This window comes from Mesorhizobium sp. 1B3 (assembly GCF_050958605.1).
GTDB lineage: Bacteria > Pseudomonadota > Alphaproteobacteria > Rhizobiales > Rhizobiaceae.
This window is the reverse complement of sequence record NZ_JBJHDO010000002.1, coordinates 626,763-683,372: the sequence shown is the minus strand read 5'-3', so window position 1 is coordinate 683,372 and position 56,610 is coordinate 626,763. Positions and strand designations below refer to the sequence as shown.

At 61.8% G+C, this 56,610-nt stretch carries 52 protein-coding genes and 1 pseudogene (1 of these 53 cut by a window edge); 26 read left to right on the top strand and 27 right to left on the bottom strand.

Annotated features, from left to right (window positions below; genetic code table 11):
* Positions 1 to 1,615, top strand: partial view of an ABC transporter ATP-binding protein gene (locus tag ACCO56_RS08290; protein WP_433639466.1) — the 3' portion only. Its footprint begins 251 nt before the window's first position; the window shows 1,615 of its 1,866 coding nt (coding positions 252-1,866); its start codon lies off the left edge, out of view; the stop codon is at positions 1,613 to 1,615.
* Between the two features lie 13 nt (positions 1,616 to 1,628).
* Here ACCO56_RS08290 and ACCO56_RS08285 read toward each other — a convergent pair whose 3' ends face one another.
* Positions 1,629 to 2,378, bottom strand: coding sequence for a class I SAM-dependent methyltransferase (locus ACCO56_RS08285; protein WP_433639464.1), 750 nt, complete (start codon positions 2,376 to 2,378; stop codon positions 1,629 to 1,631).
* A 303-nt stretch (positions 2,379 to 2,681) separates the two neighbouring features.
* Here ACCO56_RS08285 and ACCO56_RS08280 point away from each other — a divergent pair, with 303 nt between their 5' ends.
* The 5 genes from ACCO56_RS08280 (at position 2,682) to ACCO56_RS08260 (ending at position 8,866) form a co-directional block, all read left to right on the top strand.
* Positions 2,682 to 4,052 carry a UDP-glucose dehydrogenase family protein gene (locus tag ACCO56_RS08280; RefSeq protein WP_433639461.1) on the top strand — a complete coding sequence of 457 codons (1,371 nt, stop codon included), beginning with the start codon at positions 2,682 to 2,684 and terminating at the stop codon, positions 4,050 to 4,052.
* Between the two features lie 115 nt (positions 4,053 to 4,167).
* A complete protein-coding gene (locus ACCO56_RS08275; RefSeq protein ID WP_433639459.1) occupies positions 4,168 to 5,250 on the top strand; it encodes a glycosyltransferase in 1,083 nt (360 codons plus the stop codon).
* A gap of 392 nt (positions 5,251 to 5,642) precedes the next feature.
* Positions 5,643 to 6,131, top strand: a complete 489-nt coding sequence (locus ACCO56_RS08270; protein WP_433639457.1) for a methyltransferase domain-containing protein — start codon at positions 5,643 to 5,645, stop codon at positions 6,129 to 6,131.
* Positions 6,132 to 6,230: 99 nt separating this feature from the next.
* On the top strand, positions 6,231 to 7,412 hold the full coding sequence (locus ACCO56_RS08265) for a glycosyltransferase (RefSeq protein WP_433639455.1): 1,182 nt from the start codon (positions 6,231 to 6,233) through the stop codon (positions 7,410 to 7,412).
* A complete protein-coding gene (locus ACCO56_RS08260; protein WP_433639453.1) occupies positions 7,409 to 8,866 on the top strand; it encodes a lipopolysaccharide biosynthesis protein in 1,458 nt (485 codons plus the stop codon). Before ACCO56_RS08265 ends, ACCO56_RS08260 begins: the two co-directional genes overlap by 4 nt.
* Before the next feature lie 139 nt (positions 8,867 to 9,005).
* Here the strand turns inward: ACCO56_RS08260 and ACCO56_RS08255 are convergent, their stop codons facing one another.
* The gene (locus tag ACCO56_RS08255; RefSeq protein WP_433639840.1) at positions 9,006 to 9,266 is read right to left on the bottom strand and encodes an exopolysaccharide production repressor protein; all 261 of its coding nucleotides are present in this window, start codon (positions 9,264 to 9,266) and stop codon (positions 9,006 to 9,008) included.
* A 619-nt stretch (positions 9,267 to 9,885) separates the two neighbouring features.
* Between ACCO56_RS08255 and ACCO56_RS08250 the strand changes: the two genes are divergently transcribed.
* From ACCO56_RS08250 to ACCO56_RS08230, 5 genes are all read left to right on the top strand, one after another.
* On the top strand, positions 9,886 to 10,560 hold the full coding sequence (locus ACCO56_RS08250; protein WP_433639451.1) for a sugar transferase: 675 nt from the start codon (positions 9,886 to 9,888) through the stop codon (positions 10,558 to 10,560).
* Positions 10,561 to 10,642: 82 nt separating this feature from the next.
* Positions 10,643 to 11,899 carry a polysaccharide biosynthesis/export family protein gene (locus tag ACCO56_RS08245; protein WP_433639448.1) on the top strand — a complete coding sequence of 419 codons (1,257 nt, stop codon included), beginning with the start codon at positions 10,643 to 10,645 and terminating at the stop codon, positions 11,897 to 11,899.
* Positions 11,900 to 12,074: 175 nt separating this feature from the next.
* Entirely contained in the window at positions 12,075 to 13,355 is a 1,281-nt protein-coding gene (locus ACCO56_RS08240) for an O-antigen ligase family protein (RefSeq protein ID WP_433639446.1), read from the top strand.
* A gap of 100 nt (positions 13,356 to 13,455) precedes the next feature.
* Positions 13,456 to 15,345, top strand: a complete 1,890-nt coding sequence (locus ACCO56_RS08235) for an acyltransferase family protein (protein ID WP_433639444.1) — start codon at positions 13,456 to 13,458, stop codon at positions 15,343 to 15,345.
* 21 nt (positions 15,346 to 15,366) lie between these two features.
* On the top strand, positions 15,367 to 16,389 hold the full coding sequence (locus tag ACCO56_RS08230) for an acyltransferase family protein (protein ID WP_433639442.1): 1,023 nt from the start codon (positions 15,367 to 15,369) through the stop codon (positions 16,387 to 16,389).
* Positions 16,390 to 16,401: 12 nt separating this feature from the next.
* Here the strand turns inward: ACCO56_RS08230 and ACCO56_RS08225 are convergent, their stop codons facing one another.
* Positions 16,402 to 17,166 (bottom strand): metallophosphoesterase family protein, encoded by a 765-nt coding sequence (locus ACCO56_RS08225; protein ID WP_433639440.1) that lies wholly within the window; start codon positions 17,164 to 17,166, stop codon positions 16,402 to 16,404.
* A gap of 151 nt (positions 17,167 to 17,317) precedes the next feature.
* Here ACCO56_RS08225 and ACCO56_RS08220 point away from each other — a divergent pair, with 151 nt between their 5' ends.
* Complete coding sequence (locus ACCO56_RS08220; RefSeq protein WP_433639439.1) at positions 17,318 to 17,602, top strand: DUF3175 domain-containing protein; 285 nt, start codon at positions 17,318 to 17,320, stop codon at positions 17,600 to 17,602.
* A 7-nt stretch (positions 17,603 to 17,609) separates the two neighbouring features.
* On the opposite strand, the gene ACCO56_RS08215 is transcribed toward ACCO56_RS08220, so the two are convergent.
* From ACCO56_RS08215 to ACCO56_RS08205, 3 genes are all read right to left on the bottom strand, one after another.
* Positions 17,610 to 18,719 carry a serine hydrolase domain-containing protein gene (locus ACCO56_RS08215; protein WP_433639436.1) on the bottom strand — a complete coding sequence of 370 codons (1,110 nt, stop codon included), beginning with the start codon at positions 18,717 to 18,719 and terminating at the stop codon, positions 17,610 to 17,612.
* Between the two features lie 14 nt (positions 18,720 to 18,733).
* Complete coding sequence (locus ACCO56_RS08210; protein ID WP_433639433.1) at positions 18,734 to 20,329, bottom strand: ABC transporter substrate-binding protein; 1,596 nt, start codon at positions 20,327 to 20,329, stop codon at positions 18,734 to 18,736.
* A 96-nt stretch (positions 20,330 to 20,425) separates the two neighbouring features.
* Positions 20,426 to 21,589, bottom strand: a complete 1,164-nt coding sequence (locus ACCO56_RS08205; protein ID WP_433639431.1) for an NAD(P)/FAD-dependent oxidoreductase — start codon at positions 21,587 to 21,589, stop codon at positions 20,426 to 20,428.
* A 112-nt stretch (positions 21,590 to 21,701) separates the two neighbouring features.
* Here ACCO56_RS08205 and ACCO56_RS08200 point away from each other — a divergent pair, with 112 nt between their 5' ends.
* On the top strand, positions 21,702 to 22,331 hold the full coding sequence (locus ACCO56_RS08200; RefSeq protein WP_433639428.1) for a helix-turn-helix domain-containing protein: 630 nt from the start codon (positions 21,702 to 21,704) through the stop codon (positions 22,329 to 22,331).
* Between the two features lie 11 nt (positions 22,332 to 22,342).
* Here the strand turns inward: ACCO56_RS08200 and ACCO56_RS08195 are convergent, their stop codons facing one another.
* The 7 genes from ACCO56_RS08195 to ACCO56_RS08165 all read right to left on the bottom strand — a co-directional run bounded on the left by ACCO56_RS08195 (position 22,343) and on the right by ACCO56_RS08165 (position 29,156).
* Positions 22,343 to 23,422: a c-type cytochrome gene (locus ACCO56_RS08195; protein WP_433639425.1), complete on the bottom strand. Its 1,080-nt coding sequence runs from the start codon at positions 23,420 to 23,422 to the stop codon at positions 22,343 to 22,345.
* Between the two features lie 5 nt (positions 23,423 to 23,427).
* Positions 23,428 to 24,066 carry a cytochrome c oxidase assembly protein gene (locus ACCO56_RS08190; protein WP_433639422.1) on the bottom strand — a complete coding sequence of 213 codons (639 nt, stop codon included), beginning with the start codon at positions 24,064 to 24,066 and terminating at the stop codon, positions 23,428 to 23,430.
* A complete protein-coding gene (locus ACCO56_RS08185; protein WP_433639420.1) occupies positions 24,063 to 24,443 on the bottom strand; it encodes a hypothetical protein in 381 nt (126 codons plus the stop codon). Before ACCO56_RS08185 ends, ACCO56_RS08190 begins: the two co-directional genes overlap by 4 nt.
* A gap of 7 nt (positions 24,444 to 24,450) precedes the next feature.
* The gene (gene ctaD / locus ACCO56_RS08180; protein WP_433639418.1) at positions 24,451 to 26,961 is read right to left on the bottom strand and encodes a cytochrome c oxidase subunit I; all 2,511 of its coding nucleotides are present in this window, start codon (positions 26,959 to 26,961) and stop codon (positions 24,451 to 24,453) included.
* Positions 26,958 to 27,914, bottom strand: a complete 957-nt coding sequence (locus tag ACCO56_RS08175) for a cytochrome c oxidase subunit II (protein ID WP_433639416.1) — start codon at positions 27,912 to 27,914, stop codon at positions 26,958 to 26,960. Before ACCO56_RS08175 ends, ctaD begins: the two co-directional genes overlap by 4 nt.
* A gap of 163 nt (positions 27,915 to 28,077) precedes the next feature.
* Positions 28,078 to 28,713, bottom strand: a complete 636-nt coding sequence (locus ACCO56_RS08170) for a DUF6766 family protein (protein WP_433639838.1) — start codon at positions 28,711 to 28,713, stop codon at positions 28,078 to 28,080.
* A 53-nt stretch (positions 28,714 to 28,766) separates the two neighbouring features.
* Positions 28,767 to 29,156, bottom strand: coding sequence for a DUF427 domain-containing protein (locus ACCO56_RS08165; protein ID WP_433639413.1), 390 nt, complete (start codon positions 29,154 to 29,156; stop codon positions 28,767 to 28,769).
* Positions 29,157 to 29,400: 244 nt separating this feature from the next.
* Between ACCO56_RS08165 and ACCO56_RS08160 the strand changes: the two genes are divergently transcribed.
* From ACCO56_RS08160 to ACCO56_RS08150, 3 genes and pseudogenes are all read left to right on the top strand, one after another.
* The gene (locus ACCO56_RS08160; protein WP_433639410.1) at positions 29,401 to 34,827 is read left to right on the top strand and encodes a HAMP domain-containing protein; all 5,427 of its coding nucleotides are present in this window, start codon (positions 29,401 to 29,403) and stop codon (positions 34,825 to 34,827) included.
* 9 nt (positions 34,828 to 34,836) lie between these two features.
* Positions 34,837 to 35,616 (top strand): annotated as a pseudogene (locus ACCO56_RS08155) (response regulator); the annotation flags it as partial.
* Between the two features lie 126 nt (positions 35,617 to 35,742).
* Complete coding sequence (locus ACCO56_RS08150) at positions 35,743 to 36,873, top strand: ATP-binding protein (RefSeq protein WP_433639835.1); 1,131 nt, start codon at positions 35,743 to 35,745, stop codon at positions 36,871 to 36,873.
* Between the two features lie 239 nt (positions 36,874 to 37,112).
* Here ACCO56_RS08150 and ACCO56_RS08145 read toward each other — a convergent pair whose 3' ends face one another.
* Entirely contained in the window at positions 37,113 to 37,628 is a 516-nt protein-coding gene (locus ACCO56_RS08145; RefSeq protein ID WP_433639833.1) for a superoxide dismutase family protein, read from the bottom strand.
* A 149-nt stretch (positions 37,629 to 37,777) separates the two neighbouring features.
* Between ACCO56_RS08145 and ACCO56_RS08140 the strand changes: the two genes are divergently transcribed.
* Positions 37,778 to 38,530 (top strand): MBL fold metallo-hydrolase, encoded by a 753-nt coding sequence (locus ACCO56_RS08140; protein WP_433639408.1) that lies wholly within the window; start codon positions 37,778 to 37,780, stop codon positions 38,528 to 38,530.
* A gap of 107 nt (positions 38,531 to 38,637) precedes the next feature.
* On the top strand, positions 38,638 to 39,591 hold the full coding sequence (locus ACCO56_RS08135) for a ring-cleaving dioxygenase (protein WP_433639405.1): 954 nt from the start codon (positions 38,638 to 38,640) through the stop codon (positions 39,589 to 39,591).
* Positions 39,592 to 39,612: 21 nt separating this feature from the next.
* On the opposite strand, the gene ACCO56_RS08130 is transcribed toward ACCO56_RS08135, so the two are convergent.
* From ACCO56_RS08130 to napE, 6 genes are all read right to left on the bottom strand, one after another.
* Positions 39,613 to 40,341, bottom strand: coding sequence for a cytochrome c3 family protein (locus ACCO56_RS08130; RefSeq protein ID WP_433639403.1), 729 nt, complete (start codon positions 40,339 to 40,341; stop codon positions 39,613 to 39,615).
* A 2-nt stretch (positions 40,342 to 40,343) separates the two neighbouring features.
* The gene (locus ACCO56_RS08125; RefSeq protein ID WP_433639831.1) at positions 40,344 to 40,733 is read right to left on the bottom strand and encodes a nitrate reductase cytochrome c-type subunit; all 390 of its coding nucleotides are present in this window, start codon (positions 40,731 to 40,733) and stop codon (positions 40,344 to 40,346) included.
* 71 nt (positions 40,734 to 40,804) lie between these two features.
* On the bottom strand, positions 40,805 to 43,309 hold the full coding sequence (napA, locus tag ACCO56_RS08120; protein ID WP_433639400.1) for a periplasmic nitrate reductase subunit alpha: 2,505 nt from the start codon (positions 43,307 to 43,309) through the stop codon (positions 40,805 to 40,807).
* Positions 43,306 to 43,566 (bottom strand): chaperone NapD, encoded by a 261-nt coding sequence (locus ACCO56_RS08115; RefSeq protein ID WP_433639397.1) that lies wholly within the window; start codon positions 43,564 to 43,566, stop codon positions 43,306 to 43,308. The genes napA and ACCO56_RS08115 overlap by 4 nt, the downstream gene beginning before the upstream one ends.
* On the bottom strand, positions 43,559 to 44,059 hold the full coding sequence (locus ACCO56_RS08110) for a ferredoxin-type protein NapF (RefSeq protein WP_433639394.1): 501 nt from the start codon (positions 44,057 to 44,059) through the stop codon (positions 43,559 to 43,561). The genes ACCO56_RS08115 and ACCO56_RS08110 overlap by 8 nt, the downstream gene beginning before the upstream one ends.
* 10 nt (positions 44,060 to 44,069) lie before the next feature.
* Entirely contained in the window at positions 44,070 to 44,261 is a 192-nt protein-coding gene (gene napE / locus ACCO56_RS08105) for a periplasmic nitrate reductase, NapE protein (RefSeq protein WP_433639392.1), read from the bottom strand.
* Positions 44,262 to 44,740: 479 nt separating this feature from the next.
* Between napE and ACCO56_RS08100 the strand changes: the two genes are divergently transcribed.
* Entirely contained in the window at positions 44,741 to 45,136 is a 396-nt protein-coding gene (locus ACCO56_RS08100; protein WP_433639391.1) for a VOC family protein, read from the top strand.
* Here the strand turns inward: ACCO56_RS08100 and ACCO56_RS08095 are convergent.
* The 4 genes from ACCO56_RS08095 to ACCO56_RS08080 form a co-directional block, all read right to left on the bottom strand.
* A complete protein-coding gene (locus ACCO56_RS08095) occupies positions 45,123 to 45,605 on the bottom strand; it encodes a group III truncated hemoglobin (RefSeq protein WP_433639389.1) in 483 nt (160 codons plus the stop codon). The two genes, ACCO56_RS08100 and ACCO56_RS08095, sit on opposite strands and share 14 nt — an antisense overlap.
* 98 nt (positions 45,606 to 45,703) lie before the next feature.
* Positions 45,704 to 46,195: a GNAT family N-acetyltransferase gene (locus tag ACCO56_RS08090; protein WP_433639388.1), complete on the bottom strand. Its 492-nt coding sequence runs from the start codon at positions 46,193 to 46,195 to the stop codon at positions 45,704 to 45,706.
* 137 nt (positions 46,196 to 46,332) lie between these two features.
* Positions 46,333 to 47,064 carry a TylF/MycF/NovP-related O-methyltransferase gene (locus tag ACCO56_RS08085; RefSeq protein ID WP_433639387.1) on the bottom strand — a complete coding sequence of 244 codons (732 nt, stop codon included), beginning with the start codon at positions 47,062 to 47,064 and terminating at the stop codon, positions 46,333 to 46,335.
* Between the two features lie 99 nt (positions 47,065 to 47,163).
* Positions 47,164 to 48,066 carry a LysR family transcriptional regulator gene (locus ACCO56_RS08080; protein ID WP_433639385.1) on the bottom strand — a complete coding sequence of 301 codons (903 nt, stop codon included), beginning with the start codon at positions 48,064 to 48,066 and terminating at the stop codon, positions 47,164 to 47,166.
* Positions 48,067 to 48,153: 87 nt separating this feature from the next.
* Between ACCO56_RS08080 and ACCO56_RS08075 the strand changes: the two genes are divergently transcribed.
* The 7 genes from ACCO56_RS08075 to ACCO56_RS08045 all read left to right on the top strand — a co-directional run bounded on the left by ACCO56_RS08075 (position 48,154) and on the right by ACCO56_RS08045 (position 53,804).
* Positions 48,154 to 48,720 carry an NAD(P)H-dependent oxidoreductase gene (locus ACCO56_RS08075; protein ID WP_433639383.1) on the top strand — a complete coding sequence of 189 codons (567 nt, stop codon included), beginning with the start codon at positions 48,154 to 48,156 and terminating at the stop codon, positions 48,718 to 48,720.
* 20 nt (positions 48,721 to 48,740) lie between these two features.
* Positions 48,741 to 49,145: a DUF6220 domain-containing protein gene (locus tag ACCO56_RS08070; protein ID WP_433639382.1), complete on the top strand. Its 405-nt coding sequence runs from the start codon at positions 48,741 to 48,743 to the stop codon at positions 49,143 to 49,145.
* A 78-nt stretch (positions 49,146 to 49,223) separates the two neighbouring features.
* A complete protein-coding gene (locus tag ACCO56_RS08065; protein WP_433639830.1) occupies positions 49,224 to 49,358 on the top strand; it encodes a cupin domain-containing protein in 135 nt (44 codons plus the stop codon).
* A gap of 174 nt (positions 49,359 to 49,532) precedes the next feature.
* Complete coding sequence (locus ACCO56_RS08060) at positions 49,533 to 50,528, top strand: ABC transporter substrate-binding protein (protein ID WP_433639828.1); 996 nt, start codon at positions 49,533 to 49,535, stop codon at positions 50,526 to 50,528.
* 216 nt (positions 50,529 to 50,744) lie between these two features.
* Positions 50,745 to 51,809, top strand: a complete 1,065-nt coding sequence (locus ACCO56_RS08055; protein WP_433639379.1) for an ABC transporter ATP-binding protein — start codon at positions 50,745 to 50,747, stop codon at positions 51,807 to 51,809.
* Positions 51,806 to 52,993, top strand: a complete 1,188-nt coding sequence (locus ACCO56_RS08050; RefSeq protein WP_433639826.1) for an ABC transporter permease — start codon at positions 51,806 to 51,808, stop codon at positions 52,991 to 52,993. The genes ACCO56_RS08055 and ACCO56_RS08050 overlap by 4 nt, the downstream gene beginning before the upstream one ends.
* A 1-nt stretch (position 52,994) precedes the next feature.
* Positions 52,995 to 53,804: an ABC transporter permease gene (locus ACCO56_RS08045; RefSeq protein ID WP_433639377.1), complete on the top strand. Its 810-nt coding sequence runs from the start codon at positions 52,995 to 52,997 to the stop codon at positions 53,802 to 53,804.
* Between the two features lie 129 nt (positions 53,805 to 53,933).
* Here ACCO56_RS08045 and ACCO56_RS08040 read toward each other — a convergent pair whose 3' ends face one another.
* The 3 genes from ACCO56_RS08040 to ACCO56_RS08030 form a co-directional block, all read right to left on the bottom strand.
* A complete protein-coding gene (locus ACCO56_RS08040; RefSeq protein ID WP_433639375.1) occupies positions 53,934 to 55,229 on the bottom strand; it encodes a CynX/NimT family MFS transporter in 1,296 nt (431 codons plus the stop codon).
* Between the two features lie 11 nt (positions 55,230 to 55,240).
* Positions 55,241 to 55,939, bottom strand: a complete 699-nt coding sequence (locus ACCO56_RS08035; protein ID WP_433639373.1) for a FadR/GntR family transcriptional regulator — start codon at positions 55,937 to 55,939, stop codon at positions 55,241 to 55,243.
* A 322-nt stretch (positions 55,940 to 56,261) separates the two neighbouring features.
* The gene (locus ACCO56_RS08030; RefSeq protein WP_433639372.1) at positions 56,262 to 56,603 is read right to left on the bottom strand and encodes a RidA family protein; all 342 of its coding nucleotides are present in this window, start codon (positions 56,601 to 56,603) and stop codon (positions 56,262 to 56,264) included.
* Positions 56,604 to 56,610: the final 7 nt, after the last annotated feature.

The following is a 56,610-nucleotide window of genomic DNA, read 5'->3' as shown; positions in this document are numbered from 1 at the left end:
TCTTCTGCCGGTACTCGGCATGCTCGTGCTTCTCGTCACCGCCCAGGCGCTGTTCGTGCGCTTCAAGTCCATCTTTATGGCGGAGATGCAATACGACTTCATCAACCGGCTGCGGGTCGATCTCTTCGAGAGCATTGGCAAGGCGAGATGGCGAGTGTTCGGCCGCTTCCGCGGCTCCGATCTCAACCACGCCATGACCGGCGACATCGACCGGGTCCAGGGCGCCGCCTTGCACATGCTGATGCTGGTGCAGTGCTGTGTCATCCTGCTCGTCTATCTCGTGGTGTCATTGCTCATATCCCCGGCAATGACGGCTTTTGCGGGCCTTATCGGCGGCATTACCCTCGCGGTGCTGCAGCCGATCCGCTTGAAGGCCGCGAGTTACGGCGGAGCGATCACGGCAAACCGGCGGGAGCAGTATCGGACAGTTTCCGAATTCCTGACCGGCATCAAGGTCGCAAAGAGCCTCAATGTCGAACAGCAATATTTCAGCCAGTTGCGCTCGACACTCGAACGGATGAAGCATGACTACACGCGCTTCGTCCGCGTCAGCACGGTCGGGACGGCCCTGTTCCAGATCGCCAGTGCCGTCGGACTCGCGGCCTTCGTCTACGTCGCGCTGGCCCGGTTCGATCTCTCCCTGCCCCAGATCGTGGTGCTCATCCTGGTCTTTATGCGTGTGGCCCCCCGCTTCATGGAGCTGCAGACGCATCTCCAGGACATTCTCGTCAATCTTCCAGCCTTTGGCGCGATGCGCCGCATCCAGATGAGTTTCGACGAGGAACGGGAGGACGCCGGAGATCCAAGCTTGGCCGCGCCGCTCCTCACATCGGAGCTGCGGGCCGAGGGGCTCTCCTTCTCCTACCCCGGCCAGGACTGCAAAGGCGCCGTGAGAAACGTTTCCTTCAGTGTCCCCGCAGGTGAGATCACCGCCCTCATCGGCCCCTCCGGCGCTGGAAAGAGCACCATTGCCGACATGCTGCTCGGCCTGCTCGAACCGGAGACGGGATCGCTATGCGTCGATGGCGTCGCCGTCGATGGGAGCAACCGCCGGCACTGGCGCGACTGCGTCGCCTATGTGCCGCAGGAAGTGTTTCTGCTGCACGACACTATTGCCGCCAATCTCCGCCTCGCGGCGCCTAATGCGGGAGACGACCAGCTGTGGGCTGCGTTGGGCGCCGCCCGTGCCGACACCTTCGTGAGGAGCCTGCCAGAGGGCTTGCAGACGATCGTCGGCGATCGCGGAAGCCGGCTTTCGGGCGGAGAGCGCCAGCGCATAGCTTTGGCGCGAGCGCTGCTGCGCAAGCCGCAACTGCTGATCTTGGACGAAGCCACAAGCGCGCTCGATTGGGAGAACCAGTCTCTGATCGCCGAATCGATCGGCGCGCTGCGGGGAGAGACGACAGTCCTGACCATTGCGCACCGCCCTTCCATGATCGCCTTCGCCGACTGGATCGTGGCTGTCGAGGACGGCCGGATCGTGGAGACCGGCAGCTTCGCCCAGCTCACGCAGCGCGCAGACAGCCGGCTGGCCCAGATGCTTGCGGGCGAGCAGCCTTCGGCACCGGCGGGTCCGCTCTCATTTCCCGATCGTCGAAGCGGCACTGATGGCTGAGCCGCTCAGTGCGTCATGCCTCGAGTTCCATGACGGTGATCCAGGCTTGCCACTTCAGACCGGGAAGACCCAGCAACACATTGTCGACCTTCTCTCCGACGGTCCTGATGACGCGGCCCGCCGCCTTGCGGCGAAACGGTATCGAGGCAAGTGTGGAAAGCCCGAAGAAGCGGGGCTCGCATTTCGAAAAATGCCGTGCGATAAGATCGAAGTCGGACTTCACAAGGGGATGCTCATCGACCGTTCGCGACTGCGGTGTCCGATTTCGGTAGAGATTGATTGCCGGATTGTGGCCAAGAGGCTCGAAGAAGATCGCCTTGCCTCCGCCGCGGAGGACTCGCCTCACCTCCTTGAGGGCGACATCGAGGATCAAATGGTGCAGGATCCCGCTGCCGAAGACGAGGTCGAAGGAAGCGTCGGCAAGCTCCATCTTCTCGGCATTGTCGACCTTGAAGCTGACGTTCCGGATGGATCGGCGCTCGGCCTCGCTTTTGGCCTGGGCGATCGCGACATCGGATATATCGATGCCTGTGACGTGCTTCGCCGAGTGAGCCAGATCGATGCTTCGACCGCCGTTCGAGCAGCCATACTCCAGAACATCCCTGCCGACAGCCGCCTGCCGGACGAGCCTCCAATAGGCCGCCGCTGCCGCCTCCACGGCGAAATAGTAGGAATCTTCCGGGCGCTCTTCCGTCGCTCCGAACCGTTCGTTGTGAAAGTCGCGCTCACGCCCAATGCGGTCTTCGAATCGCTCCTGCGTCATGCGTTCCTCCTCCCTGGAACCTTTGCCCCTCCCCTTGACGTACGCTCATCATATCCGAACTGCGCATGGCGGTTGATCTTGCGCCGCAGCATGTCGCGCGCTAGGATTCTGCTGCAATGCAGCAATGGACACCGGAAAAATGCCCCGTGCAGCAAAGCAGAACCGACCCGTTCTTGTCATGGCGTTTCAATACGTGACTCCACCGGGTCATCTTTCCCGTATAGTGACGTCGCGTGGAAATTAAGGCCGTAGGCTTGGTGCATCGCGCCACGACGTCGACCAACTGAAGGGATTCCCTCGCCAATGAACATCACGATCTTCGGCATCGGTTATGTCGGTCTCGTCCAGGCGGCGGCGCTGGCGGATGTGGGACACGACGTCGTCTGCGTGGATGTCGATGCCGAGAAGGTGGAACGCCTGAAGCAAGGGATCATCCCGATCTACGAGCCGGGGCTGGAAGATCTCGTCAGCCAGAACTATGCCGCCGGGCGGCTGACCTTCACCAACGATCCCGCGCAAGCCGTGGCTCATGGCGACATCCAGATGATCGCGGTCGGCACGCCCCCGAACGAAGACGGATCGGCCGACCTCAAATACGTGCTGGCCGTGGCCGAGACTATCGCCGGCCACATGGACAAGCCCCTGGTGGTGGTCAGCAAGTCGACCGTGCCGGTCGGCACCTGCGACAAGATCAAAGCCCGGATCGGCAAGGTTCTCGCCGAACGCGGCCGCAAGGAACTGCAGTTCCACGTCGTCTCCAACCCCGAGTTCCTGAAGGAAGGCTCGGCGGTCGCCGACTGCATGAGGCCGGACCGCATCATCATCGGCACCGAAAGTGAACACGCCGAACAGGTCATGCGGGAGCTCTATGCGCCATTCAATCGCAACCATGAGAAGATCATCGTCATGGATGTGCGCAGCGCCGAACTCACCAAATACGCGGCCAACTGCATCCTCGCCACCAAGATCAGTTTCATGAACGAGATGGCGAACCTTGCCGAGCAGCTCGGCGCCGACATCGAGGAGGTTCGCCGGGGCATCGGCAGCGATCCGCGCATCGGCTATCATTTCATCTATCCCGGCCTGGGATATGGCGGCTCCTGCTTTCCCAAGGATGTCCGTGCCCTGATCCGGACGGCCGAGGAGATCGGCTTCGACCCGAAGGTGCTGAAGGCCGTCGAGCATCGCAACGAGGAGCAGAAGTCGGCGCTGTTCGAGAAGGTGACGAAGTTCTTCGGCCCCGATCTCACCGGCAAGACCTTCGCTCTTTGGGGCCTGGCCTTCAAGCCCAACACCGACGACATGCGCGAGGCCCCGTCGCGGACGCTCATGGAGGCCCTGTGGAAGGCAGGGGCCAGGATCCAGGCCTACGACCCGGAAGCGATGCAGGAATGCCAGCGCATCTATGGCCAGCGCGACGACCTGATGCTGTGCGGCACCAAGGAAAGTGCGCTCAGGGGCGCCGACGCGCTTCTGATCGCCACCGAATGGAAGAGCTTCCGGGCACCTCCCTTCGACTTGCTGAGAAGTTCCCTGGCCTCGGCCGTAATCTTCGACGGCCGAAACCTGTACGATCCCGCTGTCGTGACGCGTCATGGACTTCGTTACGAGAGCATCGGGCGCTCGATCGCCGAACCGGCCAAGGCAGCGCCCCGTCTGAAGAGCGTTGGCTAAGCGGGTTTGCGTGGCTTCGCCCACGCCTTCATCTGCTTGGCTTCCTCTTTTGCCGCAGGTTATGTCGGAAAACCGCTGGGCGCTTTTCCGAAACCTGCTTAGTTAGGAGATCTGCGTGAAGGTACTGTTCGCAGGCGGAAACGGCTATTATCCCGAATTCCATGGCGGCGTGCAGTCGAGCACGCACCACTTGGTGACTCAGCTACGCAACGATGGCCATGAGGCGACGGTGCTGGCGGCCCTCTTCGGCGACGGCGTCTTCGGAATGAAGGCACGCGTCAAGATGAAGCTCCTGGGCGACCCCGCAGTGATCGACACTTTTCCCGGCTATCCGGTCGTTCGCGCCTGGTTTCCCTGGGAGGCCGTACCGTTCGCCGTTTCCAAGCTTAGGCCCGACGTTGCGGTCGTGCAGTGCCACAAGTCCGTTCCGCTCGGCAAGGCACTGCAGAAGGCCGGTGTCCCGATCGTCATCTATCTCAGAAACGTCGAGTTCCACGAACTGGGCGGCGATCTCGGCGAATTGGGGCCGGCGCACTACATCGCCAATTCCGAATTCACTGCCAGGACCTACAAGAACCGCTTCGGCATCGACTCCACCATCATCCCCCCGACCATCGATCCCGCGCTCTACACGACGTCGAGCAGCCGCGAATGCGTCACCTTCATCAATCCCTACGAGGAAAAAGGATTCGAACTGGCACTCCAGATCGCGCAGCGCTGCCCCGAGATCCCCTTCCTCTTCCAGGAAAGCTGGAAGTTGTCGAAGGAGCATCGCGCCGAGATCGAAGCGGAGATAGCTGCATTCGGCAACATCACGCTCGAGAGCCGGACAACCGACATGAAGACGGTTTACGGCCGCACGCGGATCCTGCTTGCGCCCAGCAAATGGGAGGAAGCATGGGGACGGGTCGCATCGGAGGCCCATTGCAGCGGCATTCCCGTCCTGGGCTCGACGCGCGGCGGCCTGCCCGAGGCGATCGGCAAGGGAGGACTGACGCTCGACTACGATGCGCCGGCGGACGACTGGGCGCGCGAGTTGAAACGGATGTGGAGTGACGAGCCCTACTATGCGCGCCTCTCCGCCGACGCGCTACGCTTTTCGCAGCGGCCAGAAATGCTACCCGAAGGGCAGTTCTCGACTTTTCTCAAAGTGCTGAACAAGGCGTCCGAGCGCCCTCGGGCGCTGTTGGCCTCCTAGAGACCGTCTCGTCCAGGCACTAGAAACCCCAACGTCTTTGAGCAATGATGCGCATGTCAGCCTTTCCATTGGAAACTGACCGGCCCGGCACGTGCCGGCGACAGCAGCAACAGTTCGGCCCTCTGGATGCAATCGAGATGGACGTTAGACTGCTTCTTGCCAAAGCTCTTCGTAAAGCGGCGCAAAGACTGGACCCTCGGGACTTGCCGCCGCCGCGGGCCGCCAGCCTCAAGTCGAGGCATTGTCCGATCTGCGGGTATCAGGGTCCCTTCGCGCCGTGGGGAAAGCTCCCTCGACCGGACGCCATGTGCCCCGGTTGCTCCTCGCTGGAGCGGCACAGGCTGTTCAAGCTGGCCTTCGACCAGACCAGGCCGTTTTCGCCTGGAGGCTCGTTGCTGCATTTTGCACCGGAGACGGCGGTGGCCCGGTTCGTGCGGCCGCTCTGCTCCAACTATGTCACCACCGATTTCCTGCGCGACGATGTCGATCTCAAGCTGAACATCGAGGCTCTTGAACTACCTGATGGCAGCTTCGATGCGCTGATTTGCTCCCATGTCCTCGAGCATGTAGACGACAGGGCCGCTCTGGCGGAACTGTTCCGTATCCTCAAGCCCGGGGGCGTCGCGCTCCTCGCCGTGCCCATGGTCGAGGGATGGGATACCAGCTACGAGGATCCCCGCATAACAGATCAAGGCGACCGGCTCGTGCATTTCGGGCAGGAAGACCACGTCCGCCGCTACGGGCGGGACTTCCGGGACCGGGTCAGGCAGGCAGGCTTCCTGCTTACTGAATTCGTGCGCGATGGCGCCGATTCCGTCAGATATTCCATCATCCCCGGCGAGCGCGTCTTCATCGCCGCCAAGCCGCCGCAAGTCCACTGACCGGCGCGTGACATACACTCGAGTTCGAAAGGTTCCCGTTTTGGAAAGCAGGCGGCCACCCAAGACGTTTTGCCCGATCCATCGCCCGGTGCGATCGTCGTGAGGGTAGGCTTTGTCGTAGGCCGGTTTCCATCGCTTTCGGAAACCTTCATCATCAGCCAGATGTCCAGCCTGTTGAAACGCGGCTTCCAGGTCGATGTCGTCTGCAACGGCATAGCCGACGACGAGCATCTCGACCGGCAGCGCGAGCCGCTTGCGACGCTTCTGGCCAAGACGCGGGACTGGTGGGGACCGGCGGCCCGCCTGCGTCCCGTCATGTCGCATGTGCCAGCACCCTTCCGAGACAAGATATCGACCGCCTTCGATGCAGCCTTCGCTCGTCACCTCAACAACTGCGACGTGGTGGTCGCTCATTTCGGGCACAACGGTGCGCGCGCGGCCCGGTTGAAGAAGTGGAACGTGCTCAAGCCGCCCCTGGTCGCGATATTCCATGGCTACGACGTCGGCGTTCCCGCCCGCGAAGCCGATCTCTCACGTTACAAGGATCTCTTTGGTCGCGGCACCCTCTGCCTCACGGTCAACGACGTCTTCCGCCGCATGCTCATCGAAGCCGGCGCGCCGGAGGAAAATGTCGCCGTGCATCATATGGGCATCGATCCGGAGGCCATTCCCTATGGCTGGCGTTCTTGGCGCGACGGCCCGCTGGAACTGATCTCGGTCTGCCGTCTCACCGAGAAGAAGGGCGTCGAGTTCGCCTTGCGGGCGCTTGCCATCGTGGCGGCGTCCGACCCGCTTCTCGACTGGCGTTACACGGTCGTCGGGGATGGCCCGCTTAGGGCAAGCCTGGAGGCTCTTGCTAACAGCCTCGGCATCCAGGGACGGGTCGCGTTCCTCGGAGGCCGGCCACATGCCGAGGTCAAGGAGCGCTTGCGCCAGGCACATGCCTTCGTCCTCCCCAGCGTGTCCGCCGGCAATGGCGATGTCGAGGGAATTCCGGTGGCGCTGATGGAGGCCATGGCCGCGGGCCTGACGGTGGTCAGCACCTATCATTCCGGCATTCCGGAACTTATCCAGGACGGCAAGACCGGGTTCCTCGCACCCGAGCGGGATGCCCCGACCCTCGCGTCGAAACTGGGCTGGATCGCGCGCAATCCGGAAGGCTGCGAGCCTGTCGCACGAGCGGCGAGACGCAAGGTCGAAGCCGATTTCAACAACCACCGGCTGGACGAGGATTTCGCTGACGTCTTGGCGCGATTGGCCGACACAAGAGCCGCCGCATGAATGCCGCTCCTGGACAATTCGGACGCATCGCGCTCCGCGGCGGGCTTCTGACGGGCTTCTCCCAAGGCATCAAGATCGCGATCCAATTCCTGTCGGTCGTGATCCTGGCCCGGCTTTTGATGCCCGAGGATTTCGGTCTCGTCGCCTCGGTCGCACCTATTGTGGCCTTTGTCGGCCTCTTCCAGAATCTCGGCCTCCAACAGGCCGTCATCCAGCGCCGCGAGATCAGCCAGAGGCAGCTTAACCAGGTCTTCTGGGTCAGCGGGGCGGTGGGGCTCTGCTGCACGGCCATCGTTTCGGCCCTGGCTCCGGCTATCGCCCTCTTCTATGACGACGCGCGCATGACCGGCATCACGCTGGCCAGCGGCGCGCCGCTGTTCCTCTTCAGCTTCGCGGCACTGCCGCTTGCGCTGATGAATCGCCGTCTCCAATTCGGCCAACTCGCCCTGAACGATGTCATGGCGGCGCTTGCGGGCCTGATTGCCACCATCGCGGCGGCCTATGCGGGCATGGGCTATTGGTCGCTGGTGATCGGGCCGGCCGTCTCCGCGGTCGTCACGCTCGCAGCAGCCTGGCGCACGGCACGATGGACACCCGGCAAGCCGGAGCTGCGCATCGATCGGGAGATCCTTTCCTTCGGGGCAAATCTGACGGGGTTCAATCTCGTCAATTTCTTCGCGCGCAACCTCGACAACTTGCTGATCGCGAAATTCTCGGGCGCCACGCAACTGGGCTACTATGACCGCGCCTACAAGCTGATGTTGTTCCCCCTACAGAACATTACGCAGCCATTGAGCCGGCTGATGATTCCGATCCTCAGCCGCATCCAGGACGACAAGAAGCGGTTCCGCGACATCTACATGGAGACAAACTGGCTGCTCGCAGCCGTCACCGCCCCCGGCATCGCCGCTCTGACGATGACGGCTGGAGAAGTGATCGGAATCCTTTTCGGAGAACGCTGGCTGCCGGTGGCGGCCATCTTTGCCTGGCTTGGAATTGCGAGCCTCACCCAGCCGATATCGGCCACGACCGGCTGGATCTTTATTTGCCAGGGCCGGACCGGGACGATGTTTCGCTGGGGCGTCTATTCCTCGGTCACGACTGTCGCAGCCTTCGCGATCGGCATAGGCTGGGGTGCAGTGGGCGTCGCGGCTGCCTATGCGATCAGCGGCTACGTCCTGCGCATACCGGTGCTCGCGGCGCTGTTGCATCGCGTGGGTCCGGTCAGCGCCTGGGACTTTCTTGCGCCGCAGCTTCTCTTCGTCGCGTCGGCGCTGGCGGCCTGGGCCTGCTATCTTGCGCTGCCGCAATCATGGCTCGCCTGGAACATCGTTGCGATCGCGATTGCGCTGGTCCTCAACTATGGGATCGCACTCGTTCTCATGCTTTTGCTGCCGAACTCACGCCAGGCGCTTCTCGCGGCCTTAAACCGGATCAGCGCCGCGATCCACTGAGAAGCGCAACGCGCTGCACACTTTCGGGAGACATGCTTGGAGCATTTCGCAGCCGACCGGATTCGGTCGGCGTCGCGAGAATGCGGCAAAAAGAAAGACCTAAGGCGTGTTACCCGAATCCGATTGCCAGCGACACGCTTTAGGAATGTCGAGAGCGGAGCAGGTTAGTAATATGCCGCACCTTGGCGGCAAAGCTGTCCGCCTTGGCCGCCTTTCGACGATAAGCGTCCCTCGGCCTCGAGACCGTTTCGCGCTCGCCTCGCGCAACGAGTATCAATACGACCAGGAAATATCCGAGTTGAATAAGAACGGCGCAGATCAGGGTTTGCAAGAGCGTCGAGCCCAACGACCCGGTCATGGCGTATGTCGAAACGGCGAAGACCAAAAGGACGGAGACCATTCCGACCAGGAAACGCGGAAAAGACATTCAGGCCTGCCCTTTCGGACGCGGCTCGCGAGAAGCGGCGTAGATCGACACCCTTACCCTCCAATCTGCCTGTCAGGCCTCGTCCGGGGTGCGTTCACGATCAGTGCATCGGTCTCGCAACTTCTCACAAACGTAACAGGCAGCTAGATCAAAAGATATATTATGTGATCGACCAAAGCAAGCTTGGCCCGATTGGTCGCCTATCGGAAGCGCATGCCACCCGTTTGATCGACCGCCGATCACCCGAGTGGGCTAGACCCGGCGACGCTCGACTCTGGGTTTTCCCGGCAAGAACAACAGGTTGCGGAAGAAGCGCCCCCAGTGGATCAAACTTCGACAGCTGAACGAAAGATAATTTGATTCCTCGCCTGCTTAAAAAGGGAGCAGGGTAAAGTTTCGCGTAGACTGCAGCAAATCCACACTTCTTCCTGCTCAAAAATGCAACAATTCAGATAATGATTGTGCAGAGACTGATTATTTGCTGGACGGCTGTGATTGTAGCCTCTTCTGCAACGCAGAAGACCATATATTGCAACGCACAACTTTTCTGGTACCGTGCCGTCGATTTTCGATGGCCGTTGGGAGTAGCGTCATGAAGAATGCCGCGAAGTGGGCGGGGTCGGGCACACTGGAGTCTAGCGTCGAAGCAGCCCCGATCGGTGGTTTGGTAAAACGCGGATTCGACATTGTGGGGGCCTCGGCGGCTCTCATATTGCTCAGCCCCCTCCTTTTGTTGTTAAGCCTCCTCGTCAAGTTTTCGGATGGCGGGTCAGTCTTCTATGGGCACCGCCGCATTGGCCGCGGTGGACGGGTTTTCCACTGCCTGAAGTTCCGCACGATGGTCGAAAACGGCGACGAGGTGCTTGCCGCGCATCTTGCCGCCCATCCCGAATGCCGCGAGGAGTGGCGGGCCACGCGCAAGCTCAGGAGGGACCCACGAGTAACACGGGTGGGCCGCGTCCTGCGCAAGCTCAGCCTCGACGAACTGCCGCAGATCATCAATATCCTGCAAGGCGACATGAGCATCGTGGGACCACGTCCGGTCGTCAAGGACGAGCTCGACATCTACGGCTCGTGCGCGATCTTCTATCTCAAGTCCCGCCCCGGTCTGACCGGGCTCTGGCAAGTCAGCGGCCGCAATGACACCTCCTACGCAAATCGCGTCGCGCTCGATCGTCACTACGTGGAGAATTGGTCTTTCTCGACCGACCTCGTCATCATCATGAAGACGATCCCGGCCGTCTGCACATCGAGAGGCAGCTATTGACCCAGGCAGGCCCCGCAGATGCGCTTCGTCTTGCCCCGGTCTGGGGATCATCCCTCTCTCAGCACATGAAAGCAGCCAGCAGATGAACTCCCCACTTCTCGATACGGCCGGGAAGCGGCGCGCTCTGGCCGCCGCCACCCAGCTCCTGCTCGCCCTTGCCTCTCTCTTCTGGATGGCGGCAGCGGAAGCATCGGAGTACCGGCTGGGTCCCATGGACCGTTTGAGGATAAGGGTGGTCGAATGGCAGACCGCCGAAGGAACCTTCCGTGACTGGTCGGGCGTGAGCGGCGATTATACCGTCGGGCCGACAGGCGATCTGTCGTTGCCCTTCATCGGCGAAGCGCCGGCTGCAGGCAAAACCACGGCCGAGATCGCCACGATGATAGGAGAGCGCCTGCAGCAGAAATTCGGTCTGCTCGACCGTCCTGAAGCCTCTGTGGAAATCGCCGAGTTCCGCCCCTTCTTCGTTTCAGGCGACGTGCAGACACCCGGAAAGTATCCCTATGATCCGGGCCTCACAGTGCTGAAGGCGCTCAGCATCGCCGGCGGCGTCAAGCGTGCCGAAGGCGGGCAGCGTGCCGAGCGCGATTTCATCAATGCCCAGTCGAACCAGAAGGTCGTGATCGACGAAAGGAACCGTCTGCTAGCCAAGCGTGCTCGCCTTCAGGCGGAAGCAGCCGACAAGGATACGATCGAGACACCCGAAGAGTTGAAGGACCCGTCTCTGGCCAGCCTGGTCCAAGGCGAAGCGTCCTTGATGGCGGTCAGGAACCAGAGCCTGAAGCTGCAGCTCATGGCGCTGGCCGATCTGAAGAAGCTGCTGAGTAGCGAGATCGAGGCGCTGGAGAAGAAATCGGTCACCCAATCGCGGCAATTGGAGTTGTCGCGGAAGGAACTCGCAGATGTCGGCAATCTCCGCGAACAAGGCCTGGTGGTGAACACACGGGTATCTTCGCTCGAGCGCACCATTGCCGATCTGGAAAGCCGCATTCTCGACATCGGAACGAATTCGCTTCGGGCCAAGCAGGACATCACCAAGGCGACACAGGACGAGATCACTCTGCGCAACGACCGCGCAGCCGGGCTGGCACAGGAACTGCAGCAGGTCGAAGGCGATCTGGAAGCGGTCAATCTGAAGATCGCGCAGTACGGCAACCTGATGTCCGAAGCCATGTCGCTCTCACCCGCGGCCGCACTCAGTGCGAGCGACGTGCAACCGAGTTTCACGATCGTGCGAACCACCGGCGATAAGGCCGAAGAGATTGCTGCGGAAGAAACCACGCCGGTGCTTCCGGGCGACGTCGTCAAAGTGAAGGTGCTTCTGCCGGAAAGCCAATGATCACGACAAAGGCGACCGCACCCCGGCGATTGGCATCTCTACAGCAGCGGGCTCCATTTCGGAGCCGGTCCGCTGCTGTAGGGTCTTTGTTTTCGCAGCGTCCTTGCCGAAAACCGGCCTCCAGTTTTCGGCACGCTGCTCTAGCCGGCGGCACGGGCGAGTGGAGACATTCGCCGTGAAGCTTTCGAAGGCCATATTCATCGAGCCGGGAACGAACCACTGGTACGGCAGCGTCGCCGTATCGCTGTCGGTGTTCGTGTTCGCCTACTCCTTCATTTACGGCCAACCAAGCGTGCTGCTTTACTACGCCTTGTGGTTGCCATTGATCCTGATCGACTATCGGGCCGTGCTGGGAAATTACACACGGTATCTTTGGATCGTCGCCTTCGCCGTGTTCGCATGTCTTAGCGTATTCTGGTCCGACGCGCCGCGTGTCACTGCGCGCGCCGGAGTGCAATACGCCTCGCATATTGTGTGCGCGCTGATCGCCGCGCGTACGATAGACCTGAAGACGTTGCTTACGGGTCTGCTCGGAGGAACGTTCCTCGTCCTGCTCTTCTCCTTCGCATTCGGGGACTTCATCTATGACCCGCTCGACGGCAGCTACAGCTTTTCGGGAATGTTCAGCTCCAAGAACCAGCTCGGTTTCTTTGCTTCGCTCGCCGTCTATGCAGCTTTCGCCTATCTCTTCCTGCCGTCGACCCGGCGCGTGACGAAAGCGCTCGCCGTACTGGTTGGAATCTTCGGCCTCTATGGCCTTGTCATGTCCCAGTCGGCGACGGCAATAATCGCGCTGGCGGCAACGCTGCTCGCCGTCATAGCGTTGGGCTGCACGTTGTTCTTCCAGCCGGGGACCAGGAAGTCATTCGTCGCTTTTGGCCTCACGCTGGCGATCATCGTCGCGGTCGGGGCATATTCACTGGGCGTGGTCGACCTGATCCTCGCCTTCTTCGGTAAGGATTCGACCCTCACCGGACGCACCTATCTGTGGTCGGAGGGATGGTTGGCCGCCGAGGAATCACCGATCGTCGGGTTGGGTTACCAAGCCTATTGGGTGCAGGGCTTCTCGGAGGCCGAGCGCCTCTGGCACGAATTTTATATCACCGCCCGCAGCGGCTTCCATTTCCACAACACCTATATCGAGGCACTCGTGGAGCTCGGCTATATCGGCTGCGCGCTCATAATCCTTGTCCTGTTCGTGACCTCTCTCGGCGTGTTGAGGAGGGTCATCGCCAGCCCGGCGGGGCTCGGACCGCTTATCCTTACAGGGATCACGATGATGCTGGTGATACGGTCCTTCTTCGAGATCGACGTCATGCACCCCTACGCCATCGGCTCCTTCCTTCTTTATTACACCGCCGGGCGGGTAGCCGGCTGGCGGGCGATGGGCACACGCGCGGCACGTGCGGCACCCGACTGGAGGGCATATGCCGCCGACGGCAGAATCCACCCATGACGACAGGGCGGCCGACAGTCGATCCTGAGCGCCTGCCACAGGCCGGCCGTGCCACGCGCCGAGGAAGTCCGTTGCTTCCGCGGGGAGGCGCCGCCTCTCGATGATCCGATATCGTGCCGATATCGACGGGTTGCGGGCTCTCGCGGTCATCCCCGTCGTGCTTTTTCACGCCGGGATGTCGACCTTCAGCGGCGGCTTCATCGGCGTCGACGTATTCTTCGTCATCTCGGGTTATGTGATTGCCCTCAGCCTGTTGTCCGATATCCGCAACAACAAGTTTTCAATTCTGACTTTCTACGAACGGCGTGTCCGTCGCATCTTTCCTGCTCTGTTCGCGACATTGCTGGCCACGTATCTTTATGCCTGCCTGGTCTTTCTCCCGTCCCATCTGAAGGACCTTTCGGAGAGCTTGGTCGCGGCCACGCTGTTTGTCTCGAATATCTACTTCTGGAAGGACTCCGGGTACTTCGCAGCCGGTGCGATTTACCGACCCCTCCTCCATACCTGGTCTTTGTCGGTGGAGGAGCAGTTCTACATCTTCATGCCGATCGCGATTTATCTGATCGCAAGGTGGTTCAAGTCGCGGTGGCTGCTTGTCCTCCTGCCGGTGTTGTTGCTCAGCTTTGCACTGAGCGTCCTGGCGACCGAGACGGCACCGACTGCCAACTTCTACCTGCTGCCGACCCGGGCCTGGGAGCTGCTCATCGGCGCCATTCTTGCCCTCAGCCCTCCGCGTACGATCCGCAGCCGGGCTGCACGCGAAGTTGTGGCCGTGGCTGGCCTCGCCCTCATCCTCGCGCCGGTTTTCATCTTCGACGAAACGACACCGTTCCCGGGGCTGAGTGCGCTCTACCCCTGCCTCGGGACCGCGATCGTCATCTATTGCGGCATCCACGCGCGCACCTTCGTCGGGGACATGCTCTCCGTGAAGCCGCTGGTGGGAATAGGGCTGATCTCCTATTCGCTCTACCTCGTTCATTGGCCCCTGGTGGTTTTCGTCAGCTACCAGAACCTTGCGCGACCAACGGGGTGGCAGGTCGCGGGCATCGTGGCCGCCAGCCTCCTTCTCGCCGTCCTGTCCTGGCGCTATATCGAACAGCCTTTCCGGCAGCGGAGACCTTGGATCACGCGGCGCCGTCTCCTGACGGGAGGGATCGCCGCAATGGCTGCATTCGCCGCGTTCGGCACAGTCGGCGTGCGCGCCAAGGGCTTTCCCGCGCGGTTTCCGGATTTCACGCAGAAAGACATTGCCGGCCATAAGCAATGGCGCCCCGGCAAATGCTTCCTGCTTGGCGACCCGGACCACCGGCGCTGGAAACCCGAGGCCTGCACGCTGACGGCGGGTGGACCCCACAGGATGCTCCTGTGGGGCGACTCCTTCGCCGCGCAATACGTGCCCGGAATCATCGCAAACGCCGACAGGATCGATGCCACGGTGCTGCAATATACCGGCGCCGGGTGTCCGCCGATCCTGTCCTACAAATCATATGCCCGGCCGCGCTGCACCGACTTCAATGCCAACGCGCTGAACATCATCCGGCAGCAGCGCATCGATACCGTGGTGCTGGCTGCCCGCTGGACGGATCAGCAATCGAGGGGTTTGGCCGAACTCGAGAGCACCCTGCAGGCGCTGGCCGATCTCGACGTCGACGTCTATGTCATCGGGCAGTCACCGGAATTTTCCATGGACGTTCAGGTCATCGCCTATTGGAACGGTGGCAGGCTCGCCGACTCGACCGACAGCTGGGACGTATTCTTCGACCCGACCATCAATGCGCAACTCCATGATTATTCCGCCGGTTCGCGCTTCATCGATCCGCTCGCGAAAATCTGCGACGGCAAATCCTGCATTTATCGAGAGAAAGGCGTGTTTCTTTTTGAAGACTACGGACATTATTCCGTCGACGGCAGCGCCCGTGCCGTCAAAGCCTATTTCCCGCTGGTTCGCGAGGAGGAACTGGTCTCTGGTTCGACACCCAGCCCGCGCTAATTTCAAATTGGCGGGACAGACATGACCAAACTCTTCGGCATTCAATATCTTCGAGCTGTGGCCGCACTGGCGGTGGTCGTTTTTCATGCCGCCGAACGAAGCGGTCAGCACTTCGCCGTCGGTATGGCCGGCGTCGACATTTTTTTCGTCATCAGCGGCTTCGTCATGTGGGTCCTGGCCTCCACACGGCCGGTCTCCATGGGCGCCTTCTATCGCGACCGGCTCCTGCGCGTCGCCCCCCTCTACTGGATCGTCACCCTGATCATGGCCGTCGGCGCGCTAGCGGGCCTGTTTCCGAGAATCCAGTTGACCGCCGACCATGTCGCCGCCTCGCTCGCCTTCATCCCGCATCGCTCTCCGAGCAACGGTGAGATATGGCCGCTATTGGTCCAAGGCTGGACTCTCAATCTGGAGATGTTCTTCTATCTGATCTTCGGCCTCGTTCTGCTCCTGCCCCGCCAACGCAGGCTGCCTGCGCTGTCAACGGTTTTCGTCGGGCTCGTTCTCGCTGGCTGGTATTTTCGACCAGTGGATCCCATACCCGCGACCTTTACGCGCCCGATCATCCTCGAATTCCTTTGTGGCGCGATATTAGGCAAATTGTGGCTGGATGGCCGGTTGCTGGGCCGCGCCATGGGTACAGTCGCGATTGCTGTCGCTTGCGCGGGCTTCACGGCACTTGCGTTTTTCCCGAGACCCCTCGACGAACTCTTTTTCGGCCTGCTCGCGATTGCTCTCGTCGCGGGCGCGGTTTCAGTCGAAAAGAGCGGGCCGATCCGTCGCTGGCCCTGGCTCAGCTATCTCGGCGACGCTTCCTATTCGATATATCTCTGGCACACGCTGGCGATCTCAGTCGCCGCCAAGACCTCCGAAATCCTGTCGCTCGGGGCACTGCCAACTCTCGTGCTGGGCGTGACGGGGGGCACCGCGCTCGGAATCCTCTCCTACGAGCTTCTCGAGAAGCCGTTGCTCACATTAGTGAAATCGCGGCGGCGGGCCGGCGCGAAAGCCAGTATCAAGCCGCGATCCTCCGAAGCGGGATGAGAGGTTGTCGGCTCAGGTAGAGATCACATGTCCCTTCTTGCGCCAGATGCGAACGGCGCTGAGGCAGCCGCTGTAGAAGGCGCCCGTATCGATGTTGAGCCTGCGCCCCTCAGGCACGATCGTGGGCACAGGCGTATGGCCATGCACGATCCACTGCCTCAGGCCGTGCGGATGATGAAGGAAGTCCGACCTTATCCGCGTGAGGTCGTCGTCGGATTGCTCATCGAGGCTTAGCCCGGGCCGGATGCCGGCATGGACGAAGACGAAATGCGGTGTCTCCACCAGCACCGGCAAGTCATGCAGGAAATGCATATGCCCATCCGGGATGGATTTGCGGATGTGCTCATCCGCCTTTCGCGCCGAACCGAATGCCCTACCGAGATAGGCCGGATCCAGGCCGTAGGAGATCAATGTCGCGTCTCCACCGAGCGATGTCCATTCGCCCAGAGTGATGCGACCCTCGCAATAGTCCAGCATGGCGATCTCGTGATTGCCGGCGAGGCAGATTCGCTCGAAGCCCGGCGGAGGTGGCCTCAGGAGGTGATCGAGAACGCTGGACGACGCGGGCCCGCGGTCGACGTAATCGCCAAGCATGATGATCAGCTTGCGCCCGGAAAAGAACGCGGCGTCGGCCTCGATCTTGGCTTCGAGCGCCAGCAATTCCTCGTGGCAGCCATGAACGTCGCCAACCGCGTAGGCGAGCGTGTCCTCAAGATCCAGTGCGAGACGCGTTCGCCTGGTCTTGGTCGGCTCCGCCCACGGCCATCGGAAATTCATGCCGCCCAGCCTTCCCAATCCTGCATGCCGTCAAACTGCTGCAAGGCAGCCGGTCTGGCAAGAGCGTGGCGCCGTGGCAACGGGACGGGGCCCGGAACTTTTCGCGACAACCATCATTTCCCGTGCCTTCCCTCAATGCGGAGGCGAAAAGATGGCCAGCAAGGAAAAATGGTCGGCCGAAGTCACGAAGCACAGCGATGCGCTGGCGCTTGAACCCCACATCTTCGAATCCGACGACCCGAGGAAGATCGCCCGATCATTGAAGCGATCGGCCGAGGAAAGTCATAAAAGAAAGGCCGAGCCCTTCCGGTCGGCCATGTCGATGCTGACGTTCTATATCAACCGGGCCGGCAAGAACCTGCCTGCCGGACGCAAGAAGGTGCTGGAGCAGGCAAAGGACGAGTTGCGGGAGCTTTTCGGGCGCGACGCGGCCTGATGCTCCCTCAGGCGCGCCGTAGCACGATCTCGATCACGTCGTCCAAGACAGGATGCAGCCCGTTCGCATAAAACGAGATCCGATTGCCTGAGCCGACATTGCTCGTCATTGCGATCGACAGGCCGGTTTCGCGGTCATGCTCCATGACGGTGACATAGCCAGGTATACTTCCCTGGTGGCCGAACATCAGTCGGCCGGAATATTCGGAAAGCAACAGTCCCGCCCCGGTCTCCCTGAGCCGGGTGCCGGGGTAGCTTACCGATGCGCGGCTCTCCGTCATCTCCCGCACCATCCCGGGAGACAACAGGCGACCCGAGAACAAGCCGGAGAGGAAAGCTACCATGTCAGCCGGCGTCGACACCATGTCGCCGCAGCCATAGGCCGCGGGGTAAGGAAAGAGGTCGGTCGAATCCTGGAGATCTTCCGAATAGGGCAGGATTCCCTCCATGCGCCACATTTCGGCCCCCGAGGCGAGATCGGCCGCACCGTCGCCGCCGCGAGGCGGCGGACGGTGATAATAGCCGCGCACCAACCTTTCCCCAGGAAAAGTCTCGGTCGCTGGCGACCAGGTGTCTGCGAGGCCGAGCGGGTCGAGTATCTGCCGGCGCACATATTCGCCGAGCGACAGGCCGGAGGCCGCCTCGATGAGCATTCCGGCAAGCACATAACCCGTATTGTTGTAGACGGCCGTTCCGCCCGACGGAGACTGCTTGTCGACCTTGAATGCCAGATCCACGAGTTCCCGCGGCTTCCATAAGCGGCCAGGCGTCATCGGAATATCGTATTCGAATTCGGGAAGCCCGCCGCGGTGGTTGACGAGCTGACGCACGGCGATCCCTTGACCTCCAGGAACATCCGGAAACCACTTGGCGACCGGATCATCGAGATCAGCCTTGCCTTCCTCCGCGAGCCGCATCAGGGCCGCCGCGACGAAGGTCTTGGTGCAGCTCCCGATCTTGAAGAGCCGGTCGCGGGTAAGAGGAATGCCGAGCTTCCTGTCGGCCTCACCTGCCGTGACAGTCACAGGAGCGTCGCTTCCGAAAGCGAAGGCCAGGGAAGCACCTACCGCGCCGTCCGCGCGGTAGACTTCGAGACGCCGAGAGAGTTCGTCGAACATTGTTGCTCCCTCGGCTATTCCGCGAGGTCGACGGCTGCGAAATTCTGCCGGCCGAAAGCATCGAGCACGTAATTGAGCACGTTCTTGCGCACCGGGATCGCAACGAGGGAATGGGCGATCGGCAAAAGCGGAACCTGCGTTTTCAGGATCGCTTGCGCCTCTCTATAGATTTCGGCCCGCTTTGCGGGATCGCTCGTCACACGCCCTTCCCCGAGAAGTTTCTCGAACGTCTCATCGCACCAGCGTGACCGGTTCGATCCTCCCTCCACGCCGTCGCAGCTCAGCATGTAACTCAACATGTTATCGGGATCGCCATTGTCGCTGCTGCCGCCGAGCAGATAGGCGTCGTGTTCGCCCTTGGCCGTCCTGCTCAGATACTCGCCCCATTCGAAGGTGACGATCTGCGATTGGACACCGACAGCTGCCCAATCCGCCTGGATCAGCTCCGCCATGCGTCGGGCGTTCGGATTGTACGGGCGCGACACCGGCATGGCCCAAAGATTGATCGAAAGCCCTGTCTCGAGACCGGCTTCCTTCAGCAGGGCTTTGGCGGCTTCCGGATCGTAGGAGATGCCGGCGTCCTTCTCCGCTCCCAACTGGGCCGGTGGGATGACGCTGCCGGCGACTGTCCCGGCTCCCTGATAGACGGAAGCGAGGATCGCCTCGCGATTGACCGCCTTGGCGAGAGCCATGCGCACCCGCGCATCCTTCAACTGATCGTGCTGGACGTTGAAGCCGAGCACGCCGATATTCTGGCCTTCGAGGGTCAGCACGCTCACATTGGGATCGGCTTTAAGCTCGGCGATGGCGCTCGGCGGCGGCGGAGCCGCTACGTGGCATTCACCCGCAAGGAGCCTCGTGACGCGCACGGTCGGCTCGGGCGTGATCGCGAAGACGAGCGTGTCGATCTTCGGAGCTCCGGCCCAATAATCCTTGTTGGCGACGTAACGTATCTGGCTGTCCAGCGCATAAGCCTGAAGCATGAAGGGCCCCGTCCCTACAGGCGCCTGATCGATGAGTTCCGGGGTACCGGCCTCGACCATCTTCTCGGTCTGCTCGAGCGACAGGATCGACAGATAGTCGAGCGCGATCCCGGAGAGGAAGGTGACGTTCGCCGCCTTCAAACTGAAGCGCACGGTGTAGTCGTCGACCTTCTCGATGCGATCGATCAGCGAGTTCAGCCCCAGAGCGTTGAAGTACTCGTAAGCACCGCCCGACAGCTTATGGTACGGACTCTCGGCATTGCGCTGTCGATCGAAGGTGTAGAGCACGTCATCGGCGTTGAAGTCACGCGTCGGTGTGAAATGCTGGTTGGAATGGAATTTCACGCCCCGGCGCAGGTGGAAGGTATAGACCTTGCCGTCCTCGGAAACGTCCCAGCTTTCGGCCAGCGCCGGCCCGACCTCGGTGGTACCGGGCTTGAACTCGACCAGGCGATTGAAAATGGTTTTGGCAGCCGCATCCATCGTCGAATCCGACGTGCCGATCATCGGATTGAATGTCTCGGGGCTGGCTTCCGAGCAATAGACCAGCGTCTTCGCGTAGGCCGATCCTGCCCAGAATATCGACGAGGCGACAAGCGCCGTTCGGAGAATGCTGCCTGTTTTCATCACAAGTCCTCCCTCATGCTGCGTGGTCTCGCATCCTCGAGACAATGGTTTGTAAAAACGAAAATTCGGACGACTCGAAGAAATCGAGCCCTTTGTTCACGGCTGATACTTGGAAGGCGCGAGGAAACGGTCGGGCGAAAGCATGCCCGCGGTAACGCCTAGATCGACCATGTCCTGGGGGATAGAGACCCCGCTCAGCAGCGCCGCCGAGAAGCGCGAGAGCGCGAGCGAAACCTGGAAGCCGTAACCACCCTGCCCGGCGAGCCAGAAGAAGCCCGGCAGACGCGGATCGAATCCGGCCACGGGAGAACGGTCCGGAGAAAAGGTGCGCAAACCGGCCCAAGGTGTAGAGGGTCGGCCGATCCGCAACGCCGTTGACTGTTCTATGCGGTCGACAGCGATGGCGACGTCCAGATCCTCCGGATAGGCGTCGCAGGGTGGCGAATCCGTCTCGTCGGCAAGCGACCCGATCAGCCGCCCGGCGTCCGGCTTGAAATAGAAGCTTTCACGCAGATCGACGACGAGTGGCCACGACCGTATGTCCATTCCCGCCGGCGCGTCGAAAAGGAATGCCGTGCGGCGCTTGGGCGACAAGCCTAGCGGCGACAGGCCTGCTCGCGCGGCGACCACATCCGCCCAGGCGCCGGACGCATTGACGACAATATCGGTTTCAAAGGTTCCGGCATTGGTTTCGACACGCAGCCCCCCTGCATGGCGCGAGATCTCGAGCACCTCCGCGCCCGTGACGATGCGGCCGCCGGCGGCCTTGGTGGCGGCGGCCGCTGCCTGAAGCATCTTGCCGGTGTCGATGTCCATCGCGTCCGGTTCGAAGACGCCGCCGCACGTAGTGACACGCGCGATCACCGGAACCAACTCCTCCACCTGCTCGGCTGTCAGGCGGCGAACGCTCGGGACAAGCTGCTGTTGCGCCGAAGCGAGCGCATCGATTCCGGTGTCATCCCCTGGCGCACCGAAGTGCAGAGCCCCGCGCTTGTGCTCGAAGAAACCGCCTTCGACAAAGGCCGGACGGCTCGCCACCGAAAGCGCACGCACCAACTCGTTGCCGTAGGTTTCCGAAAAGAGCGCCGCCGAGCGCCCGCTCGTATGGTAGCCGAGGTGCCCCTCTCGTTCCAGCAAGGTGACGGAGGCCGTCTCGCCAAGCGCCGCCGCGATCGAAAGCCCCGCGATGCCGCCACCCACGACGATGACCTTGAGGCCCCCGTTTCGCGCGGAACCAGATTGCTCGAAAACGCCGGCCATTCGCCCCTCCGTCACTATTGTCGGAATCCTACCAAGTGTTTTCCGATAAGAAAACTCCTTTTTCCGATACGAAAACATGGACGACGCAAAGTGCCGCGCGTAGATTTGCTCCATGGATATACGTGCACCCACAGCCGCCTCTTCCGCCGACCGCCGGACACGCATGGGGGAGAGACTGCGCCAGCTTCGGCTCGATCGCGGCATGACGCTCCAGCATGTCGCGGATCGGTCGGGCCTCGCCGTATCGACCGTATCGAAGGTCGAGCGCGGTTTGATGGCGCTGACCTATGACCGGTTCAGCGAACTGGCGACAGGTCTGGGCGTGGACATTGCCGAACTCTTTTCCGAAGACGGGGAGCGTTTCAAAGCTGGCGAGGTTGCCGTTGCCAAATCGGGCGAGCATCGTCTGCATGAGACCGACACCTACCTTTACGAGATGCTGTTCCCCGACGTCTGGGGAAAGTCGATGACGCCGATGGTCGGCAATCTGAAGCCGTTCGAGACGATGAATTTCGACCGCTTCATCAGCCATGCCGGGGAAGAGTTCGTTTTCGTGCTTTCCGGCCGCGTCACGGTCTATCTCCAGGACAAGGTGCCCTTCGTCATGGAATCCGGAGACAGCATGTATCTCGACTCGACGAGAGGTCATCTCTATGCGTCGTCCGGTGCTGAACCGGCGCGCATTCTCGTCGTGTGCACCAATGGCGCAGGGGCCGAAAACCGATTGCTTGGGGAGACCTGAACGACGCGCGATCATTCCGTTTCGCCGGCGGCTGGCGGCCCCCGCGAGGCGAAATAGGCGGCAAGCGCTTCGATGTCCCGATCGTCGAGACCTTTGGCCACGACTTCCATGAGGTGAGCGTATCGCGTGCCGCCGCGCCGCCCTTCCCGGAACAGCCGAAGCTGTGTTCCGATATAGGCGGAATCCAGCCCATCAAGACGCGGATAGGCCGGGTTGCGAGCGCTTTCGTGGCAGCTCAAACATGCTGGTATCCTGTCTGCCGCGCGCCCCTTCCGCGCAATGGCCTCCCCCCTCGCCGCCAGATCGGGTTGCGCCGTCTTCGCCGGCGCGGCGGGGGCTGGGAGATTGGCGAAATAGCGGGCCAACTCAGGCAAGTCTTCCGGCTCCACGCCCGTGACCGCAAGGGTCATGAACCCGCTGGCACGCTGGTGCTGCTGGTACGCGCCCAGACTCCCCAACAGGTAGGCTTCGTTCTGGCCAGCCAGGATCGGCGTCACCGGGCTGCGGCCTAGGCCGTCCCGGCCATGGCACCGGATGCAACTGTCGAGCGCCCGCTCGAACCGGGACGAAAGCGCGTCGTCCACGAGGCGCCCGCTTCCGTAAGCGAGTTCGCGATAGGCGACCGCATCCAACGACGGCAGTTCCCGAAGAAAAGCCACCATGGCCCAGACCTCATCGTCGCGGTCCAGCGTCGGCCATGCCGGCATGCCGGTGAAACGTATGCCATGTTTGACGATCCGGAAAAGCTGCGCGTCTGTCCATTCGCCGACACTGAAAGAGAGGTCCGGCGGCTGAGGCAGCATGCGCATCACGGCGGGCGAGCGCGGCTCGCCCGGTGCCCCATGGCAAATGGCGCAGCCGCGCGCGAAATGGCCGGCCGCCGGCTGGATCGCATGCCGCGGTAGTTCGGCAGGCACGTCAACGGCGAGTGCATAGGTGCGAACGGCCGAGCGCATGGCGAAATGCAGGAACCAATTGGTGATCTTCCAATGCCCGCTCGATGCCCCGACATTGAAGAAGCCGATCCAGGCAACGAGGATCGCCACGAAGGGCAGGACAGCGAGCACGAGCGCCACGTGTTTCCAGTTCACGCGTATCACCGCGATGCTCCTTTCGCGCCGGGAGCAACCGCCAGCAAGCGCCCTGCCAGCGCAAGGCCGCCAACAAGATAGGCCGCGGCGCCGACCATCAGCATGATGACGCCTCCCAATTGCTGATCGCCCTGTGCCGGCAACGTCGTGCCGAAGCAGGTGACCTCGGTCACGCCATAGAGAGGACGCGGCGCCAGGGCGAGCAGCACGCCAAGCAACGTCATATGCATCGAGGTAAACAGCAACGCGATCACGCCGGCTGCACCTCGCGACGAGGTGTCCGTTTCACCACGGCCGAGACAGGAAAGCCACAGCAGCAGTCCAGCCGACAGGAACATCGCCTGCTCCAGAACCGTAGCGGCGATCGAATTCTCTGCCATCGCCCGCATCGCGGGAGCATGCCAGGTCCAGACGACGACCAGTTCGAGAAGTGATACCGGGATAGGCGAAATCCACTGCCGCCGCGTTGTCGGATCCCAACGCGTCCCGGAAATTCCGATCGCCAGAAGTGGCGCGGCCAAGGCGACCACCCCCATATGGACGGACATGTGGGCGGCAAACGATTCCCGCCAGTCGTCTAGGAAGGGACCACCCCAGAAAACCGACAGCAGGACAACGCCGAATGTCGCGGCTATCGCTTTCATCGCGCGCACTCCGAAACGAACACGGCCGCCAGCCCCACATAGACCACGGCGATGAAACTGAGCCCGCAGAGAAGCAACGTCGCGAACCCCTGAAAGCGCCTGCGGTCGTGCCGGTTTGGCTCGTCGTGCGGAGGGTCGTGCATTCCAAAACCCCATTGCCGCCAGGCGAGCCATGCCGAAAAAAGGATAAGCGCCAGCGCGACAAAAGTGGCAGCGCCGACGCCCAATCGAACCGCCGGGAAGTCGACAGCCACGAGATCGCGCTTTGCGCAGTAGACGGCGACGCCGATATAGCAGACGAGAAAATGGACCGCCCACACGGCTGGGGCGGTGAAGAGCGTCCAGAGCGACTCGACTTCCCTTGGGACAATCCGCATCGTCACCTCACTGCGCCAAGGGGAAAAAGCCGATAACGGCGAAAGTCGTAACGGCTGTGATCAGCAGGAAATGCCAGTAAAGGACGACATTGTGCAGATCCGTGTCATGCTCCTTGGTCAGCCTGCCCGCCAAGCTTCTTGCCATGCAGTAGAGCTGCATGACAGCGCCCAGGGCGGCGTGAGCGAGAACCCAGATCACCAGAATCCAGACGATAGCGGGGTAGATATGCGCAGTTGGATCCATGTCGTGCGACCAGGGCCCCCAAAAGCCGGCAAGCGATCCCGCACAGGTCAGGACGAATGAGGCGAGCAGGCAAATCCGCATGACGTTCGTCGCGCCGCGACTGTTGCAGAACCGAGCCGCAATCATGAGGCTCCAGGAAACCGCGAACAGCAAAAGCGCGCCAAGTGGCCAGAACACGCCCGGCCCATCGAGACCTCTGGTGAAATCCGAGTGGATCGTCCAGTAGAAGAAATAACCGAACACCAGGCTGGCAAAGGCCGTTCCGTCGCCTACCATCGTGATGAACATCGCCCACCAGCCCACGGATGCGGGCCCAGACGAATAGAGCGGCAATGTCAGCCCAAGTCCGACATGCTTTTCCGGCTTTTCGGGAATCTCGGCCGTTCCGGTCCAGAGCCAGTAAAGGATGGCGCCGAACGCTAAGACGCCGCAGGCCAGCGCCGGCATCCACCAGTGGAAGGTGAGCGCGACGAAGACGGCGCCGAGGGAAAACGCGCTGACGATCGTGACATAGGAGGTGCCTCCCACCCGCTGCACCTGGATCGGCCGCGCGTCTAGGACGGAAGTGACCAGCCCTTCCCTTCTCCCCTCCTCTGCGTCCGGCAGAAAAAAGCGGCCCTCATTGACGTCCCGGGCCAGTGTCTCCTGGTCCCAAAGCGGATACCGGCTCTCGATCACGGGAATGGATCGCACGCCCCAATTCTCTTCCGGCTCCGTGATCCATTCCAGCGTGCCGGCATTCCACGGGTTCACTTCGCCCCGTTGCTGTCGATGTTTCGGTCGCAGCACGTCGGCAACGACGACCAGCACGCCAGCGGCGAAGATGAAGGCGCCGATTGTCGACATGAGATTGAGCCAATCCCAGCCGAGATCCTCCGGATAAGTGAAGACGCGGCGCGGCATGCCGCGCAGGCCCGTGAGGTGCATCGGAAGAAAGGCGATGTTGAAGCCGACGAACATCAGCCAGAAGGCGATACGACCGAGCCGGTCCGACAGGTTTCGGGCATCGATCAGCGGATAATAATAGTAGATGCCGGCGATCACCGGAAACAGCATCCCGCCGATAAGCACGTAATGGAGATGGGCGACGACGAAATAGGTATCGTGCGCCTGCCAGTCGAACGGCACCAGAGCGACCATCACGCCGGTGAGCCCACCGATAACGAAGATGGCGATGCCGCCCGCCCCGAACAGCATCGGCACGGAGAAGATCACCCTGCCGGCCAGCATGGTGGCGATGAACACGAAGATCTGGACGCCCGTCGGAATGGCGACGGCTTCCGACGCGGCTGAGAAGAAGGCGAGCGAGATCTGCGGCAGGCCTGTGGTGAACATGTGGTGCACCCACAGGCCGAAGGAAAGGAAACCCGTACCCACCGCAGCGAGCACGATCCACGAGTAGCCGACGATCGGACGTTGCGCGAAGGTAGGCACGATCATCGCCATGAGAGCGATGGACGGCAGGAAAATGATGTAGACCTCGGGATGACCGAATATCCAGAAAAGGTGCTGCCATAGAAGCGGGTCGCCGCCGCGCGTGGCGTCGAAGAACGGCCAGTCGAACATGCGTTCCATTTCGAACAGGATGTCGCCGGCGATCAAAGGCGGGAACGCAAAGAGGATCATTCCTGCCACGATCAAGAGGTACCAGGCAAAAAGTGGCATGAGATTGATGCGCATGCCGGGAGCCCGGCATTTCATGATGCCCACGATCAGTTCGACGGCGGCCGCAATGGATGCGATTTCGATGAATGAAAGCCCGAGCAGCCAGATATCGGCACCCACTCCCTCTTCGCCGGTCGCCAGGGGCGGATACATGAACCAGCCGGACGACGGTGCCGCGTCGAAGAAGATCGAACCGCACACGAAGATGCCGCCCAGGAGGAAACTCCAGAAGCCGAAAGCTCCCAGTCGCGGAAACGGCAGCTCCCGCGCACCGAGCATCGGCGGCAAGAGAAAGATCGCCACCGCCTCGAAGATCGGCACCGCGAACAGGAACATCATCACCGTGCCATGCAGGGTGAAGACCTGGTTGTAGGCGTTCGCCGACAGGAAGCCGTTGTCCGGGACCGCGAGCTGCAGGCGCATCAGCAGGCCCAACACGCCGGCGAAAAGCATGAAACCGAATGCCGCCGAGGCGTACCAAAGTCCGACCTGATAATTGTTGACCGACGTCCAGTAGCGCCAGCCTGCCGGATTTTCCCAAACCGCCCGCAGCCGTTCTTCCTGGGCCCGCCGTTCGGCCAATGAAAGGGGATCCGCAGCCGCCGTCATCGCAGGCCCTTCAAATAGGCAGCGATTGCCTCGATATCTTCGGGCGGCAACATGTTGAAGGCAGGCATCTTCGCACCGGGCTTGATTGCGCCGGGGTCGGCGATGAAACGCGCGATCGTTTCCTCGGTGTTCGGCAAGATGCCCGCGCCGAGAGTTGTGCGAGAGCCGAGATGAGAGAGGTCCGGCCCGATGGTCCCCTGGGCTGCGGAACCGGCCACGCGATGGCAGGCACCGCAGCCGTTCCGAATGAACAGGCGTTCACCGTCTCTCCCTATCCCTGCCGAGGGGCGCGCTTTAGCGTCCAGCCACTGCCGAAAAGCGGCGGGCTCCATGGCGATCGCAGAGAAAGCCATGAACGTATGGGACTCCCCGCAATATTCGGCGCACGGTCCTCGGAAGTCGCCCTGCTTGGTGGCTAGAAGAGATAGCCGGTTCGTCCGGCCGGGAATCATGTCGACCTTTCCCGCAAGCGCGGGGATCCAGAACGAGTGGATGACGTCGTCGCTCTTCAGGAGCAGTTCCACGCGCTCGCCGACGGGAAGGCGGATCTCATTGGCCGAGACGATCGGTGAACCATCGGGTGTGCGGTAGACGACGTTCCACCAGAACTGCCTGCCGGTCACCTCGATGCGAAGACCGTCGGCGGTCGCCGCCTGTGCCGCAGGGCGCAGTGAGGGCATTTGCCATAGGCCGAAGGCGAGCAGCAGAAAAAGTGTCGCGGCGGGAAATATCCCGCCGGCCCACAGGATCAGCCTGCTCGATGCTGCTTCGCCGAAACGTCTGCGGTTCTGTCGGATCGCATAGAGAAGAAGGACGATGACGCACAGCCATATCGCCATTCCGCCAACAAGCATCGCTTGGAAAATGCCCAGTATCTGCCGGGCCTCTTCGCCCGCCGGGTCAAGTGCCGATTGCACGCCGGAGCAGCCGGTTGGCGCCAGACAGGAAAGCATGACGCACTGTCGTGCGAACCGTGCCTTTGCCCTTAAGCTTGGAGATGATGGTCGTGGCGGCACTGCGATGCCGGTTCCCTCCTTCGACTTCGTCCGCAAGCAAACGCGGAGGCTTCGATCATGAACCGGAAAAGCGCTCCAAAAGTTCCCCCACTGCCTCTCGTTACGTCCCGGTCTCGGAATGGGATGCCTCGACCCGCTTCGATTCCGGTGAGCCGCGGAAACGGAGGAAGATGGAGAGGACGACGAGCACGGCTGTCGACAGGAACTCCGATTGCCAATTCTGAAACGACTCGAACCAGAAGCCAGTGTCCCACAGATACGAAGCCAATCCCTGGGTTTCCCCGCCGTGCAGAGAGGCCTGCTCGTTGGCGGCTCTCAGGCTGGCAAGGAGATGCAGGGCAAAGGAGGCGACGAACAGCAGTGCAAGCACGATGCCAAGCGAATAGGCGTAGATGAAGCGGGCGATCGCCCTGCCCGGCGACCGCTTCAAGGACGGAAGAGGCAAAACCTCGTTTTCCTCATCGGGATCACGCGATTCCGCGGAGCCGCGCTGGAAGAGAAAGGCCGTGAGCATGACGTAGGCGGCCATCTGCAGGAACTCGCTCTCCCAATTCTCGAAGACGGCCGACAGGAACTCGCCGCGTCCGAGATAGGCCAGCAGGCCGATCTCGGAGCTGCCATGTCGCGACAGTTCCTGGTTGTGGGCGTCCCAGCCCGTCAGGGCCATCGCCCCGATGCTGAAGGCGAAGGCGGCAGTCAGGACAATGGTCAGGCCGTTGTCCCGCAGCCATCGCATGAGACGTGACGCAGGCTTCGACCTCGTATTGGCTTGCGGGGTACCGACCGTCATTACTCACGCCACGGTCTGCCGTCCGCAGAAACCGCCTCGATCCCGGCCAGCTTGTCGTCGAACGCGCCATAACCAGCGATCTCCTTCGCGGGTGGGTCGGGTGTCTCGTAGGCCCACATGAAATCCTCCGCGGCCTCTCCGACCGCACTCACGCGCCAATAACTCGCGGTGCCCTTCAGGGGGCAGTGGCTCGACGTGTTCGTCTTCTGCAAAAACTCGAAATAGATGTCCTCGAATGGAATGTAGAAGACAGGTTTGTATCCATCCTCGCGCAACAGCTTGGCCTTCTTGGTCGAGGCGACGATGGCGTCCGAAAAAGTGACTGTCACCGTTCCTTCGAATGGCTCGATCGACATCTCCCGGCGGGAATCCCTCAGAGGCTCGTGCATGTCGAAATCTCCCATTTGAAGCGGATCCAACTTTGAACGTGCACACGCTCGTTCGGTTCCTCACAGACCATGAGAGGCGATCCTTCCCACTGGCCTGGCTCGCTGGAACCAGAACGTTCCTCGCGCGTTCTGTACGTTGCTTTTTTGCGTTCTCCAGGGATGGGGACTGTCACATGGAGGGGGTGGCGTCCATGGCTTCCGAGCAAACCGCCGAGGTTGCACCACCTGCTGCGAGGGTGGTGCCATGAACATCGAGCCCGTGCGCGACCAGCTAGCCCGGCGCCAGATCCTGAACGCACTGCGGGCCTTCAGGCGCGGCGACTTCTCTGTTCGCATCACCAACGGCTATGAGGGCATCGACTCGGAGATCGCCGACACCTTCAACGAAATCGTCGAGATCAACGACCAGCTCGCGCGAGAGTTCGAGCGGCTGAGCCGCGTCGTCGGCAAGGACGGGAGGATCGGCGAGCGTGGCCGCGTGCGCAATGCCACTGGCCGCTGGGAATCCTCTGTTCGCTCCGTCAATGATCTCATCGAGGACATGGTTCAGCCTACGGCGGAGGTCGCGCGCGTCATCGGCGCCGTGGCGAAAGGCGACCTTTCCCAGACGATGATGGTCGAGATCGACGGCCGGCCGCTGCGCGGTGAGTTCCTGCGCATCGGCAAGGTGGTCAACACAATGGTCGGCCAGCTCGCCTCTTTCGCCTCCGAAGTGACACGCGTCGCGCGCGAGGTCGGAACCGAGGGAAAACTTGGCGGGCAGGCGCGCGTCAGGGGTGTCGCCGGCACCTGGAAAGACCTGACAGACAACGTCAACCTCATGGCCGAGAACCTAACCGGCCAGGTGCGAAACATCGCCGAAGTCACGACTGCAGTGGCGTCCGGTGATCTGTCGAAGAAGATCACCGTCGACGTCAAAGGCGAGATCCTGGAACTGAAGAACACCATCAATACGATGGTCGATCAGCTCAATTCATTCGCCTCCGAAGTGACACGTGTCGCGCGCGAGGTTGGGACCGAAGGAAAGCTCGGCGGTCAGGCGCGGGTCAAAGGTGTCGCTGGAACCTGGAAGGACCTGACCGACAACGTCAACCTCATGGCCGAGAACCTCACCGGCCAGGTGCGAAACATCGCCGAAGTCACGACCGCAGTGGCTTCCGGTGATCTGTCGAAGAAGATCACCGTCGACGTCAAAGGCGAGATCCTGGAACTGAAGAACACCATCAATACGATGGTCGATCAGCTCAATTCCTTCGCGTCCGAGGTGACACGCGTCGCGCGCGAGGTCGGAACCGAAGGAAAACTCGGCGGCCAGGCGAGAGTCGAGGGCGCCGGAGGCACCTGGAAGAACCTGACCGACAACGTCAATCTCATGGCCGAGAACCTTACGGCCCAGGTACGCAACATCGCGGAGGTCACGACTGCGGTCGCTTCAGGCAATCTATCGAAGAAGATCACCGTCGCGGTCCAGGGTGAAATCCTGGAACTGAAGGACACCATCAACACGATGGTCGATCGACTGAACTCCTTCGCGTCCGAGGTGACGCGCGTGGCGCGCGAAGTCGGAACCGAGGGCAAGCTCGGCGGTCAGGCGCAGGTGCGAGGTGTCGCCGGCACCTGGAAGGACTTGACGGACAATGTGAACCTGATGGCTGCGAATCTGACGGGCCAGGTTCGCAACATCGCCGAAGTCACCACCGCCGTTGCCCGTGGCGACCTTTCGAAAAAGATCACCGTCGATGTCAAAGGGGAGATCCTGGAGCTGAAGGACACCGTCAACACGATGGTCGATCAGCTCAACTCTTTTGCATCGGAAGTCACCCGCGTTGCCCGCGAGGTCGGATCCGAGGGCAAGCTCGGCGGACAGGCGCATGTGGAAGGCGTGGCCGGCACTTGGAAGGATCTTACCGACAATGTCAACTTCATGGCGACCAACCTCACCAATCAGGTCCGGGGCATCGCCGAGGTCACCACGGCCGTCGCTTCCGGCGATCTGTCGAAGAAGATCACGGTAGACGTCCGTGGCGAAATCCTGGAGCTGAAGGACACCATCAATACGATGGTCGACCGGTTGAATTCCTTCGCCTCCGAGGTGACGCGCGTCGCACGCGAGGTCGGAACCGAGGGAAAGCTCGGGGGGCAGGCCCAGGTTCGGGGCGTTGCCGGCACCTGGAAGGACCTGACGGACAATGTCAATCTCATGGCCGATAACCTGACCGGCCAAGTGCGGAATATTGCTGAAGTCACGACGGCGGTGGCGCGGGGCGACCTGTCCAAGAAGATTACCGTCGACGTGAAGGGTGAGATCCTGGAACTGAAATCGACCATCAACACCATGGTCGACCAGTTGAATTCCTTTGCAGGCGAAGTCACTCGCGTGGCGCGTGAGGTAGGCACCGAAGGCAAGCTCGGCGGACAGGCACGTGTGGGGGGCGTTGCGGGAACATGGAAGGACCTGACCGACAATGTCAATCTCATGGCCACCAATCTCACCAACCAGGTGCGGGGTATCGCCGAGGTGGTCACGGCGGTTGCCCAAGGCAATCTCAGGCGCAAACTGACGGTCGATGCGAAGGGTGAAATCGCCTCGCTCGCCGATACCATCAACGGCATGATCGACACGCTCGCCATTTTCGCGGATCAGGTGACGAACGTAGCGCGCGAAGTGGGTATCGAGGGCAAGCTCGGCGGGCAGGCGCGCGTACCCGGCGCCGCCGGCCTGTGGCGTGACCTCACCGATAACGTGAACCAGCTCGCTGCCAACCTGACGACGCAAGTGCGCGCAATCGCCGAGGTGTCCACCGCCGTGACGAAGGGCGATCTGACGCGCTCGATCAGCGTGGAGGCTTCGGGCGAGGTTGCGGCTCTCAAGGACAACATCAACGAGATGATCCGCAACCTCAAGGATCAGACCCTCAAGAATGCCGAGCAGGACTGGTTGAAGACGAACCTTGCTCGTTTTTCCCGCATGTTGCAGGGCGAGCGCGACTTGACCACGGTATCGCGCCTCATCATGTCGGAGCTGGCTCCGCTCGTTAACGCGCAATACGGCGTCTTCTACGTTGCCAACCGCTTTGAGAGCGAGACCTATCTCGAACTGGCCGCGTCCTACGGGGCGGAAAGCAAGAAATCGATCCGGCAAAGGCTCGATCTGCATGAAGGCCTGGTCGGCCAATGCGCCGCCGACAAGCGGATGATCTTGCTCGACAACGTGCCGTCCGACTTCCTGCGCATCACGTCCGGACTAGGCGACGCGACACCAGCCAATATCATCATCCTGCCTGCGCTCTTCGAGGACGAGGTAAAGGCCGTCATAGAGTTGGCATCCTTCCGCGAATTCAACGACACTCATCAGTCCTTCCTGATCCAACTCATGGAATCGGTCGGCATCGTGCTCAATACCATCGCCGCAACGATGCGGACCGAGGGGCTGCTGACCCAGTCGCAATTGCTTACGGCCGAACTCCAGGCGCGACAAAGCGAACTGACGAAGAAGCAGGAGGAATTGCACGCCACCAACGACGAACTGCAGGAGAAGGCGCAGCTCCTCGAAAACGAGAAAAAGCAGGTCGAGAACAAGAACCTGGAGATCGAAATGGCGCGGCGCGCACTCGAGGAAAAGGCTGAGCAACTTGCCCTGACCTCGAAATACAAATCGGAATTCCTCGCCAATATGAGCCATGAATTGCGCACGCCGCTCAATTCCTTGCTTATCCTGTCAAATCTGCTCGCCAACAATCAGCAGGGCAATCTCAATGAAAAACAGGTGGAATTCGCCAGGACCATCAATTCGGCCGGCACCGACTTGCTCGGGCTGATCAATGACATACTGGATTTGTCGAAAATCGAATCCGGCACCGTTTCGGTCGACATCAATGACGTGCCCCTGGCCCACCTGCGGCAGCATATGGAGCGAACCTTTCGCCAACTCGCCACTGACAAGGGGCTCGGCTTCACCGTCGAGGTCGATCCCGCGCTCCCCGAGACGATACGTACCGACGAGAAGCGGCTGCAGCAGATCGTCCTGAACCTCCTCGCCAATGCGTTCAAATTCACTTCTGAAGGAGATGTCGTTCTGAGTTTCAGCGTACGGAAAAGCGGCCGTTCCGGTAATGGCTCCGCAGCCCCGAAGAGGGCGCTGGCAATCGCCGTCACCGATACCGGAATCGGTATTCCGGAAGATAAGCAGAAGCTGATCTTCGAAGCGTTCCAGCAAGCGGACGGAACGACCAGCCGCAAATACGGAGGTACGGGCCTGGGGCTCTCGATCAGCCGGGAGATCGCCCGTCTGCTTGGCGGCGAGCTGCAGGTGGAAAGCGCTCCAGGAAAAGGGTCGACTTTCACCCTGATCATTCCATTCGACGGACCAGCCAAGACGGCTGCTTCGCAGATTTCACCGGCAGCGACGGTCGACGTACGCGTTCCAGCCGAGGTTGCCCCACAGCCCGAGTTCGTCGATGACCGCGATGCGATCGATTCGGGCGATCGCGTGGTGCTGATCGTGGAAGACGATGCGACATTCGGCGGTCTGCTGCTCGGACTGGCGCGCGCCGCAGGGCTGAAAGGGGTGTTGTCCACCGCCGGCGCCGGCACGCTCGCCTTGGCGCGCAAACTCATGCCGGACGCGATCACCCTCGATCTCGGGCTGGCGGACATCGATGGGCGGGTGCTTTTCGATCTCCTCCGCCACGATACCAAGACCAGGGACATTCCTATCCATGTCATTTCAGGCGCGGAAGACAGCGCCTTGCTCGCCGGAAAAGGTGCTTCGAGCGTAGCCACCAAACCGGTCTCGCCGGAGGATCTCGGCCGTATTTTCGAAGAAATTCACCAGAGCAAGCTTCGCGTTCAGCGCAACGTACTCGTGGCGGATCCGGATCCAGACCGACGCCTCGCCCTCGTCGATGCGATCCGCGATGGGATCACGGCCGTAACAGCGCTTGCGCATGTCGCCGCTAATTCCGATGATACGGAATTCCCTGCCTACGACGCTGTCATATTGGGCTTTGGTCGCTCCGCCAGGGAAAATGCCCAAACACTGGACGATATACTGGCACATCTCGCGAGCAACACCGAAGGGCTCGTATTCTTCGCTCCGTACCCCGATGCACTGGAGCAGGCACTTGCCTTGAACCCCTCCCTGCTCGGGGTCCCTAGAGCGGAGAATTTCTCCCAGCTCTCGGTTCTGATTTCGGCTGTGCTGCCAGGCAATGGTGGTGAAGCCAGAAAGGAGCGCGGAAGCGACAACGCCGAGCTCGCGGGCGCCAAGGTGCTGATCATCGATGACGACATTCGCAACATCTATTCGCTGACGAGCGTGCTCGAGACCTACGGCATAACCGTGTTGCATGCCGAGCGCGGGGCAGAAGGTATTTCGCTTCTGGAGCAGACGCCCGACATCGATGTGGCCTTGATCGACATCATGATGCCCGAAATGGACGGGTACGAGACGATGCAGGAAATCCGCTCCAGACCAACCATGGCGGAGATACCTCTTATCTCGGTGACGGCCAAGGCCATGAAGGGCGACCGGCAGAAATGTCTGGAGGCTGGAGCCTCCGACTACATCGCCAAGCCTGTCGACATCGATCTGCTGCTCGCTTTGCTCCGCGTCTGGGTCGGGCGATCTCGGTCTCGTGACACCTACTCGTCTGAAACCATCCCCGCCTGATCCGCACCGATGCAGAGACAATCGAGAGCCAGACCAGAAAAGCCCGGGTTGTCCAGCCTACCCGATCTCGTTCTCTCGGCAGGCCGAAGCCGAGTTCTTGCCGTGGACGACGACCAGCGGAATCTGACGGCGATCGGCGAAGTGCTCTCTCCCATAGCGGAAGTCGTCTGCGCGCAGTCGGGAGAAGAAGCACTTCGGTTTCTCTTGAAGGAGGAATTCGCCGTCATACTGCTGGACGTGTTGATGCCAGGCCTCGACGGCTACGAAACGGCCGCGCTCATTCGTCAACGCGAACAATCGAAGCGTACGCCCATCATATTTCTGACGGCGATCAACAAGGAGCAGGCGCATATGCTGCGCGGCTACGACGCGGGCGCCGTCGATTTCGTTTTCAAGCCCTTCGATCCGGCGATGTTGCGCTCCAAGGTCGCGGTCTTCATCGAACTTTTCGAAAAGACGCGGGAGATCCAGCGGAAGGCCGCGCGGGAGCAGCATCTTCTGGAAGAAACGTTGCAGGCGCAGGTCGAAAAGCTGGAAGCGGAGCGAGCCCTTCGCAAATCCGAGCAGCGACAGGCGCTGATCCTCGGAATGCTGCCACTGGCACTGTTCGTCGAGGGCATCGGGGAAGCATCCCGTGCGCCACGTTTCATCGGGGGCGACATCGAGAAGCTGACCGGCTTTCCAAATGAAACCTTCACCGAAGACCTGGGTTTTTGGGCCTCCCGCTTGCATCCCGACGATCCCCACGCACTCGCGCCGCCAAACCATCGGATAGTTGGTACGAGGGAATATCGGTGGCGGCATGCCGACGGTGCTTATCGCCATTTCCTGGAACAGGTTATTCCACTCGAGGGTGAAGGCTTGGCCGGAACCTTGCTCGACGTGACGGACCGACGGCAACTCGAGGATCGCCTGATGCAGGCACAACGGCTTGATGCCATTGGCAAACTCACCGGCGGCCTCGCGCATGACTTCAACAATCTGCTGGCCGCGGTCTTAAGCGGCCTCGACCTGCTTGAGCGCCGCGCCTCTCTCGACCAGAACGCAACCCGCGTGATCGAGCTGATGCGACATTCCGCACAGCAGGGAACTGATCTCGTCAACAGGATGCTTGCTTTTTCGCGGCGCCAGCAGTTGCAGCCGAAAGCAGTGGCGCTCTCCGCCTTGGCCGACACGATGAACGGCCTCGTTGCGCAACTGCTCGGCGGACTTGTGCGCTTCGAGTGGGAAATCGACGAGACCGCTTGGCCGGTCCATGTCGACATTGGGCAGCTTGAACTGGCGTTCATGAACCTGATCTTCAATGCCCGCGATGCCATGCCGTCGGGAGGCACGATTTCCGTGCGGACCCGGAATCACTCCATACAGGTGGACTGCGAAGACCTTTCGGCCGGTGACTATGTGGTCGTGACGGTGAACGATACCGGATCAGGCATTGCTCCCGAAATATTGCCCAAAGTCATAGAGCCATTCTTCACGACGAAGGCGGTCGGCAAGGGAACCGGCCTTGGGCTGAGCACCACCTACGGTTTCGCTCGCCAATCCGGCGGCACGCTGCGGATCGACAGCGTGCTCGGCCAAGGGACCTCGATGGAGCTATGGCTGCCGCGGTCACCTGAGCAGGTCGAGGATCAGCCTCTCGAATCGCGGGAGCCTAGTCGGGTCGAACATGGGCAAGCCCTGCCTTCGGTCCTGCTTGTCGATGACAGCACGAGCCTGAGGAAACTCACGGCACAATCGTTGCGGGATCGCGGCTTCGAAGTGACGACCGCGGCCGGAGGTGCAGAGGCGCTGGCCTTCATAGAGAAGGAGCCGCGCCGCTTCGATGTCATCGTAACGGATTTCGCCATGCCCTTGATTTCGGGCCTCGACGTCATACGCATCGCCCGCAACCTGCGAAGGGACTGGCCGGCGATCATGATAAGCGGTTACATCGATGCCGATGCCATCGAGGGGCGGCCGGCTGATGTCACGTTGCTGTCGAAGCCATTCAGCGATGGGGCGCTGGTGGACAGCATCCTCGACGCGGTGCGTTGCAAAAGCTGAGCCGGCGGGAGCTTTCATGCCGCCCTGGAACCGGTTTTTGCACCGGGCGTGTTGTTGCCCGGCGAGAGTCGCGCGATGACGAAGCTGTTCCTTGACGTCGTGCCCGAAGAGATTGAATCGGTGCGCGAGCCGCCACACTCAAGCGGCGAAAAAGATTCAGGGAATTCGGATCACTCCGCCGCAAGGCCGCCGGCGAAGCGGTTGCGCCATCGGACCAGCGGGAATGACCTTCCGGATGGCTAGCCCTTCACGATGACCGCACAGGCATAACGATCTCCCGCCTTACCCGATGGCTGGCTCTGGTAGTCGTCGGCGCCGCCGTGGATCATCAGGGCGCGGCCGATAACGTCGCTGTCCCCTTCGCCGAGCCTTATGGCGCTGTTGAAGACTTGTGCGCGGACGGTCCCGTCGGCTCCCACATAAAGGTTAGGCATGTCGCCGGCATGCGGCCCGTTGGCCGCCTGATACCCATGTTCCTTTCCTCCGGGGTTGAAATGAGCCCCGGCGGATTCGTGCTTGTCGGCGGCATCGCACTTTCCCGTCTCGTGGACATGGAAGCCGACCCATTGACCGGCCGGCAGGCCGGTGACCTCGAGTTCGATCAACACGCCGTCCTTCGTGCCGGTGAGCGTAGCCGACCCGTTGCGCTCTCCGGCCATGTTGACGAATTCGGCTTTAGCGGTGGCGGCTTCCTGGGCTGCTGTGGGCCCACCTGCCAGCACCAAGCCTGCCATGGTGTTCACAATCCATTTCATCATCGGCCACTCCTTCACGTCCAAGGGTTGAACTAGGCTGAAGGCACATTGTTCCGGTATCATTGCCGGCCGGCCGAGCATTGCGCGAGTTCATCCGTAATGCAATCCTCGGTGGCTTGAGGCAAACCTAAGAAAATCACAGGCCCGACATGAAGCTGCAATTGCTGCGCAACGCGACGCTGAAACTATCCTATGGGGGAAGGACGATCCTGGTCGATCCGTATTTCGCGCCAAGGCACAGCCTGCCCTCCTTCGCCGGACGTTCACCCAATCCGCTGGTCGATCTGCCCCTTCCTGTCGAGGAGATCTTGGCCGGTGTGGAGCTTGTCATTGTCTCGCATCTGCACTCCGATCATTTCGACGGAAGCGCGCAGAAGGCGGTGTCCAAGCACCTGCCCGTCATCTGTCAGCCCGGCGACGAGGCGACGATAGCCGGAGCCGGCTTCACCGACGTGACTCCACTTACGACGAGCACCGACTGGAATGGCCTGAGGCTCACGCGCTGCGAGGGCAGCCACGGCCTCGGTCCAGTCGTCGAGAAGATGGGCAATGTGATGGGTTTCATGCTGGAGACGCCGGGCGAGCCCAAGCTCTATTGGGCGGGCGATACGGTCTTGTACCCGCCCGTCATCGAGACTGTCCGCCGGGCCGAGCCGGACATTATCGTCAGCCATTCCTGCGGCGCGCGCTGGGATGGCGACCTCATCGTCATGGATGCCGACCAGACGACCAGCCTATGCGAAACGGCTCCGCGATCGATCGTCGTCGCCACTCACATGGAAGCGCTCGATCATGCCACGGTGGATCGCAACGATCTTCGGCGCGCGGCGGACGCGAAGGGGATACCCGCTACACGCCTGATCATTCCGCGCGACGGCGAGACCATCGATCTGGTCGTGTAGTGCTCCCGCCGCTCCATTCCCCTCATTGAGCGCGGGACGTTTTCGTTGGATTATCTCTCCCGCGGGAACCTATCACCATCTGTCGGGGCGACGACATGGAGGCAGGAATGGCACTTCAACTGACTGGGATCCACCACCTGACCGCGATCACGGCGGATGCACCCGCCAACCTCAGATTCTATACGCAAACGCTGGGGCTTCGTCTGGTCAAGAAGACCGTGAACCAGGACGACACCAGCGCATATCATCTATTTTATGCCGACGCCCATGCGACTCCGGGAACGGATGTCACCTTCTTCGACTGGCCGGTTGGACGCGAGCGTCGCGGGACACACAGCATCGCTCGCACGGGGCTGCGCGTCGGCGGCGGAGCGAGCCTCGCCTGGTGGCGCAATCACCTGAAGTCTCGCTGTGCGTTCACCGGGCAGATTACCGAGATCGGCGGCTATTTCTCGCTGGATTTCGAGGATTTCGAAGGCCAGCGCCTGCGCCTGATCGACGACGGTGGAAAAGGCGAGGCCCACCCCTGGGACAGGAGCCCCATCCCGGCCGAGCATCAGATCCGCGGCCTTGGGCCGATCACGCTGAGCGTCCCCGAACTGAGGCCGACCGAGGCGGTGCTGACGACGGTGATGAACATGCGGCAAGTCAGGGATTATCCCTCTCCGGACGGCAAAGGCCATGTTCACGTCTTTGCCATGGGCGAAGGCGGCCCCTCGGCCGAACTCCACGTCGCCGTCCAGCCCGGGCTGCCTGTGGCATCGCAAGGCGCCGGTGCGGTCCACCACGTGGCCTTCCGCACACCGGACGTCGAAACCATGCACGAATGGACCGATCGGCTGGCGAGCTTCCGCCTGCCCTCGAGCGGGGAAGTCGAGCGCTATTATTTCCGCTCCCTCTATTTCCGCGAACCAAACGGAATATTGTTCGAGATCGCCACGGATGGGCCGGGCTTCACCGCCGACGAGCCGCTGGCGACACTCGGGGAGAAGCTGTCGCTTCCGCCATTTCTCGAGCCGAGGCGCGCTTCGATCGAGGCAGGCCTCAAGCCGCTCGCCTGAAGGCGCAGGCGACAGTCCGAACTATGGTGCCTTGGCGCTTTGCGGCGAGATCCAGCCCGGCACGTCCGCATGCGCCGCGGTGACCATCCGCTGCAAGGTTTCGATCGCGGACGATTGCGGAAGCCGGTCGCCCTGCAACTCCGGCGGGACCTTCCAGCCGGGATCGACACCTTCCATGTTCGGCAGTTCGTGGGCGATGCCCTTGTGACAGTCGATGCAGGTCGCCTGTCCTGACAGAAGATAACGCGTGTGGATCGTGGCGGCGCGCTCGGTCTGCTTGGACAGGTCCATCGCAACCTCGGAATGACAATTCCGGCATTCGAGACTGTCATTGGCCTTGAGCCGTGCCCATTCGTGCTGGGCAAGTTCAAGCCTGTGATCGAGAAACTTGCGACGCGTGTTGATGGTACCGAAGATTTTCCCCCAGACTTCCTTCGAGGCTTGCATCTTGCGGGCGATCTTGTCGGTCCAGTCATGCGGAACGTGGCAGTCGGGACAGGATGCCCGTACGCCCGAACGATTGGTGAAATGGATGGTCCGCGTCAGTTCCTGATAGACGTTTGTCTCCATCTCGTGACAGGAGATGCAGAACTGCTCCGTGTTGGTGAGCTCCAGCGCCGTGTTGAAGGCGCCCCAGAACATCACGCCCCCAACGAAGCCGCCGAGCGTGAGGAATGCAAGGCTCAGCGTCGCGGCAGGCGTGGTCAGGAAGCGCCAGACCCACCCGATCGCGCTCTTGATCCGCTCCATGATCATTCGTCCCCGGCGTGTTCGACACCCATCTCGCTCATGTCCTTGAAGGTATTTCCCACCAAGGGCTGATTGGTCGCCTGGGGCACGTGGCAGGCGGTGCAGAAATATCGCCGGGGAGATACGTCGGCCAGCATCTGGCCGTCGCGCGTGATGTAGTGCGTGACCGATATCATCGGCGCTCCGGAGCCCTCCGTGAACTCGCGCTTGTGGCAGGAGAGACAGCGGTTGGTATTGACCGAAAGCTGATAGCCTTCGATCGAGTGCGGAATGACGGGCGGCTGATCGGGATAGGCGCGCATCCGCCGAACGTCGTCGACGATCCATCTCGGCAATGGCGCCGCTTTCGGCGACTCGGTGAAGGGCACGTCTCCGAGCAACTGGTTTCCCATCTGGGCGAGCGCGACGGAGCCGGTCGATATTGCCGCGATACCGAGCGCCGCGATGAAAACGTGCCGCCGCGTCACGCGGCGGAGATAACCTTGACCGCGCATTTCTTGAAATCCGTCTGTTTGGAGATGGGATCGGTGGCATCCAGCGTAGTCTTGTTGATGAGTTCGCTGGCATCGAACCACGGCACGAAGACCACGCCTTTGGGCATACGGTTGCGGCCGCGGGTCTCGATGCGCGTGCGTATCTCTCCACGGCGGGAAACGATTTTCACCTCGACGCCCTGGTTCAATCCCCGCTTACGCGCATCGTCGGCATTCATGAAACAGACGGCAGCGGGGAAGGCCTTGTAGAGTTCCGGCACGCGCATCGTCATGGAGCCGGAATGCCAGTGCTCCAGGACCCGGCCCGTCACGAGCCAGAGGTCGTATTCCTCGTCCGGGGACTCGGCGGGAGGCTCGTAGGGAACGGCGATGATCTTGGCCTTCCCATCGGGATTGCCATAGAATTTTACGCCCTCTCCCGGATTGACATAGGGATCGAAGCCTTCGCGGTAGCGCCATTTGGTCTCTTGGCCGTCGACGACTGGCCAACGCAGTCCCCGGACCTCGTGATAGGTGTCGTAGGGAGCGAGATCGTGGCCGTGACCACGGCCGAAACTGGCATACTCCTCGAAAAGACCCTTCTGCAGGTAAAAGCCGAAATCCTTCGCCTCCTGGTTCTCGTATTCGGCATTGATCTCGGTAAGCGGGAACTTGTCGACGTTGCCGTTCTGGAAGAGCACCTCGAACAGCGTCTTGCCTCGATAATCGGCATTCGCCTCGAGGAACTCCGCGGGCCACACCTCGTCGGTGGTGAAGCGCTTGGAGAATTCGACGAGCTGCCACAGGTCGGACCGAGCGTCTCCGGGCGCCTGCACGAGCTGATGCCAGACATGCGTCCGGCGCTCGGCATTGCCGTAGGCCCCCTCCTTCTCGACCCACATCGCCGCCGGCAGGATAAGGTCGGCATTGACGGCGGTCACCGTGGGGTATGCATCTGAAACCACGATGAAATTGTCCGGATTACGATAACCCGGATAAGTTTCGTTGCTGTTGTTGGGCGCCGCCTGGAGGTTGTTGTTGACCTGTATCCAATACCAGTTGAGCTTGCCGTCCTTGAGCATGCGGTCCTGGAGGACCGCGTGATAGCCGGGCTTGTCGGGCAAAAGCCCATGCGGCACCTTCCAGATCTCCTCGGCATGGGCCCGATGCTCAGGATTGGTGACGGTCATGTCCGCGGGCAACCTGTGGGCGAAAGTACCGACTTCGCGCGCCGTACCGCAAGCCGAAGGCTGGCCGGTCAAGGAGAACGGGCTGTTACCGGGTTCCGAGATCTTCCCGGTCAGCAGGTGCAGATTGTAGATCATCTGGTTCGCCCAGACGCCGCGTACATGCTGGTTGAAGCCCATGGTCCAAAGCGACATGACCTTCTTGGCCGGATCAGCATAGAGCTCAGCAAGTTCCTGCAGGAAGTCGGGCTCGACCCCGGTCAGCTTCGATACCTTTTCAAGTGTGTATTCGGAGACGAACTGCTTGAAAGCCTCGAAGTCGATCGGCTCGGTCTTGCCCGGATCGGTTGTTCCGGTCGCTTTCTGCTCCAGCGGATCTTCCGGCCTGAGGCCGTAGCCGATATCGGTCGTCCCTTTGACGAAGACCGTATGGTTGCGGACGAAGTCTTCGTGCACGCGGCCGGTCGTGATGATGTGGTTGGCGATGTAGTTGAGGATCGCCAGGTCCGTTCCCGGCTTGAAGATGACGGGGATGTCGGCGAGATCCATCGAGCGATGGGTGAAGGTCGAAAGCACCGCGCAGCGGACATGCGGATGGCCAAGCCTTCTATCCGCCACCCGGGTCCACAGGATCGGGTGCATTTCGGCCATATTCGAGCCCCACACCACGAAGGCATCGGCATGCTCGAAATCGTCATAGCAGCCCATCGGTTCGTCCATGCCGAAGGTCCGCATGAACGCATATGCCGCCGACGCCATGCAATGACGCGCATTCGGGTCGAGATTGTTGGAACGGAATCCGGCTCGCATCAGCTTGGTGGCGGCATAACCTTCGAAGATCGTCCACTGGCCGGAGCCGAACATCCCGACCGCCTCCGGCCCCTTCGCTTTCAGGACCTGCTTGCATTTGTCGGCCATGACGTCGAAGGCTTCGTCCCAGGAGACTGCCTCGAACTCCCCGTCCTTGGCGTAGGCGCCATTTCTCTTGCGCAGCAGCGGCGTCGTCAGCCGGTCAGCGCCATACATGATCTTGGAAAGGAAGTAGCCTTTCACGCAATTGAGGCCGCGATTGACCTCAGCCTGCATGTCGCCATGCGTGGCAACGACTTGTCCCTCCTTGACGCCGACCATGACGCCGCAGCCCGTCCCGCAGAAACGGCAGGGCGCCTTGGACCATTTTATCTCCAGCGCGCCGACCCCGCCGGCGATGGGCTGTGCGACGGCGGGTGTCGCCATGCCGGCGGCGGCCGCGGCGATGCCGGCGGCCTGCGCCTTCAGCATTTCGCGTCGCGTCAGTTGCGTATTCATGTTTCCGCGACCTCCTGTTTGTCTATGTGCTCGTAGACCATGTTGGCCGAGATCACGCCGTCGAGCAGCGCCATGCGCGTCAGCCTGTCACCCAGCACGCCGGTATTCGGCCCTTCGATGACCACGACGATCTTGCTGTTCCCGGTGGCGTGCACCTCGACGCCGTCGAGCTTTGACAACTCCGTCAGCACGTCCTGCAGATTTCCCGGGCGGACCGAGATCACCGCGCTGGAGATGTGGTGAGCGGCCTCAGGCATGGACCGGCTCCGGATGGCGTCCGACCATGCGGATGGCACCTGCCGGACACGGCGCCACACAAGCGCCGCAGCCATTGCAGGCATCCGCCAAGACTTCAGGCGTGAACGGTCCGCCGACGCGCGGACGAAAGCGGATTGCGTCCTGCGGGCAGGCATCGCGGCAGGTCATGCAGGCTATGCCCCCTTTGGCGAGACAGGCTTCGGAAATTGCCCCGACGTGGAGAAAGGCAATCGGAGAGCCACACTCGAAGACGGGCTCGGGGCACGCTGCCGCGCAAGCACCGCACAAGGTGCATGCGCCAAGAGCGAAGCTTACGACCGGCAGCCCCTCGGAAAGTGCGACGATCCCCGTCGGGCAGGCCTCGACACAGGCGCTGCAACCCGAACAGCGATCGAGACCGGCCGTCGTTGCGCCGGGCGGCCGGAGCGGCGACGGCAATCGAGCACCTCCTGAGAGGAAGCTGCGACGAGTGTATCCGGGAGGACTTTCCATTGCGGCCGCCTCAGTGGATGCCGCCCACCGGCGGCCCGGGAGGGCCGAAGACGATCTGCCACATCCAGACGAGGAATCCGTAGCCGCCGACCACGCCGACGGCAATTATGGGCCAGATGCCGAACGCCAGCACCAGAAAGGCAATTATCTCCTTCCGGCGCAGGTGCCTCGGCCTTCCCGCCGCTTCATTGTCCTGGGTCATGAACCTCCTCATGGGCCTTGGACAAAATCCTGCGTTGTGGTCGCCATGACCTCGCGGATGCATGCAAGGCTATCCGGTAAGCGGTTTTTTTCAATACCCACAGCTACCATTTCCTGAGAAATCTTGGGCCTTTAGCAATGTCTTCCCGCAAGCCGCACACCCAATCGGGGTAATTTTTTCCCGTCGGGCCAAGCAGCAGTTGCTCGACTCTTCGTCGGCTAATTCGACTTTACAACCCGATGGGAACGATCGTCTCCGCCAGTGCGGCTGCTTGTTTCATGCTTTGCCTTGTCTGCGTTGCTCTACTGCCTGCCATCTTGATAGGCTGCGTGGGAAAGCCAAGCCTTGATCTAGCGCAAAGCGCCCTCCCCCCGACAACAGCTCGAGTTCTTGAACGCAGCGCCAGGTGGAATACCGTTGCGTGCATCAAGTGGGGCGTATCTCGCTATCGAACTTCAACAAAATTGGAGGCAAAAACCATGACAGCAAGAGCACTCCCGTTCCTGATGTTCGAAGGCCGAGCCGAAGAGGCACTTTCCTTCTACGCATCCACCATCCCCGACAGCCGTATCGTCGACATTGTCCGTTACGGCGAAGGGCAAGCTGGGAAAGCTGGAACAGTGATGCGGGCGAAAGCGATCATAGCCGGGCAGGAAGTGCTGGCCACCGACAGCCCGATGCAGCATGACTTCACCTTCACGCCGGCCCTCTCGTTTTTCGTCGATTGCTCCACCGAAGAAGAAGTTGAACGCCTGGCAAACACCCTTGGAGAGGGCGGACAGGTTTTCATGCCGCTGGACAATTACGGGTTCAGCAGGCGGTTCGCCTGGGTCGGCGATCGCTTCGGCGTCTCATGGCAGGTCAATCTGCCCTGAGGTCCGCCTCCAGTATAGGAGCGATGCCGAGCGTGCTCTCTCCCCGAGCATGGGCGATCGCCAGCCGGAAGCTGTGTGCGATCCTCACGGCACGATCCATGAAAAGCGATGCGACCTCGGGCGGACAGGTCCGCCGCACCGTGTCGCGAAAGAGCGTGAGCCACCGCCGGAAATGCGCCTCGCCAAGTCCGGGGATCATCAGATGAGGCCGTAATGGCCGGCCGTCGTAGCGGGACGTGCGCAGCAGCGTCGACGACCAGAAGTCGCACATTTTGGAGAGATGGTGCGGCCACCGGTCGGCAGGGATCGCGCCGTTGAAGATCGGTCCGAGGAGAGCGTCCCTGCGTATCTCGTCATAGAAGCCGTGAACCACGTCGTGGATCATGCGCTCATCCAGCATGTCCGGCAGGGGCCGGCCCTCGACCAGGATCGTCCTCTCGGCCTTGGACGGCCCGTCCGGCGCGGTCACTTCCTAAATCCCGTCAGGCGGATGGTAGCTACGATCATCATTTATGTATGCGGCCTGTCTGATCCTCCTGGGGAAGGTCGCAACGATGAAGGCCGATTTCAATGCTTCCTATTGGCGCATGGGAGCCGTTGCGGGAGACGTTCCAGAATGACCAAGTGTCGCGCCGGCCGGCGCTTCAGGAAAGAGATGAACCGTATCAGGCTCCCGATCCGATAGTTGCGCCGGACCTTCACCGGCGCCGATTGCGGCTCGATGCGCTGGAAATCCCATCGCGAGTAGCTGTCCGCCCAGCCATCGGCGGTGATCATCCAGACCGGTCCCGGCTCTGACGCCAGCAATCCGTCGATGAGGCGCGAAGCGATCCCGTAGCCTCGGACGTCCTTGCTGACGACCAGAGAACCGAGCTCGCGTGATCCATCGGCGTGTTTGCACATCTGGACAGCACCGACGACCCGGTCTCCGACCGCCGCAACCAGGAAGTTCGGCCAGTTGAGCTTGGTGGGGTTGAGATGCTCGCCGCGCACGAGGCTTCGAATGGCGGGCTGGTCTCGTGCTGTCGCGTTGCGAATTCCGACATCTGCCGCGTTCATGTTCGTTACTCCGGCAGCAGGCCTGCCGCCGTCGGCCAAGCCTGCCATGCCGGAAATATACGCTCTTCATGTTTCAGGGGTTTTTCGGGAACGCCGCTGATGCGTTTCGTTTGTTTCAGCGGTTCCCGGAAAGGCTCTCAGGCATTTGCCGGAATTCGCCGAAGGATGACGTTTTCGCCATCCTCGAAACGAAAATCCGGTCGGGCCTGCAAGAATTCGTCCGTCGCGGTCCTGGCCCCGCCATAGTCGTGATAGTCGTCGATCAGGATCACGCCGTTGGGGCTGAGCCTGTCGGCCACGCGCGCCAGGCAATACTGGACGGGATCATACCAATCGCAATCGATATGCGCGAAGCAGATCCTATCCATCTCGACCTCAGGCAGGGTTGCCTCGAACAGACCCTTGTGCAGGCTGATGTTGATCCCGTCCACACCGACGCCGTGCCTTTCGAACGAACGCTTCACGTCGTCATAGAGATTGTCGCGGTAACCGTAATAGACATCGCCGCCAAGTCCCGCCGACTCGCCCGCGGCGATCTTCTGATAGCGGGATTTGGATTTCTCGTCGTCCTTCTCCGAAGTCGGCGGCGGGATCATTCCGAAGACGTCGAAGCCATGGAAGGATCGACCATGGCGCGTGGCCTGCTCGGCCAGGATGATACCACTGCCGCCAAGGGCGATGCCGAATTCAGCGATGTCGCCCGGCACGTTCCGGCGCAGCACCTGTCCGAGCGCTGTTTCGAGGCGGTGGAGTTTCCGGGCCGATAGATAAGTCAAGCGCTCGTGACGCACGGACCGCGCCGTCGCGCTCAGGCGGGACGTTTCGATCATGCGGCGGGTTCGGGCGAGCAGGGCATTCACGCTGTGCATTCTGTTCTCCAGACTGCCCCACCCCACGCAAATTATTATCAGATGTCGCCGATTGGCAACCGCGATCCAACGACGCCGTTGGTGCAATGGCGTCGACACTCAGAGCTTCGCGGACAATGAGGCCCGGATGATACCGGCAACATGCTGCACGCCGACATCGCCGTCGCGACGCGCGTGCCAGGCAAGATGGAGCGGGAACCCCTCGACCGGGATAGGCGGTTCGAACACCGCAAACCGTGTTGCGCTGTCCTTGGGGACGCAGCGGCTGGGCAGCATGACGATCAGCTCAGATCCTTCGAGGAGCGACGGAACAATCAGGAAACTCGGGACGACGATCGCTACTCTGCGCGACCGGCCGTGCGCAGCCAGCGCTTCGTCAAGTGCACCCCGCGTCTGTCCGCGACCCGAGACGAGCACGTGCGGATAGGCCAGCCAATTGTCGAGATCGAAATTTTTCGCCGCCGGATGATCCCGGCGCATCATCACCACATAGGTCTCGTGCAACAAAGTCTCGCGCCGGAACATCTCGTCCGGTTCCGGGAAAACCGACAACGCAAGGTCGGCCGAGCCCGTTTCCAGTGCCTCCAGGGCGGCGCTAGCCCCAGTCCACGGTTCGATCACCACCTCGAGACCCGGCGCCGTCTCGGCAAGCACACGATGCAGGGGGGCAGCAATGATGGCCGCCGGAAGGTCGGACGTGACGATCCGCACCCTCTGCCGCAGGTCGGCCAAGGCGATCTTCGGTGGGTCGACCACAGCAACCACATCGGCGAGAAGTCGCTTCACGGGCGCGCGCAACGCCTGAGCCTTCGGCGTCAAGCTCATAGAGCCCCTGCCCCGTTTGAGCAGCGGATCGCGAAACAGGTGCCGGCAACGCTCCAGCGCGCTCGACGCGGCCGGCTGTGACAAGCCCAGCCTTTCCGCCGCACGCGAGACATGCGCCTCGTCGAGCAATGCATCGAGCACCACGAGGAGATTCAGATCAATCGATCTCAAATTCATGAAATGGATAATAACAGATATAAAATATCGATTAGATTAATTTCATAACCATCGTCATGCTCTCGGCAACCCACCAAGGAGGTTGCCATGAAGACCCTGATCCTGCTGTTCCATCCGGATTTCAAGAACTCGACGACCAACGCGGCACTTGCCGAGGCGGCCCGCTCGGTTCCCGGCGTCGAGGTCGTCGACATGCAGGCCCTTTATCCGGAAGGCCGTCTGGACGTGTTCCAGGACGGTGCGGTCGAAGCCGAACGGCTCCTTTCAGCCGGCCGTATCGTGCTTCAATTTCCCGTGCAGTGGTACTCGACGCCGCCGCTCCTGAAAGCGTGGGCCGATGCCGTTCTGACGCGCATGTTCTATGTTTCCTACGATACGGAAGGACAGCGGCTGGAGGGCACGCCGATCATGGTGGCGGCCACCGCCGGAAATGTTCCCGAAGCCTATTCACCGACGGGGCAGAACCTCATCCCGCTGCCCGACCTTCTCAACCCGCTGCGCGCCACCGCCTATCGTTGCCGGCTGCCCTGGGCGGAACCTTTCCTGCTCTATCGGGCGGGCAAGCTCTCCGACACCGAGCTTGCCGATGCCGCCGAGAGATACGCCCAAAGGCTCCGGGGCTGGTCGACCGAGGCCGACGCCATCGCCGCCTGACGGCCATTTGGGAGCCAGACATGTCTGTTCAGGATGCCGCCCGATCAAGCGAGCGATCGGTAAAGATCGCTCCTCGTTGGTTCGTGCTTTCAGCCGCAACCGTACCGCTCGGCATTCTCGGCCAATTCATGCTGGCCGGGCTGTCACTGTCCGTAGATCTCCGATTTCAAGGAATGCATGACACTCTCGGCTTCCTGCTCGCGGTGCCGATCGGCGTCGTTGCGACCGCTCCGTTCCTGCGCAACGAGGTGAAAGCGTTGCGCCATTGGACCGGCTTGCTCGGCATTCTCTATCTCCTGCAGATCGTGCTCGCCGCCGCGGGCTCGGGCCTGGCGCAAGCCGTGCATGTCCTCAACGCCGGGCTGCTGCTCGTCGTCGCGCCTGTCGTCGTTGCCAAGATAGCTCGCAGCCACAACGGTGGGTAAGCGGGTTCACGCAGTTCCTGCCCATCTAGCCACGGCAAGTTGGCTTAGCCTGAATGTCAGACTGAAGCTCTCGTCGAAATCACGGTCGGCGAATGCCGCGTGCTCAGCCCTGACGATGGCTACTATTTCGACAGCCGGTCGCCCCATCGCTTCCGCAGTGCCAGCGACGAGCCGAGCCAGATCGTCAGCGCGGTGACGCCGCCGACCTATTGAGGCTCATCGACATTTGGTCGATATATTCACCAGGATCTGCCCCAACGGCATCAGGCCTGTTGCTCCAACCGGAGTTATGCTTTGTTATCCTCACCGAGGTGGAACAAGGACAAGAACATGATCTCCAAAAGGGCAATAGCAACGATCGGCGCGGCAGGCGTGGCCGTCTCCTTGATGGCGAGCGGCGCATCCGCCCGCGACCTGACAATCGTTTCCTGGGGCGGAAACTACCAGGATGCGCAGAAGAAGATCTATTTCGAGCCGTTCGCGCAAAAGCTCGGCAAGCCGGTACTTGACGAAAGCTGGGACGGCGGCATCGGCGTCATCGCCGCCAAGGTAAAGGCGGGCGAGCCCAACTGGGACGTCGTGCAGGTCGAGACCGAGGAGTTGGAACTCGGCTGTACCGATGGTTTCTACGAGAAGATCGATTGGGACAAGATCGGCGGCAAGGACAAATTCCTGCCGGCCGCCGTTCATGATTGCGGCGTCGGTGCCATCGTCTGGTCGACGGCGCTGAGCTATGACGCCGACAAGCTGAAGGACGCCGTGCCCGCCTCCTGGGCCGATTTCTGGGACACAAAGAAATTCCCGGGCAAACGCGGTCTGCGCCGCGGTCCTAAATATTCACTCGAGTTCGCGCTGATGGCCGATGGCGTGAAGCCGGCGGAGGTCTACGACGTGCTGGGCACGCCGGAAGGCGTGGATCGCGCCTTCAAGAAGCTCGGCGAGATCAAGAAGGACGTGATCTGGTGGGAGGCCGGCGCCCAGCCGCTGCAACTGCTCGCTTCGGGCGAAGTGGTGATGACAACTGCCTACAACGGCCGCATCTCGGGCATCAACAAGACCGAGGGAAAGAACTTCAAGGTGGTCTGGCCGGGCAGCATCTACGCCATCGACAGCTGGGTCGTGCTGAACAACAGCCCCAACAAGGAGGACGCGATGGATTTCATCGCCTTTGCCAGCCAGCCGGAAAACCAGTCCAAGCTGCCCGAATACGTCGCCTACGGCCTACCGCAAAAGGAGGCCGCGGCGAAGGTTCCCGCCGATCTTGCGGCAGACTTGCCGACCGCCGAAGCCAATCTCGTGGACTCCGTGCCGCTCGACGGAGAGTTCTGGGTGGACAACATCGAGGAGCTCACCAGCCGGTTCAACGCCTGGCTTGCACAGTAAAGAATGTCTCCCGAAAGTGTGTAGCGGTTTCGGGAAAGAACCTACAGCTCATCGCGTGAATCCTTTTTGACGCGATGAGCTGTAGAGCATCGACATGACGGGCAACCAGCGCGCGCCGGTTTGCCCCAATAGGGGCGGTGGCACCGAGATCCATCGGCACGTCCGCCGCTCCGGCACCTCCCGGCCCCGCCGATGGAAGGGTAGAGCGAGGATCACTTGCCGGCTTTCATAAGTCTCGAACGCATCTCGAAATCCTTTGGACTGGTCCAGGTCGTCGACGAACTCGACCTCGCAATCGAAAAGGGCGAATTTCTCAGCCTGCTGGGCCCCTCCGGCTCGGGCAAGACGACGATCTTGATGATGATCGCCGGTTTCTTCGAGCCTACCAGCGGCCAGATCAAACTCGAAGGGAGGCGGATCGACCACCTCCCCGCCTACCGCCGCAACATGGGCGTGGTGTTCCAGAACTATGCGCTGTTCCCGCATATGACGGTGGCGGAAAATGTCGCCTTTCCCTTGGCGATGCGCGGCGTGGCCAAGGCGGAGGTGGCGGAGCGCGTCGGCCGCGCGCTCGACATGGTCAAGCTCGGTCACATCAAGGACCGCAAGCCGGCCCAGCTCTCCGGCGGACAGCAGCAGCGTGTCGCGTTGACGCGCGCGCTGGTGTTCGAGCCGAGCCTCGTGCTGATGGACGAGCCCTTGGGCGCTCTCGACAAGCAATTGCGCGAACACATGCAGCTCGAATTGCGAGAGCTGCATCGCCGGCTGGGCCTCACCATCGTCTTCGTCACTCACGACCAGGGCGAGGCCTTGACGATGTCGAACCGCATCGCCGTCTTCAATGCCGGACGGATCGAGCAGCTGGCTTCGCCCGAGGCAATCTACGATCGGCCGAGCACGCGCTTCGTCGCGGAGTTCATCGGCGAGACCAATCTGTTTCCCGGCAAGCTGGGCTCGCGAAACGGGGTCGGAGCGAAGATCAGGCTCGACAGCGGACCGGTCATCGTGGCGAACGCGCCAGAAGCTTTTGCCGAGGGCGATGCCGCGCTGGTAAGCGTTCGGCCCGAACGGGTCCATCTTTCCGAGACGGCGAGCACCTCCAATGCCATCCCCGTGAAGGTGCTCGACACTGTCTATCAAGGCGACCATCTGCGCCTGCGCCTTGAGGGAAACGGCCTCGAGATTATCGCCAAGCTGGAGCGCAAGGCCCGGAATTGGCCCGTCGGCGCCGAAGCATTCGCCACCTTCGAGCCTGGCGAATGCATGGTGATCGCGCCATGATCTCCTCCGCCATGCGCGCGAGGCTGGCGGCGCTGGGGCTCATCGCTCCGCTGGTGGTGTTCCTCGCCGTGTTCTTCATCTGGCCGCTGGTCACGATGATGATGGCCTCGGTGACGGACGGTACGGTGCGTGGTCTATTGCCCGACACCGCAACCGCCCTGACGGAGTGGGACGGGACTTCCCCGCCAACTCCGCAGATGCAGGTCGCGCTCTCCTCCGACCTACGCCGGCCGGCGGATTCGCTCGCCTTCGGCGATGCGGTGCGGCGGCTGAACAGTGAGCTTTCGGGCTTCCGCTCCCTGATGTCGCGCACGGCCAGGGAAGTCAGGGACCTGCCGGAAGGCGAGACGCCGGATCTCGCTGCCATCGACCCTCGTTGGGGCGAGGTACGGTATTGGCAGGCCATGAAGCGGACAATGCCGCTTTACACCGATCGAAACTTGCTTGCCGCTGTCGATCTCGAACGCGACACCAGCGGCAGCATCGTGCCCCTCGACGCGGGTGCCTCCGCCAATCGACAGATCATGGTGCGCACCTTCGTTATTGCGGCGACGGTGACGCTTCTGTGCGCCGCCATCGGATTACCCTATGCGCTGATTGCCGCCTCTGCCAGCGGATGGGTCCGCGCCATGCTGCTGATCGCGGTGCTGCTGCCCCTCTGGACATCCTTGCTGGTGCGTACCGCGGCATGGTTCATCCTGCTGCAGAACGAAGGGCTGATCAACGGGGCGCTCCAGGCCATGGGCCTGACGAGCGGGCCGCTGCCGCTGATCTTCAACCGCACCGGCGTCGTCATCGCCATGACGCATGTGCTCCTGCCCTTCATGGTGCTTCCGATCTATAGCGGGCTGCTCGGCATCCCGGCGAACCTGGTGCCCGCGGCGGCCTCGCTGGGTGCCTCTCCCTGGAGGGCGTTTCGGCATGTGTTATTGCCGCTTGCTTTTCCCGGCCTGTTGTCGGGTTCGCTGCTCGTCTTCATGGTAGCGCTCGGCTACTACATCACGCCGGCGCTCGTCGGCGGCCCTAACGACCAGATGATCAGCTCAATCATCGCCTTCTTCGCCACCGGCACGGCGAACTGGGGCATGGCCGGCGCGCTGGGGCTGATCCTGCTCGTCGTCACGACCGTGCTTTATCTCGTCTATGGACGGCTGTCGCGGTCGCCCACCATGGTGGGAACCTGACATGGGCGGCAAGACCCACCCTGCCCTGCGCGCGCTCCAGATCGCCTTCGGGCTCGGGGTGGTGTTTTTCCTGCTGGCGCCCATCGTCGCGATCCTGCCGCTGGCCTTCAATTCGAGCGTTTTCCTCAACTACCCGATCGAAACCTTCTCTTCCCGATGGTTCGCGGAGCTGCAGGACAACGACGTGTGGCGGCGCTCGATCATCAACAGCCTTGTCATAGGCTCGGGCGCCACCGTTGTCGCAACGGTGCTGGGCACGCTTGCCGCACTCGGCCTGCGCAGCAGCCGATTGCCCTTCGCCAATGCCATCCGCACCACCTTCCTCATGCCGATGGTGGTGCCGGCCGTCGTTCTCGGCGTCGGCATGCAGATGCTTTATGCCCGGCTAGGGCTCGCCAGCTCATATCTCGGCGTCATCGTCGCGCATTCCGTGCTCTGCATTCCCTTCGTCATCGTCAGCGTGTCGGGGTCGCTCAACGCCATGGACCCGTGGCTGGAGCGGGCGGCGAGCAGCCTCGGCGCCCCGCCCTTCCGCGTCTTCCAGCGCGTGACGCTTCCCATCATCATGCCCGGAATGTTGACCGGCGCGGTGTTCGCCTTCGCGACCTCGCTCGACGAGGTGGTGCTGACGCTCTTCGTGGCCGGCCCTAACCAGCGCACTTTGGCGCGGCAGATGTTCGCCAGCATCCGCGAGAACATCAGCCCGGCCGTGGCAGCGGCCGCATTCCTTATGATCGTCGGCACGCTTTGCGTCGCGGGACTTGTCGGTTTCCTGCGGTGGCGCCGCCAAAGGGCCCTGCGGCCGGTTTGAGCGGCCTTTGAGCATTTCCCAGCCGACCGGATTCAGTCGGCGTCGCGAGAATGCAGCAAAAACAGAGACCTAAAGCGTGTCACCCGAATCCGATTGCCAGCGACACGCTTTAGGAAGAGCGAATCGGCTTTATGATACGGCTTTCGACAGGGCCTTGACGTGCTTGTTGCGGCCAGCCAGCAGGCCGAAGACCAGTGCCAGCAGGGTGATAATCACGAGCAGCATGCTCGCGGCGGTCCAGCCGCCGGTCCAATCGTGCAGCAAGCCCACCGCCAGGGGGCCGATCGAGGCAAGCATATAGCCGACGCTCTGCGCCATGCTGGAAAGCTTGGCTGCGACATGGCTGTCGGCGGCACGCAGAACGATCAGCGCCAACGCCACCGCGAAATTGCCACCCTGGCCGAGCCCCAATAGGACGGCCCAGACCCAGACGGTGCCGAGCGGAGCGTGCACCGCTCCCAGCAGGCCGGCAATGGTCAGGCCCAGCATGATCGCGGCGGCCACGCCTTGGTTGTGGAACCGGGTGGCGAGCATCGGCCCCACCAATGCTGTCAGCACTTGAACCATGATCGAAACGGAAACAACGAGACCTGCGGCCGTCGGGTCAAGCCCACGGTCGCGCAGGATGGGGGCAAGCCAGCCGAAAACGATATAGGCGAGCGAAGACTGGAGCCCCATGAAAAGCGTGACCTGCCAAGCGAGCGGATCGCGCCAGAGGCCGGTGACGATATAGTGGCTCTGCACCGCCCCGTCTTGCCGCTTCGGCACGAAGGGCAACCAGGCGAAAACGGCAATGATCGCCGGAACCGCCCAGAAAGCGAGCGCCACCGTCCACTGCCCGCCGGCAGCCTCTCGCAACGGAACCGTGAGCCCCGCGGCGGCGGCGGCGCCGCCACACAATGCCATCGTATAGACGCCGGTCATCAGGTCGGCCCTTTTCGCAAAGTCGCGCTTGACCAGCCCCGGCAGAAGCACCCCGACGATACCGATCCCCGCCCCCGCCATGATCGTGCTGATGAAGAGCGCGATAAGGTTCGGCACCAGCCGCAGCAGGACGCCGGCGGCAAGCAGCGCAAGCGTGACAAGGACCGCGCGTTCGATCCCGAGACGCCGCGCCATCCCGGGCGCCGTGAGGCCGAAAATGCCGAGACACAGAACCGGCACCATCGTCAGCAGGCTTGCCGTGGTCGAGGACAGACCGAGATCGCGAACGATATCCGGCAGGACGGACCCGATGCTCGACAGCGCGGGGCGCAGATTGAGCGCGACCAGCACCAGACCGAGTGCGAGCGCGAACGGATGCACCCCGTGCGGCGGCAGCCCCTCATCGGCTTCCGCATCGATCAGCAATTCATCCGCGAGAGTCCGAGCCTGCGAGGCGTGTTTTTCGTAGCCTGTTTGGTCAGGCCCGGAGGCTGTCGTCATGTTGGGTTCTTTCATATCCTCGCCGCCTGGGCGCGGAGTAATTCGGTGAGTTTTGCGGACATGGGTTCGACGATGCGCCGCGCGGCGGCCGCTGCCGCTTCCGCGTCACCCCGGGCGATTGCATCGAGCACCGCGCGATGCTCCGCCTCACCGGGTTCCGGCAAACGGCGGTCGGCAAGCGTCTCGCTCATGTGCAGGCGGATCGCCTCGGAGAAATAGCGATAGAATTCGGCGAGAGACCGATTGTGGGAGGCATCGGCCACTGCGACGTGGAAAGCGACATCGCGAGAGATGAAGGCGTCGACCTGACCATCGGCCGAACTGCCTCTTTCGGCCAGGAGGCGTGTCAGCCGGACGACATCCTCCTCGGTCCGACGCGAGGCCGCAAGGCGGGCAGCCTCAACCTCCAGCATGCAGCGCAACTCGAGATGGTCGCGCAAACCCGCCTGGCTGATCCGGCGAACGGTCTCCGCGGGATCGGTATTCCTCCGGACATAGGTGCCGTCGCCTTGCCGCACTTCGAGCACTTCGGAATGGGCGAACACGCGGACCGCTTCCCGTATCGTGTTGCGGCTGACGCCAAGCATCGCGGCGAGACTGGCCTCCGGCGGAATACGCTCACCGATCTGCCAGGTGCCCTTCGCCAGTTCGGCGCGCAACGCTTCGATCGCGTGAGCGACCAGGGAATTTCGTGGGGCGGGCTTCAGCATGAACGAGCCTCTCGGGCAAACACCGGATTATCCAATCATCCTATGTTTGTCAGCACAAGTGCGCAGCGTTCAAACCAGCTATGCTCCAAGTGCAGGATGAGGGTGGGAACGACCCAACTACAATGAACAGCATCCGCGAAGGAGAAGCCGCCGTAGCGGCTTCGGATGCCATCGAGGTCAAAGACATCGCGTCATACACGATTGTGGCCGTAATCCCGCTACGCCGCCAACGGTTCCCCGCTGTACGGTGACAAAACTCCTTGAGTTTTGTCACCTATGAATGGGTCAGCCGGGGGAAGCGCGAGAGCCCCGACGGCGGCTTCTAGATCATGGCCGTGGCGATGATCTCCACACGGAAATCGTCGTCGGCCATGCGCACCTCCCCACAGGCGCGCGTCGGCGGGTTCTCGGGATCGATCCAACTGTCCCAGATCTCGTTCATCCCCTCATAGTCATCCATCGTCTTCAGCCAGATCGTGGCGCTGACGAGCTTGTCCCGGGAACTGCCCGCTTCGGTCAGGAGCTCGTCGATCTTGTGCAGCGTCTCACGCGTCTGCACCCTGATATCGGCCGCCTTGTCGGTCGCCACCTGTCCGCCCAGGTAAACCATGTTGCCGACCACGACGGCCCGGCTGCGGCGGCTGTTCTTGTCAATTCTCTTCATGCGATCT

Excerpts from the sequence above, each read along its gene's own strand:
- ACCO56_RS08080 (WP_433639385.1), bottom strand. The coding sequence starts at position 48,066 with ATGAATTTGAGATCGATTGATCTGAATCTCCTCGTGGTGCTCGATGCA.
- ACCO56_RS08045 (WP_433639377.1), top strand. The coding sequence starts at position 52,995 with ATGGGCGGCAAGACCCACCCTGCCCTGCGCGCGCTCCAGATCGCCTTC.
- ACCO56_RS08230 (WP_433639442.1), top strand. The coding sequence starts at position 15,367 with ATGACCAAACTCTTCGGCATTCAATATCTTCGAGCTGTGGCCGCACTG.
- ACCO56_RS08200 (WP_433639428.1), top strand. The coding sequence starts at position 21,702 with ATGGATATACGTGCACCCACAGCCGCCTCTTCCGCCGACCGCCGGACA.
- ACCO56_RS08255 (WP_433639840.1), bottom strand. The coding sequence starts at position 9,266 with ATGGTCTCCGTCCTTTTGGTCTTCGCCGTTTCGACATACGCCATGACC.
- ACCO56_RS08135 (WP_433639405.1), top strand. The coding sequence starts at position 38,638 with ATGGCACTTCAACTGACTGGGATCCACCACCTGACCGCGATCACGGCG.
- napA (WP_433639400.1), bottom strand. The coding sequence starts at position 43,309 with ATGAATACGCAACTGACGCGACGCGAAATGCTGAAGGCGCAGGCCGCC.
- ACCO56_RS08075 (WP_433639383.1), top strand. The coding sequence starts at position 48,154 with ATGAAGACCCTGATCCTGCTGTTCCATCCGGATTTCAAGAACTCGACG.
- ACCO56_RS08205 (WP_433639431.1), bottom strand. The coding sequence starts at position 21,589 with ATGGCCGGCGTTTTCGAGCAATCTGGTTCCGCGCGAAACGGGGGCCTC.
- ACCO56_RS08215 (WP_433639436.1), bottom strand. The coding sequence starts at position 18,719 with ATGTTCGACGAACTCTCTCGGCGTCTCGAAGTCTACCGCGCGGACGGC.
- ACCO56_RS08125 (WP_433639831.1), bottom strand. The coding sequence starts at position 40,733 with ATGGGAAACCAGTTGCTCGGAGACGTGCCCTTCACCGAGTCGCCGAAA.
- ACCO56_RS08150 (WP_433639835.1), top strand. The coding sequence starts at position 35,743 with ATGCAGGCACAACGGCTTGATGCCATTGGCAAACTCACCGGCGGCCTC.
- ACCO56_RS08140 (WP_433639408.1), top strand. The coding sequence starts at position 37,778 with ATGAAGCTGCAATTGCTGCGCAACGCGACGCTGAAACTATCCTATGGG.
- ACCO56_RS08110 (WP_433639394.1), bottom strand. The coding sequence starts at position 44,059 with ATGGAAAGTCCTCCCGGATACACTCGTCGCAGCTTCCTCTCAGGAGGT.
- ACCO56_RS08070 (WP_433639382.1), top strand. The coding sequence starts at position 48,741 with ATGTCTGTTCAGGATGCCGCCCGATCAAGCGAGCGATCGGTAAAGATC.
- ACCO56_RS08145 (WP_433639833.1), bottom strand. The coding sequence starts at position 37,628 with ATGAAATGGATTGTGAACACCATGGCAGGCTTGGTGCTGGCAGGTGGG.
- ACCO56_RS08235 (WP_433639444.1), top strand. The coding sequence starts at position 13,456 with ATGATCCGATATCGTGCCGATATCGACGGGTTGCGGGCTCTCGCGGTC.
- ACCO56_RS08185 (WP_433639420.1), bottom strand. The coding sequence starts at position 24,443 with ATGCGGATTGTCCCAAGGGAAGTCGAGTCGCTCTGGACGCTCTTCACC.
- ACCO56_RS08040 (WP_433639375.1), bottom strand. The coding sequence starts at position 55,229 with ATGACGACAGCCTCCGGGCCTGACCAAACAGGCTACGAAAAACACGCC.
- ACCO56_RS08245 (WP_433639448.1), top strand. The coding sequence starts at position 10,643 with ATGAACTCCCCACTTCTCGATACGGCCGGGAAGCGGCGCGCTCTGGCC.
- ACCO56_RS08165 (WP_433639413.1), bottom strand. The coding sequence starts at position 29,156 with ATGCACGAGCCTCTGAGGGATTCCCGCCGGGAGATGTCGATCGAGCCA.
- ACCO56_RS08170 (WP_433639838.1), bottom strand. The coding sequence starts at position 28,713 with ATGCGATGGCTGCGGGACAACGGCCTGACCATTGTCCTGACTGCCGCC.
- ACCO56_RS08250 (WP_433639451.1), top strand. The coding sequence starts at position 9,886 with ATGAAGAATGCCGCGAAGTGGGCGGGGTCGGGCACACTGGAGTCTAGC.
- napE (WP_433639392.1), bottom strand. The coding sequence starts at position 44,261 with ATGACCCAGGACAATGAAGCGGCGGGAAGGCCGAGGCACCTGCGCCGG.
- ACCO56_RS08115 (WP_433639397.1), bottom strand. The coding sequence starts at position 43,566 with ATGCCTGAGGCCGCTCACCACATCTCCAGCGCGGTGATCTCGGTCCGC.
- ACCO56_RS08285 (WP_433639464.1), bottom strand. The coding sequence starts at position 2,378 with ATGACGCAGGAGCGATTCGAAGACCGCATTGGGCGTGAGCGCGACTTT.
- ACCO56_RS08035 (WP_433639373.1), bottom strand. The coding sequence starts at position 55,939 with ATGCTGAAGCCCGCCCCACGAAATTCCCTGGTCGCTCACGCGATCGAA.
- ctaD (WP_433639418.1), bottom strand. The coding sequence starts at position 26,961 with ATGACGGCGGCTGCGGATCCCCTTTCATTGGCCGAACGGCGGGCCCAG.
- ACCO56_RS08050 (WP_433639826.1), top strand. The coding sequence starts at position 51,806 with ATGATCTCCTCCGCCATGCGCGCGAGGCTGGCGGCGCTGGGGCTCATC.
- ACCO56_RS08280 (WP_433639461.1), top strand. The coding sequence starts at position 2,682 with ATGAACATCACGATCTTCGGCATCGGTTATGTCGGTCTCGTCCAGGCG.
- ACCO56_RS08030 (WP_433639372.1), bottom strand. The coding sequence starts at position 56,603 with ATGAAGAGAATTGACAAGAACAGCCGCCGCAGCCGGGCCGTCGTGGTC.
- ACCO56_RS08220 (WP_433639439.1), top strand. The coding sequence starts at position 17,318 with ATGGCCAGCAAGGAAAAATGGTCGGCCGAAGTCACGAAGCACAGCGAT.
- ACCO56_RS08260 (WP_433639453.1), top strand. The coding sequence starts at position 7,409 with ATGAATGCCGCTCCTGGACAATTCGGACGCATCGCGCTCCGCGGCGGG.
- ACCO56_RS08100 (WP_433639391.1), top strand. The coding sequence starts at position 44,741 with ATGACAGCAAGAGCACTCCCGTTCCTGATGTTCGAAGGCCGAGCCGAA.
- ACCO56_RS08085 (WP_433639387.1), bottom strand. The coding sequence starts at position 47,064 with ATGCACAGCGTGAATGCCCTGCTCGCCCGAACCCGCCGCATGATCGAA.
- ACCO56_RS08090 (WP_433639388.1), bottom strand. The coding sequence starts at position 46,195 with ATGAACGCGGCAGATGTCGGAATTCGCAACGCGACAGCACGAGACCAG.
- ACCO56_RS08225 (WP_433639440.1), bottom strand. The coding sequence starts at position 17,166 with ATGAATTTCCGATGGCCGTGGGCGGAGCCGACCAAGACCAGGCGAACG.
- ACCO56_RS08060 (WP_433639828.1), top strand. The coding sequence starts at position 49,533 with ATGGCGAGCGGCGCATCCGCCCGCGACCTGACAATCGTTTCCTGGGGC.
- ACCO56_RS08190 (WP_433639422.1), bottom strand. The coding sequence starts at position 24,066 with ATGAAAGCGATAGCCGCGACATTCGGCGTTGTCCTGCTGTCGGTTTTC.
- ACCO56_RS08210 (WP_433639433.1), bottom strand. The coding sequence starts at position 20,329 with ATGAAAACAGGCAGCATTCTCCGAACGGCGCTTGTCGCCTCGTCGATA.
- ACCO56_RS08175 (WP_433639416.1), bottom strand. The coding sequence starts at position 27,914 with ATGCTTTCCTGTCTGGCGCCAACCGGCTGCTCCGGCGTGCAATCGGCA.
- ACCO56_RS08160 (WP_433639410.1), top strand. The coding sequence starts at position 29,401 with ATGAACATCGAGCCCGTGCGCGACCAGCTAGCCCGGCGCCAGATCCTG.
- ACCO56_RS08130 (WP_433639403.1), bottom strand. The coding sequence starts at position 40,341 with ATGGAGCGGATCAAGAGCGCGATCGGGTGGGTCTGGCGCTTCCTGACC.